Genomic DNA, 57671 nt, shown 5'->3' on the forward strand with positions numbered 1-57671 from the left:
TAGGTATGAAGACTGCCCAAAGAATCGTTCTTGAACTTAAAGACAAGATCAAAAAAGAAATTTTCCAAGACGGAACGCTGGCTCAACCCGGGTTTATCCAGAACAGCAATAAATTAAAACAGGAAGCGTTACAAGCCTTGGTAACCCTTGGATTTTCAAAAGCAATAGCTGAAAAAAATATCGCGGCTGTATTGAAAAAAAACGGACCTGATATTTCTTTGGAAGCATTAATTAAAGCATCTTTAAAGTCATCTTAACGTGCATTAGCATTGACCTTTACATTCTCAAATACTTTTTCGAGGATAAAGTCAACACATCATTTGCTAACCAGAAAAATTTGGTTGTGTCTTGTGCTGTGCATTATAGGTATGTCTCATTTACAAGCTTTTCAGGAACCTGCCGGCAGCACCGCGGACACGGTTCCCAGTAGGCTTGATTCTCTGCAAAAAAGGAAAAGCCTTCCTTCATTTTTGCTTTGGGACAACCTGAATACCAGTCCCCTTTACCCCTATCAAAACCCTTTTCTACGGGGGTCATCGCCCTTTCTGCTACCCCCTCCCACCGAACAAAGGATAGAGGTAGAAGTAGACACCGCTTTTAGATATAAAATACTGGAAGACCTGGATTCAGGAGAGGTGGAATCCGGCTATACCCTGGATTTCGACGATTTTTCAAAAATGCAGGAATTAAGGTTGAGGCAGGAATATTGGAGAAACCGATCCCGGGGGATGGATGGGGAAAGCGCCGTGGGAGGCAGGGGCCTGATCCCTCCCATTACCATGAGCCCGACTTTTGACAGGATTTTTGGAGGCAATGAAATCAATATCATACCCACGGGAAACGTAAACCTGGACTTCGGCGGTATTTTCAGAAGAATTGACAACCCCTCTATCCCCATCCGGCAGCAGCGAAACGGAGGCTTTAACTTTAACCAGCAAATCCAAATGAGCGTAAACGGTCTCCTCGGACAAAAAGTACGGATAGGGGCCAATTTCGATAGCAATAATTCCTTCGATTTTGAAAACCAGCTGAAAGTCGAGTATACGGGGTTTGAAGAGGATATTTTGAAAAGTGTGGAAATAGGGAATGTGAGTATGCCTGTTCAAAACAGTCTGATACAGGGAGCCCAAAACCTTTTCGGTGTAAAAACCCAGATGCAGTTCGGGAAGCTTTTTATGACCACAGTAGCTTCCACCCAAAGAGGCAGGAGAGATGAAATCATCATCGAAGGAGGAAATCAGGGAAGGCCATTTGAAATCAGGGCTTCGGAGTATGACGAAAACCGGCACTTCTTCCTCGGCCATTTTTTCCGCAACAACTATGAAAACTGGCTGCGTGGATTACCTCAGGTTTTGTCAGGGGTGCAGATCACCCGGCTTGAAGTATACATTATGAACCGGGCCAACAACACCCAAACCCTGCGTAATTTTGCTGCCTTTTTGGATCTCGGGGAGGGACAGGTCATATACCGGCCGGACAATCCCAATATCGGTTCGGGAAATCCGCAGTCACCAGCCGCCAACGGCGCCAACGACTTGTTTGCAAGTCTTCGTGCCAACCCCTCCTTCAGAAATTCCCAGCAGTCCGCCAGCGCCATAGGCAACCAACTGGGACTGGAAAGAGGAACTGACTTCGAACAGATCAACGGTGCCAGAAAACTTGCGGAGAACGAATACACTTTTCACCGTGAACTGGGTTATTTTAGTCTTTCCAGGAAGCTACAAAATGACGAAGTTATCGCTGTTTCATATGAATACACTTATAATGGACAGAGTTATAAAGTAGGGGAACTATCAGAGGATTACCAAAACAGGCCGGAAAATGAAGTCCTTTTTCTAAAAATGCTCCGTCCGGCAAGGATCAACACCCGGATCCCTACCTGGGACCTGATGATGAAAAACGTATACAACCTGAACGCTAACCAGATCCAGCGCGAGGGGTTTCAGCTCCAGATCATCTACAGGGACGATAGAACGGGATTGGACAACCCAAGCCTTTTGGAAGGGCAAAATGTAAAAGACATCCCGTTGATCCGTCTTTTGCAGTTGGATAACCTCAATCCTCAAAATGATCCTCAGCCCGACGGCAATTTCGACTTTGTGCAGGGCATTACCATCCGTCCCGAACAGGGGCTGGTCGTCTTTCCTGTTTTGGAACCTTTTGGAAAGACGCTTGAAAACCATTTTCTCCCTTCCGAAGCGAGTCTCAAAGATAAATTTGTTTACGACACGCTGTATAGAACGACACTGGCAGATGCAGAACTGGTCACACGACTGAACAAGTACTTTCTAAAAGGCAGCTTTACAGCAGGATCAGCCTCTGAAATCCAGCTCCCCGGACTCAATATTTCGGAAGGTTCTGTTTTGGTGACTGCCGGAAACATTCCTCTTACAGAAGGAGTGGACTATACCGTTGACTACAATACAGGACGGCTGGTGATCATCAATGAAGGTATTCTCCAGTCCGGTAAAAGGATAAGTATCAGCTTTGAAAAGGCGGATTTGGTTTCCTTTCAGACCAGAAGTCTGCTGGGTACCCGGTTTGATTATCTTTTTAGTGAAAATTTCAACATTGGAGGTACGTTTCTGTATCTCAACGAAAGACCCAACATATCCAGGATAAGTACCGGAAATGAAACGTTGAGAAACAGCTTGTGGGGGCTCGACATGAACTACAGCGATGAATCGCTGTTTCTGACAAAACTGGCAGATGCGCTTCCCTTTACGGAAACCAAGGAGACTTCCCTCATTCAGTTCTCCGGGGAGTTTGCACACCTCATCCCGGGCACTTCCAACAAAGTGGACGGAGAGGGGGCTTCTTACATCGATGATTTTGAGACGGCCATCATCCCATTTAACCTGGGCTCTTCCCCACAAACCTGGAAGCTAGGAGCCACACCTGCCACCGATGACAACCGTTTTGACCAAAGCCAGCTGAGTGAAGACCGTCTGGGCAACGCCTATAGGAGAGCCAGGCTGGCGTGGTATACTATAGACAACGTTTTCTATAGGGAATCCGGTCCCGGCGTCCCATCCAATATTGACCGGGAGGACAGAAGGAATCATTACGTAAGAAGGGTAATTCCGCAGGAAATCTACCAGGGGAGAATCCGGGATGTAATCATTACCCCCGAACCTCTCTTTGAAATGGCCTATTTCCCCCACGAGCGAGGCATGTACAACTACAATACTTCGCTCACTGGCAACGGATTATTGCCCAATCCAAGGCAAAACTATGGAGGGATCACCAGGGCCATCACCTCTGAGGTGGATTTTGACCGGACCAACATCGAATACATAGAATTCTGGCTGATGGATCCTTTTTTGCCCGGACCGAATGGAAGGGTTCTCGATGGGGTTTTCAACGAAAATAATACCACCGGGGGAAAACTTGTATTCAACCTGGGCGAAATATCCGAAGATGTCATGGTAGATGGCAGACATGCTTTTGAAAACGGCTTGTCTCCGGATGGATCCACTGAAAGGACTGCGGAAAATGAATGGGGAAGGGTGACCAATCAGCAGTTTTTGACCCCGGCATTTGACAATTCGGCTGAAGCAAGGCAAAACCAGGACGTAGGCTTGGACGGGCTGAGCAATGAAGATGAAGTCGCTTTTTACCAGAGTCGTTACCTTGACAGGCTAAACGTAGCACCAGAAGCCATGCAGGAGATCCTAAACGACCCTTCGGCCGACGATTTTCAATATTATCTTGACCCTGAATTTGACCAAGGCAACATCAAAATACTGGAACGGTATAAAAAATTCAACGGGATGGAGGGCAACACCCCCATTACCTCCAATACAAACCTTCCTTATACCCCCTCAGGCTCCAACGTCCCCGACAATGAAGACCTTAACAACGACAACACCATCAATGAGTTGGAAAGCTACTATGAATACGAAATCGACCTGAGACCCAATCAGCTCCGTGTAGGAGAAAACAATATTGTGGATAGGATAACCCACGTCGAAAATGGCGAGGAGGTAAACTGGTATCTTTTCCGTATTCCTGTAAGACAACCACACGGATCGTATGGTGGCATTTCCGGATTCAAGTCAATCCGTTTCATGAGGACTTATCTTACCGATTTTCAACAGCCGGTGGTATTGAGGATGGGGAACTTCAGGCTCGTGGGCAGCCAATGGCGGATTTTTCAGGAATCTTTGTTCGAGAGAGGGTTTTCGGAGATCCCTGAACCCGACAATTCCAACTTTACGGTTGGGGTGGTAAACATCGAAGAACACGGACAGGGCAGTGAAGACCAACCTCCCTACGTATTGCCGCCGGGGATTTTCAGAGACCGTGACAATACGTCAACCGTGGAAAGACAGCTTAATGAACAATCCCTGAGCCTTTGTGTTGAAAATTTACAAAGCAGAGATTCCAGAGCGGTTTTTAAAAATGTTGACCAAGACTTGGTTCAATATGGCAGGTTAAAAATGTTTTTCCATGCTCACAGTCGGGACGCCCAGAACGGGGAACTGACCGCTTATTTACGACTGGGAACAGATTACACCGACAACTATTATGAGATTGAGGTGCCTTTGATGATCACCCCTCACAATACACGTGATCCCAGGCAAATATGGCCTTTGGAAAACGAGATAGACATCGCCATCAATGAAATAGTAGGCGTCAAGGCGGAAAGGGACAACAACCAAAGACCCCAAAACCTGGCTTATTCTGCCCAAATACGTCAATATAAAGTCACTGTAGTCGGCCGGCCTGAATTGAGCTTTATTCAGGGGATGATGATAGGCATCAGGAACCCGGGCCATACAGGAGGAGCCAGCAAATCGGTTTGTGTATGGGCCAATGAGCTCCGCGCTACCGACTTCAACAAGTCCTCCGGATGGGCTGCCAACGCCCGGCTGAACGCACAAATTGCCGATGTGGCGGTGATCTCTTCCTCCATCCGTCACAACAGCTTTGGTTTTGGCAGCTTAGAAACCAGGCTTTCTGAAAGGGCCAGGGAATCCACCACCCAGTATGATATTTCAGCAAACGTAAATGTGGACAAAATCCTTCCCCAAGGACTTGGGCTGAGTATTCCCATGTATGTCAGCTTGGAAAACTCGACCACCAAACCTGAATTTGACCCGTTGAACCCGGACGTTCCCTTTGAGATTGCCCTTCAGAAATTCAGGACGGATGAAGAAAGGGATACTTATAGGAACCTTGTCCTGGACCAATCCAAACGAAGGAATTTCAGTTTGAACAACGTAAGGAAAGTCAGGGATCCTGAAAAGGAAACCAACAGAATCTATGATTTGGAAAACTTCTCCTTTTCTTATGCCTTTGGTTCGGTGCGACAAAGCAATATACAAATGGAAAGTTATGAGTTTGAAACTTACCGGGGCAGCATCGCCTATAATTTCCAGCCCAACCCGCTTATCGTAGAACCTTTCAAGAACTTCGGGTTTTTAGACAGCAACCATCTGCAACTTCTACAGGACATCAATTTTAATTTTTCCCCTTCTTTGGTATCCGCCAGATTGGATGTGGACAGAAGGTTCATGAGAACCCAAAACAGGAATGACCAGCTGTCGACTACCGGCGTGGATCCCTTGTTCCAAAAAAGCTTTTTCATTAACCGTTTTTACAGCCTGAATTGGGATTTTACCAAAAACCTTTCCTTTGATTACAATTCAAGTATCAATGCCGTTGTGGACGAGCCTGAAGGTGATCTGGACACGGAAGCGAAGCTGGATTCCCTTAGGGCCAATATCAGACGGCTGGGCCGTACGACCAATTACACCCACCAGGCAGTGGTCAATTATACCGTACCCTTGGATAAATCCCCCCTTACGGACTGGATCAGAACGGATCTCAGGTACGAGGCTACCTACAGTTGGGTAACCGGTGCGCTGGGACAAAGGGACAGCTTGGGGAACGTGATCCAAAATTCCAGGGACAGGTCGATCACCGGTAAACTTGATCTTGTACAACTCTACAACAAAAGCAAAAAGCTGAATGCCTTAAACGCACCGAAAAGACCCTCTATCCCGGGCCGGCAGACAGAAGAGGACCAACCTTCAACAGGTGGAAAGGGTGATGACCTGTTGAAATTTTTGATGATGATAAAGGAAGTCAATTTCAGGTATCAAATCACCGAAGGCACTTTCCTTCCCGGCTATCTGGAAAACACAGGCCTCCTCGGTATGGACAGGAGTTTTATGAACCCCGGTTTGGGATTCATATTCGGCAGTCAAAACAGCAATGTCCGGTTTGACCTTGCCAACAACGGCGTATTGGCACCGAGTACCGCCCTTACCCAAACTTTCCGGCAAAACGAAACAAAAAATCTCCAGATATCCTCTCTTGTAGAGCCCATCAGAGATTTCCGGATCACCTTGGACCTGCGCAAAAGGGAAACGGGAGACTATACCGAAATTTTCAGAAGGTCCAGTCCGGGAAGCGACAGCTATACCTCCGTGAATCCCAACAGAATGGGGGCGTATAGCATCAGCTACAATATCATCAAAACAGTTTTTGCACGGGATGATGCCCAAAATAACTCTCCTCTCTTTCAGGATTTTGAAAATTACAGGGCCATTATTCAAAGCCGCTTGGAAGCAGAAAATCCGGGAGGCACCTATAATATCAATGGGCAGAGTGTGCTTGTGCCTTCATTTTTGGCGGCTTATTCCGGCAAATCCCCGGAAGAAGTTTCTTTGAATCCGTTCCCTAAAATCCCTTTGCCCAATTGGAGGATAGAGTACCGGGGATTGGCCAGATTGCCGGCTTTTAGTGAATATTTTTCATCCATTAACTTAACCCACAGCTATGCTTCTGCCTATGAAGTAAGCAACTTTTCCAACTCATTGCTTTACCAAGAAGGCCTGGAGCTTTACAATGCCCTGCAAAATATTCCCCAAGCAACACTTACGGATGAGTTTGGGGCATTTATTCCCATCTTTGTACTTAACGATGTGGTGATTTGGGAAAGGTTTGCCCCTTTGATAGGGGTTGACCTGCTTACCAAAGACAGGATGAACATCAGTTTTGAATACAATTCGGAAAGAAATATCGGTTTGAATTTCTCCAATGCTCAAATAAGGGAACAAAAGAGTCAGGACTTCAGGTTTGACCTTGGGTATACCAAGGCTGGGGTGAAAGTCCCCTTCAAAATCCAAGGTCAGCAGGAAGTGCTCAGCAACGACCTCACCGTGAGAATATCCACCCGGGTGATGGATACCCGAACCGTTCAAAGAAAAATAGAGGAAGTAAGCACCCTTACCGACGGAAACCTGAATATCCAATTGAGGCCGAGCATCGGCTATGTGGTCAACCAAAAACTTAATGTACAATTTTACTTTGACCGGACCATCAACGACCCAAAAGTCTCCACCGCCTTTAGAAGAAGCTCTACCGCATTTGGGGGGCAGTTGACATTTAATTTGAGCCAATGATTTTGACATTGAATGAATCCTTGTATTTTTGGACAACTAATTGACAGCATATGAATTTTCCTAAAGAACTCAAGTACACCAAAGACCACGAATGGATAAAAGCCGAAGGTGAAACAGCCACAATCGGCATCACTGAATTTGCCCAAAAGGAACTGGGGGATATTGTATATGTGGATGTAGAAACTGTGGGTGAAACAGTTGATACCGGTGAGGTTTTTGGTACCGTAGAAGCAGTTAAAACTGTTTCGGATCTTTTTATGCCCGTTGCCGGAGAAATAATTGAATTCAATCAAGAACTTGAAGCGGCGCCTGAACTGGTGAATGAAGATCCTTATGGGAAAGGGTGGATGATAAAAGTAAAGATCAATGGTGAATTGCCCGCTGACCTCTTATCTTCGGAGGATTATAAGCAGTTGGTGGGACAATAAGGAAAAGATTGAAAAAAAGACTGATACCGGCGCTGATCTGGACCATAGGGGTGCTGTATGCCATATTTTCTCCTGGCAGTAACGTGCCAAAAATTCCAAAGTTCTTTGGATCGGATAAGCTTATCCATTTTATGCTCTTTTTTGGCCTGGTATTCCTATGGAACAGGGTAATCAATGAAAAGCCTCATCCGATAGAAAAGAAAAACAGATATTTTTTTACTAATTATTTAGTTTTTTGGATATTATTTGCTATCTTTACTGAGTACATGCAGAGATACGTTCCGGGACGGTCTTTTGATGGCTGGGATATAGTGGCCAATGCATTGGGGGGAACTATAGGTACAGTTGTTTTTGTTTATTTAAATAAGAGAAAAAGTGCTCTTGTATAAATAAAAATAAATTGTTACAATTGTTAATCGAAAGAAAAAACTGAAATCAAAAAAATAAAAGGAGTTTTAACATGGAAGCCAAAAAAACACCAAAAGCTGACTTGACCAAAAAGACAGGTATGTTCCTGAATTTAGGGTTAATGATCAGTGTAGGTCTGGTCCTGTTTGCCTTTGAATACAAATCATTCGATGATGGTTTGCTCAAAGATCTGGGATCGATCGACGATGACTTTGAAGAACTGTTGGATATACCCATCACCGAGCAGCCACCACCACCTCCACCACCCATCGAACAGCCTGAAATCAAGGAGATTCCCGATGAGGTAGAGATTGAGGAGAAAATCGAGGTTAACTTTGACGTGGATGTTAAGGAAGAAACCGTGATAAAGGAAGTCGTGATAGAAGAAGCCCCTGTAGAAGAGAAGGCGGATGAGATCTTCGACGTCGTAGAAAACATGCCTACTCCTCCGGGAGGAATGGAAGGATGGAACAAATACCTTCAGAAAAACCTAAAATACCCTACACAAGCCAGAAGGATGGGGATTGAAGGAACGGTTTATGTCGTGTTTGTGGTGAACACAGACGGGTCTATTCAAGATGTCGATATTTTGAGAGGTATCGGCGGAGGATGTGACGAAGAGGCCATGAGGGTAGTTAGAGAAGCCCCAGCCTGGGAGCCTGGAAGACAGAGAGGTAGACCGGTAAGGGTAAAAATGAGATTGCCTATCAGGTTTAAATTGAGCTAATAAGCTTAAGCCATAAAATAAAAATGCCATGGAGAAATCTATGGCATTTTTTTGTTACATAACTGAATCGGGTTTATTCTTATCATCATAATATCTGTTACACGCGAATGAAAACCAATGTATTTGGAGAACCTTTGCAGCCCTGCAGCATGGCTCCTAAAACGGGATTTTACCGGGATGGATGTTGTAATACAGCGGAAGAGGATACCGGAGTCCATACGGTATGTGCCATTATGACGGAAGAATTTCTGAGTTTCAGTAAAGAAATGGGGAATGACCTCAGTACTCCCCGGCCGCAATGGGGCTTTCCGGGTTTAAATTCCGGTGATCGCTGGTGCATTTGCCTTAGCAGATGGTTGGAAGCCTATCATGCAGGAAAGGCTCCAAAAGTGGTCTTGGAAGCCACCCATGAGAAAAGCCTGTCAGAAATTCCTTTGGAGGAATTGATAAAATTTGCTGAGAAATAAAATGCCGTTATAAAATGTTCAAAGCCTGTTCTTTAATTTTTTCCAGTTCATCTTTCATATTGATGACCAGCCTCTGAATTTCAGCATCGTTTGCTTTGGACCCGATGGTGTTGATCTCCCTGCCGATTTCCTGGCTGATGAACCCTAGTTTCTTACCTTGAGAGTTGTTTGCCTCTAACACATCGGAAAATAGATCCAAATGGGTGTGCAGTCTCGTTATTTCCTCAGAAACATCCAGTTTTTCAAAATAATAGATCAACTCCTGTTCAAACCGGTTCTCATCAAAAGACTGGTCTTCCATCCATTCCGAAAAATTTTGCCGGATCTTGCTTACCAGCTTTTCCTTTCTTCTGGGCAATTCCGTTTTTATTTTTTCCAGGCTGTCAGCAATCGCCGTGAGGTTTTCCCTGAATTTTCCCAATAATGCCTCTCCCTCCTGTTTCCTGAAACCGTCACATCGAACCGATGCCTTTGTCAACACTTCTTTTAAGGTTTCCCATTCGAGACTCCCCTCCGGTTTCTCCGTATTCGCTACACACACATTGGGCGATTGCAATGCCAGTTTGAATATATCAGACGGCCTTTCTCCTACGGTGGCCGCCATTTCCCTGTATTTGGAATAATAAGTTCTGAATAAAGCCTCGTTGATAACAATCGGAAGTTCATCCTCCTTTTTTGAAGCAAACTCAATGGTGATGCTGACTTTGCCTCTCTCCAATATGCCGGCGATAATGTTTCTTATTTCCAATTCACGATCAGAAAACTGCTTCGGCGATTTGATACTAAGGTCCAGAAACTTGGAATTCAGGGTTTTGATTTCAACCTGAACGACAAATTCCTCATTTTCTAAATTGGCCAGGCCATAGCCGGTCATTGATTTTATCATAGATATAAAATAAATTGAAAAAAACATGTTAAAAATTATACCCCAAAGTTACATAAAATCTGGTTTTCTCTGTGGTATAATTCCTTATCGGTCTGGCAGCGTCAAATTTCACATAATAATTCAACAAAACCGTTCTAATCCCTGCCCCGTAGCTTTGAAGCCATGGATTATTAAAATTGTTCAAGGTGATGACAAAAGGAGACCCCTCCGTATTGATTATTTCTGTATTTTGGTCATTTACCCTTTCCCAGGGAGCTGCATTTGACCAGGAAGACCCCGCATCGTAAAAGCCCACCAATTGGAAATTCCTGATGAAATTAGAAGTGATGTTTCCCCGGGACAAATAGGAAAACAAAGGGATGCGCAGCTCGGAGCTAAAGGTAATCACATTGTTACCCCTGATCTCATCATAATCATACCCCCTTAAGTCCACAAACTCGGCAAAAAGAATATTGGAATTTTCAACTCCTGAAACATTTCTGACCGGAGAAACCTCAGGGCGGTTAGTGGGTGGCTGATAAAATTGGTTAAACAGCCAATTGTCCATCCCACCTACAAGGTATTTCTGGGGGTTTTGGCCAAAGAAACTCCCCGCAAACAACCGTGTGGCCAGGGTAATGTTTTTATGGACCTTTTGATAATTCCTCAAATCCAAATACAGGTTACTGAAAGAACGTTCGGGCAAATTCAGTCCCTGATAATGTGTTAAGCCGACTTTTCCTTTAAAGCCCTGTTCCATATAGAGTCCCAACAGCTTTGTTTTGTCAATCACAAGTTCGGCCCTGCCACCGACGTAGTTGACGTCCAGCCTGTTTTGCTCTCCTTCTGAGCCCCGCAATACGGAATCCGGATTCAGGTTGAAATATTGGGTTTTCGCCACAAATGGCGTAACGCTAACCCGGGTACTCACCGACAAGGGATAGGCGATCCCGATTTCCGACTTGGTAAGCACGTATTTTTGAAAGGTGAGGTCACCTTCACTCCTCTGGATAGCCCTGCGGTCAAAGCGTCCCCTGATATCAAATCTGTATTTCAGGTACTCATATTCAAAAAACACGTCACTGCCTGACCTGAAATCAAGCGCCGCCATGATCCCCCCCCGGATGGAGTGGTTATCCAACAAGTCGGTCATCCTACCGGTAAGATTTATTCCAAACCCTCTTAAAGGGTCGACGACAAAGGATGTATTTAAGCTGGTTGTTATAAATTGCGGAATGTATCTTCTCGGACCCTGGACCCTTTTCACCATGGCCTGCTGCCTGAACGCATCAAGAATATTACTTCTTCTATCCGCCGTCATACCTCGTTGTGGCTGTTGCTGTTGCTGCTGAAGCATCTCCGGTTCAGTCAGGTCGGGGATGGTATCGAAGGTGTAATTGTCCGTATCCAGCCCGCCTTCTCTTTCAAATCTCAAACGGTCTAAGTTGATGGCCCCTGTTTGTGGGACAGTATCCGCCGCCGCATTCCTGTCTTCTTCAACCGATGGAACCTCTACCGGTTCTCCCATCATCAATGATTCGAGATCTACGCCGGTGATGGTGGTGTCTGCCTCCACGGGCGGCTTAGATTCGGTGGCGGCATCTTCCGCATCCCCATCCATCATCAGGTCTTCCAACCGGATGTCCAATTCACCATCCGAAAGCTGTTTTGCCTCCTCTTCAGGAATGGGGTCAGCTGACGGATCGTCTTCTTTTTCACCGTCCCGGTCTTCCTCCTCCTGTTCCCTGTTAATTCGCCTGCTGGAAATTCTCTCATTCAGCGCCCTTGCCTGCTCAAATTGAACCCTGGGTGTGCTTGGGGTGAACTGGTCCATATTGGGAAAATTTTCCAGAACCAGTTTACTTTGGCGGCCATCTCTCACCGAATAAGCCCATTTGTTGGAAGCCAGGTTGTAATCAAATGTCTCAAGGCTTTTGTCGAAAGCAGAAACCTGACTGGATATGTTGCTTCCCAACCCAACCCGCATGATGTTCATGATACCGCTTTGTTCACTCAAATGAAGGATGGTGGTATTGTTAAGTTTCCTGGGTTGCAGGTTAATGTGATTGACATTTGTCAGCCTGGTATCTACGATGGAATCACCTATTTCCATCATGTACAGGTTAAAATAATCCGGCAGGTTGTGTACATCTACATTCCCCGTTAAAAGGCTATCCGGGAGATCCGCTTTATTGGAAGCATAAATAATTGTAGAGTCATTGAGAAAAAGCGGGGTCTTATTGTCAAATATATCATTGGTAAGCCTCCTTCCCTGGCCTCTCATGTTCAAGGTATAGATATCTGTACGGCCGTTATTGATGGCAGAGAGCACCATGGTCCTCCCATTGGGTGCAAAATTAAGATCAAGTATCTGGGTGATGTTTCGGAGAAAAATTTTATCCTGACTGCTGCCGTCAATGGCCCGCATTCTCAACGTGGTCACCCCCCTTTTGAAAGTCCCTATTACCAGGTTTAAGGTATCTTTCCAGGCAATCGCCGGGGAAGAATAATTTGCCTCCTGATCAAAGGAAGCATAGCCTCCTTTAAAAATTACCCTTTCCCTGTTGTTGGAAAGATCCCGGACCTTCACCTTATGCCTGCCTTCCGTGTTGATCACATAGGCCAGGTGTTTTCCGTCCGGACTGAAGCGAATACTGGTGATAGCCCCAAATTTGTTTCTGGATGTTTCCGCAATGACGTTATTCCTATTAATATCTTTGAAGGTGTCCAATACCTGTTTGTTCAATCCGGTATAAAAAGTCTGCCATTCCGTTTTAAAATCCCTGAAGCGTCTGCCCAATGTATTGGCTATACTGTTTTCCTCATTCCTGTTGATGCGGCTCAGGTTCAGGATGCTTGATATGTATCTTCGCCCATATTTTTCCACTATATAGTTCCATATAGACTGTCCCACCAAAGCAGCTTCCTCATTTTGCAGTTTGAAAAGTTTGGGATTGTCGTTGTCTTTAAGGTAATGTCTTACAAAATCATCCATTTCCAAACTCCACCCGTGCGCCAGGTACATCGCAGCCCCATCAATGAACCAATCAGGGAAGTTATTGATCAAATTGGCTTGAAAGGCATCAGAAATACTGGAGCCATACAACATTTCCTCTATGATGATTTTGGAGGTATTATAAACCAGTTCCTTCTTAAAGGATTCCCAGGAACCGGTATAAGGCACTTCGGCCAAAAGTTTGCTGAAAAATGTCTGTCCGTCTACTGTAAAATTATTGTTGTTAAGGCTAAGGTTACTTTGTAACAACTCCTGCCTGGAATTGTAGATAAATATTTTCGGCTTGGTATAGGCTACGTAACCTATGGATTGCGTCAGTTTGTCGAACTCCCCTTCCAGAAAATCAATGGCCATCCTAGCATTCGCCCGGCCTCCATCATAGTAATAGACCTCAAAGTTATTGGAATTAAAAAAATGCCATTCTTTGTTTTTGTGCTGGATTCTGTTTTTGCCAAATCTTTCCTGATCAAACTGCGCCCATCCTGGCACAGCCCCATAAAGACAGCACATAAACCATATAAGTGATAGAAATCTAATTTTCATATGCTCACCTCACATGTGTTGATTCTAATGTTTTAAATATACTTAAAAAAACGATTTATGTTTACTTCTTTTTGAGGTTCCTTATTCAAAATTAATAAATTTATCATCTCTTCACTAAAATACGGAGCCAGAGAAACCCCCTTCGTGCCCAAGCCACTGAAAACATAAACGTTTTTGTATTCAGGATGTTTTCCCAAAAAGGGCCTTCGGTCAATTGTCGCAGGTCTTATTCCCGCTTTTTGCCCCAGAATGCGCTTCACAGGGATATTAAAAAGCTCGTTCAATTTCCCCAGAATCTCTTTCCTGGCCTTCTCCGTGGGAACAACGGTAAGTTCCCCTTTTTCATAGTTGGAACCCACTTTTGCCACACCCTTACCCAGATCTATCCTGAAGACACCCCTGTTGATGATTTCTCTTGCTTCAAAATCCTGGGCTATCGTCAGCACTTCCCCTTTCACCGGCGCAAAAGGCAGCCATTTGAAGTATCTGCTTTCACTTGCCCCCAACCCATTTGTATAAACAATCCCCTTAGCCTTAATCCCGTGATAAGCCATTGTCCGGCCGGTAATTTTCAGGTCGTCTTCCACAAACTCTCCTCTGGTGATAGCCCCCTGCTTTTCCAGCCAACCCGCATATTTCGACAAGAACACCGGTATGTCCAGATAACCTGATCTAGCCAGCGCTACCCCTCCATACGGGTCATTTAACCCGCGGTATCTCGAACGGGTGGCTATTTCCCTGACGAATGGCGCATATTGTGGATCGGCGCTTTTCGCCATCCATTCGTTCTGTTCTTCTACCGAGAGAAATGGCCTGTAAATGGCTACGGGATGGAGTATTTTTTCCCCAATAACCTTTTCTATTTTTTTGTAAAACGGTTCCAATTCGGAAAAAAGTGTATCTACCTGCCATGTTTTCACCATTTTCCTCCCGGTAACCGGGTTATAAAGACCCGCAGCAACTTTACTGCTCGTATTGTCTTCATCCCTGTCTATTAAATGCACCTTCAGGCCCGCTTCCAAAAGCCTGTAGGATAAAACACTGCCGGCCAATCCCTGGCCTATAAGTAAAAAATCCACTTCCATGCCCAAAAGTAAATCATTCTTTGTTATTTTGAAGAGTCAAACACCAAGCAATAAACAAAATGTTAAATATAAAGTCCTTTACTTTTAATCCTTTTATGGAAAACACCTATGTGCTGTATGACGAATCAAAAGAGGCCGTCATCATTGACCCTGGGTGTTATGAGAAGCGGGAAAAGGCCATGCTGTTCGATTTCATCAAAATGGAGGGTCTTACCCCTGTGAAACTGCTTAATACCCATTGTCATATAGATCATGTATTAGGCAATGCATTTGTCAAAAACACCTATGACATTCCGCTTTGGTTTCATGAGGATGAAAGCCAAATTTTAAAGGCCGTTCCCGCTTATGCCCCAAACTACGGATTCCCGCAGTACCAGGAAAGTAAAGCGGACCATTATATCAGGGAAGGGGAATGGATTAATTTCGGCCAAAGCAGGCTCTTGTCCATCCTGGTACCCGGACATTCACCCGGTCATTTGGTTTTTTACCACGAACCTACCCTGGAATGTATCGGCGGCGATACCCTCTTTCAGGGAAGCATCGGCCGTACCGACCTGCCGGGAGGAGATCATGACACCTTATTGGACGCCATAAAAACAAAACTTTTTTTCTTGCCAGACGAGGTAACCGTCTATCCCGGCCATGGTCCAGCCACTCAAATTGGGGAAGAGAAAACCAACAATCCATTTGTGGGCAAATACGCACGGTTTTGAACATAAAACAGCATATTCCAAACTTTCTGACCTGCCTGAACCTTGTGTCTGGGATGTTGGGCATTTATTTTGTTTTCGAAAGCGGTGTTTCCGTGGGAGCGTATTTTATATTCGCCGCGGCGTTATTTGACTTTCTTGACGGCCTTGCCGCACGGGTATTAAAAGTACACAGCGAGATAGGGAAACAACTTGACTCTCTGGCAGACCTGGTCACATTCGGTGTCCTGCCTTCTTTTATCGTGTTTTTTCTGGTTTTAGACGCAGATCCGGAAGTAATTCTTCTTCCTTTTCTGGCCTTTTTCATAGGGATCCAATCCGCGCTGAGATTAGCTAAATTCAATATTGACGAAAGACAGTCGGACCAGTTTATAGGGCTTCCTACCCCCGCCAATGCCCTGTTTTTCTCCACCTTGCCTTTTTTGGCGGACTCGCAGGAATGGGCGGCTGCGTTGATCGGAAACATTTATTTTCTACTGGGACTAACCGTCGTTTTTTCCCTACTATTGACTGCTGAATTACCCTTACTGGCGTTAAAATTTAAAAAATTCGGTCTATCGGACAATAAATGGCGGTACTTAACCATTTTGATGTCATGCTTGAGTATTTTGATATGGGGAATCGGGGGAATACCCTTTGCCATTCTTTCCTATATTTGCATATCGGTGATCAGCTACGCTACGGAAAAAAATGTGGGCCAGACATGAGATAAAAGGGTTTTTGGGCTTGCTGTCCATGATGCTCCCATTACAATGGGTTATGGGGCAGGAATATAAATTTCCCATCACGCAGGAAGGTGTCTATAAAATCACGGCACAGCAGGCCAGGCAGTGGGGCGCCGGCAGTGTGGATGAAATAAGTATTTATGGTTTTGGGGGGATGCTACCACAGAAACTTGACAGCAGCATCTTTACATCCGGAGAAATTCCTGTTCAGAAGATAGGCGAAGACCTTTACTTTTATTTGTCTGCTGCCCATCGCATTTTCCTGGAGGAATCCCATGTAAGCTTCGAACCCCATCTATACACGGACACCCTGCATTATATATTAAATGTCGGGAAACCCTCTACTTCCGAAATAAAAGACAAAGGCGGACATTCTTTGGCAACGGAGGACCATCTGTCAACCGGTGTGCTGTATCAAATCCAATCCTATAAAAAGGAAGAAGTGAACATCCTCAATTCCGGCAGAAAATGGTATGGAGACCGCATGTTTAACGGCAATAGAATCCGAATTCCTTTCAAAAGACCAGAGGGAACCGCTGATCAACCTGTGTGGCTATCTGTATCCGTGATGGCCCAGTCGCATGCAGCAAGCCATTTCGAGCTGAATGTGGACAATCAGAACGTGGGGGCACTGCAGGTAGCTTCCGTCCCCAACAGTACTTATGCAGTGAAGGGAAGAGAAGAAGCGTTTAATGGCTTAACGGCACACGGTTCGCAGGATGAGCTGGCGTTCTCCTGTAGCTTTCAAACAGGCAATCCCAATGGCCTGGGCTATTTGGATTACGTGTTGGTCGGATTTCCCTTTGCCTCTGACGCGCTTCCCGAGGGTGTCTATTACAACCTTGAGGGCAAAAATATAGACCTGGGTACTGCTGCTGCCCAAAAAATCTGGGACGTCACCCGTTTTCACCAAATAGAGGAACTGGGTGAAGAAAGGGAAATTTCTTCTGATATCAGCAAATTTGTAGTATTTGATCCATCCAATGTCCCTGCGATAAATCAGGTTAAAGCGATCAATGGAACATTAAAAACAGATGATGCTTTTCCGGAATTGCTCATCATTACTTCCGGAGAACTACAGGGACAAGCCAAGAGGTTGTCGGAACATAAAAACAATACCGGTGTTTCGGCTAAAACTGTCCTCTTGGAGGATATTTATGATCATTTCGGATATGGCAATCCGGACATCGTTGCCATCCGGAATTTTCTGGCTTACCAATTTCACATTGGAGGCGCATTGAAAAACACCCTTTTCTTCGGCAAGGGTACATTTGATTATAAAAACAAACTTGGTGGGAGGCCCAACCTTGTACCCACCTACAGCTCCAGAAGCAGCCTAAATCCCCTTACCACCTACTCTTCGGATGATTTTTTCGGTTTTTTACAGATGGGAGAAGGCGAATGGGAAGAATCCCAACAAGGTGACCACCAACTCGACATTGGTACAGGAAGGGTCCCGGCTATCAACGTCAGGGAGGCTGCCATCGCGGTAAACAAAATCATTCAATACTCAAGTCTTGAGACGGGAGCAGGGGACTGGAAGAGGAAGGTACTTTTCCTTGCAGATGACGGGGACAATAACATCCATCTCCACGATTCCGAAAGCCATGCTGCCTACCTCCATGAAAACAACCCGGAATTTTCCCTTCAAAAACTCTATTTGGACAGTTATGAACAGGTACAGGCAGGTTCTTCCCAGCGCTCCCCCCAAGCAAAAGAAACGCTCACGGATTACATTGACCGGGGAGTCCTGCTGATCAATTATATCGGTCACGGTAATGAGACCACCCTGGCCGCAGAAGAACTTTTCACAATCGGTGACATTCGGAATTGGCCCGAAAATGACAAGCTCCCTGTTTTTGTAACGGCCACTTGTGAATTTGGGCGGCACGACAGTCCATTTATCCGCTCAGGAGCAGAAGAGCTCCTGTTTGCTGAAAAAAAGGGTGCAATAGCCTTACTGACAACAGGCAGGCCTGTTTTCAGCAGCATTAATTTTTCTCTCAACAAAGCCTTTATCGAAACAGTATTCATAAGAGAGGGGGGAGAATATATCAGCTTGGGAGAAATTTTTAAATACACAAAAAACAACAGTCTCAACGGGGCCTTAAACAGAAACTTTTCACTACTGGGAGACCCTTCTTTAAAACTTAAGTTGCCTGATTATTGGGGGGAAACTGCGGAATTTTGGGACATTGATGTGGAAACCTCTGTGGATACCTTGGGAGCGCTGCAAAGGGTCCGGTATAAAGGCGCTATTCAGGACCCGCTTACAGGAGCCCAGGCCAATGGTTTTAACGGCAGTTTCGAAATCGCACTGTATGATAAGGCCCTAATGATGAAAACACTTGGGGACGAAAGTCCTGAAACCCATTACAAGGAATATAACAATGCGGTTTTCAGAGGAACAGGGACAGTGGAAGGCGGTGTCTTTGAGGGGGAAATGGTCATCGGTCAACCTATCAAAGATGAGTTCGACCTCGGTGTGGTGAGGGTTTTCGCCCGAAATCCACATGACAAGAGGGAGGCGATGGGGGCCAACAAGATCATGGTAGGAGGCATTTCGGATAACCTGCAAAACGACAGCGAGGGGCCTTCTATAAAAATAAACATCCTGGACAGTCTTCAATCTGCTAAAAAAATCAATACAAGCCAGGCTCCCATCTGGATTTTTTTAAAGGATAAATCCGGCATCAACATCTCAGAAAACAACATTGACCAACAGATCAGCCTCACATTAAATGATCAAATGCCTCGGTTCCTCAACAGAGATTACCGGAGCCTCCACAGCAGCTATCAAGAAGGATATATCAAAACGACATTAAAAGGTCTCCGTGAAGGCATCAACACCTTGACTGTCCGGGTTTTTGACAACTTGGGGAATATGTCGGAAAAAACCATGGAAATAGAAGTTTATGGCATCCACAAGCTCAAAATATACGAGGCGGTCAGTTATCCCAATCCGGCCCGTGAAGCCAGTTTTTTCAGGATTAATCACAATCGGCCCGGAGAAAACCTCAGTCTCCAACTGAGGATTTTTTCTTTGCTGGGTCATGAAATATTTTCCATGACAAAGCGTTTTCCAAGAGCTAATCCCGGGATCGATGGGATAGACTGGATTTTTTTGCATGACAAAACGAAATATCCGGTAAAAGGAACTTATCTTTACGAAATAGCACTTACGTCTGAAGAAGATGGTACTTCGGACAGAAAAGGCGGAAAAATTATTATTCAATGAAAGTAACAAAAACCATTCTTCTATCATCTCCAATTTTTCTTTTATTTTCCCTCTTGGGGCAGCAACTTCTGGCACAGAATTCTGTGGCGCTTTCCCGGCAGGACCCCAACCGAAGGGTTATTACTACTGCCGTGCCGTTTCTGAATTTTGCACCGGACAGCCGGCACTCTGCTATGGGGGATGCGGGAGTCGCCACCACACCGGATGCGAATTCGGCGCATTGGAATGCAGGTAAGCTGGCTTTCATTCAGGACGACATCGGTTTCTCTCTTTCTTACTCCCCCTGGTTGGGCAGACTGGTCCCTGACATGTCCCTTAACTATCTTACAGGGTATAAAAGAATAGACAATGTATCTGCCTTTGGTATAGACCTTCGTTATTTCAACATGGGTGACATTCAGCTCACGGATCAAAACGGCAATCCTTTGGGAGATTTTAACCCCCGGGACATCGCGATAGGGGGCACCTATTCCAGAAAGTTATCCGATAATCTTTCTTTGGGAATTTCAGCCCGTTTTATCCATTCCAACCTGTCAGGCAATATCAGTTCCGCCGGCGGCAACGAAAGCAGACCGGGTGTCAGTGTAGGAACAGATGTGGGGATGTATTATACCCAGGAAGTATTGATGTCCGGAAAGGAAGCCGAATGGTCCTTGGGAGCCAACATCTCCAACATCGGACCCAAAATCACCTATAACAGCGCGGATGATCTGGATTATTTGCCTACCAATTTTCGTATCGGTACCGCCCTGGCCATTCCCATGGATGATTTTAACAAAATCACTTTTGCGCTGGATTTCAATAAACTGATGGTTCCCACGCCTCCGCTTTATAGGGAAGACGAGAATGGCCAATTCATCCCCGGGCCCGATGGAAGACCTATGATTGACAGGGGACTGGACCCCTCCAGGCCCTTATTAAATGGCATGTTCACCTCCTTTTGGGATGCTCCCGGAGGGTTCAGGGAAGAGATGCAGGAAGTGATGATCTCTTTTGGGGCAGAGTATTCCTATGATGATAAATTTGCGATTAGAACCGGATACTTTTACGAAAACCAGCGAAAAGGAGGCAGGAGGTATTTTACCATGGGTGTTGGGTTCAAATACCAGCGAATAGGTTTTGATTTCTCTTATCTGGTACCTCAGGTACAAAACCACCCTTTGGCAGAAACCCTGAGGTTTACACTATTATACAATGTCCAGAAATGATTTTAGACCGTAGTCAGGCACCACCCTTCAAGGTTCCGGAAAAAATTGACCTTGTCCCCCCAAAAACATGGACTCTCAAAAACGGAGTCCCTTTGTATTTTATACCTACCCCGCAAATCGAAGCTGTGAAGCTGGAAATCATATTTCCCATAGATTACCGCAAATTGGATAACGGGCAGACCTTAGTCCCTTTTTTCAGTCTGCACATGGCTCTGGAAGGTACCGGGGATATGAATTCAGAGCAAATAGATGACTTTTTCGATTATCATGCCTCTGAAGTGGAAATTCACACGGGATACGAAAAACATGGCTTGGAGCTTCTGACCACCACCAGACACTTCAGCCAGGTACTGCCTGTATTCCGCTCCTTACTGACAGAAGCCGTTTTTCCTGACAAAGAACTGAATAAAAGAAAGTCTCAGAAAAAACTTACCATTTCCCTGCAAAAGGAACAAACCGGCACAAGGGCCAATCAGCTCATACGAAGAGCTTTATTTGGAAACGACCATCCTTTTGGGTACATCGCAGAGGAAGATGAGGTGGATCGAATTGACAGGGACATATTAAACCGGTATTATCATGAGAATTTCCGGGTTACACCCGAAATCTTCGTTACAGGCAATCTTTCCGATGCCGATCTCAAAGAAGTAGAAGGGGCATTTGGGGATCTTCCTTACTCGGGAGAACCTATTTACGGAAACCCTTATCAAAGCCTTCCAGACCGCAGACTGACTGAATACAAACCCCAAGCGGTCCAAAGCAGCATTCGCCTGGGAAAGACCCTCATATCCAAATCACATCCCGATTATCATGCCGTCACTGTTTTCAATACGTTTCTTGGCGGGTATTTTGGCAGCAGGCTGATCAAAAACATAAGGGAAGAAAAGGGTTATACCTATGGAATCCATAGTTTTTTAGGAAGCCTGAAGAGCGCGGATTACTTGCTGGTACTGGCCGATGTAAAAGAAGGGCATGCTGATCAGGTCATTGAAGAAGTCTACAAAGAGCTGTCCGTGCTTTCTCAGGAGCCCCTCCCGCCCGATGAACTGGAGATTGTTCGAAACTATATGATAGGCCATTTATTGGCTCAATTCAGCAGTCCGTTTGATTTAATGACCCATTTCAAAAAAGTCCATCATGCAGGAATGGATTTTGGCTTCTATCAGGAACAACTCCGGTATATCAAAAATTTCACTCTTGAAGAGATGATGGCCATTGGCCAACAATACTTTCGGCCGGGAACCTTCAAGGAGGTGGTCGTCGGCGCAAAATAGACATGGCCGGTGCAAGGAGAATGACGCGATAGTCTTTGAAACATTTACCGGTTAAGGCCCTTCCGAACATGCTGCCATTTTCTATAAAGGGCGGACAAATCCATTCCTGTCCTTTTCCACATTCGGTACAACCGATAAGTAAATCCGCTGATTTCCAAATCGGCGGCCAGCCCTAAAAACTTCTCCGCTGTTTCAAAGTTAGCAGAAGCCAAGGCATGCTTGGTTTCATGCATTACCCGGTGTTTTAAGGCTTCCTTTTCCTCCGGCGTCTTATTCATGGCCTGGATTTTCCTGCAAATCCTGTAAGTAGAAGGCAGCATCACTGAATTTCTGGCCAAATACTGTTGGGCGGAATAAGATTTTTTTAAAATCCGTTTGGTGATCCCGATATGCTCATGAAACACAAAATCATGTTTGCGGGACAGGCGAACGATAATATCAAAATCCTCGTAAGAAAGCCGTTCATCATATCCGCCTTCCTCTTTCAAACAGCCTGCATCAAAAACCAAAGTGGCAGTGCATAAGATATACTTGCGTACCAGCAAAGCATAAATATCCCCCTGCGGCACCTTCTGACGAAGGTTTCCCCTTTTATCCAAGCTATAGAAAGCCTGGGTCCTCCCCTTTTCATCCATAAGCAAAGCATTGGAAAAATAGGCAGCCGCATTTGATCCCTGCAACGTATCCACCGCCGTCCTGATATGGCCGGGATGTAAAAAATCATCTGCGGCCAGGTCCACTACATATTTTCCTCTGCTTTTAAAAAGTGCCTGGTTAAATGCCCAACAATAGTTCTGAGAATCCCGGTAATAAAACGTGCCGATTTCTAATTCTTCTTTGTGTTTTTGCACCCATTTTTCTATTGATTTTGAGGAGTCATCCTGACTGCCATTGTCTATGACAAACAATTCAAGGTTAGGATATTGCTGCAAAAGGATGCTGTTCAGTGCATCGGACACGTATTTCCCCTGGTTAAAACAGGTACATATGACAGAGACCAAAGGGGGATCACTCATCTTTCTTTGTTTTATTACTTCACCAAGTATATTATCTTAGCCTTGAAAAGTCCTTTTGCTGCTAATATAATTATAAAAATGAAAGACACCTTTCTGACCTTGGGAGAAGAGTCCACCGGCATATACAAAGAAAAAGGCAGCCGGTTCCTGTCCTTCGCGTCGCGTGTGGATGAAGAAGCCACGGTTCAGGAAAAACTAGGGGCTTTCAAAAGAACCTACCATGATGCCCGGCACCATTGTTATGCCTATGTACTTGGCAGAGACGACCTTCAACATTATCGGACAAGCGACGACGGAGAGCCCCATCATTCGGCTGGAGATCCCATCTTAGGACAGATAAGGTCTTTTGGGCTAACGAATGTCCTGGTGGTAGTGGTCCGTTATTTTGGGGGCACCAAACTGGGGGTGGGAGGTCTGGTGCAGGCATATAAAACCGCTGCAGCTGAGGCCATTCTGGCGAATAAAATCGTAGAAGAAACCATCATGCAGGAAATAACCCTTAATTTCCCCTATCCCGCCATGAACGAGGTCATGAAACTGATCAATGTTAACGGGATGAAAATTCTCTCACAGGCATATGACCACCAGTGCCGGATAAAACTGCAGTGCAGGGAAATGCTACTGGAAAAAGCAACGGAACAGTTTAGAGCCATCCCGTCTGTGGAATGCCTTACATAGAAAAAACCCCGTCCAAATATCCGTGTTTATAAAGTTTAAGGAAGATTTCCAGACAGGCCCATGCATCTGTCGCTGCATATAACAGCTGTTTTTCTGTTAATGCCTGTGCCTCCCAGTTTGAAACCTGTTCTGATTTGGATATCCGGATGCCCAGCACCATGGCACTGAGGTTGCGCACACCTACATTCAAAAAGCCAACCTTTCTCAATTCCTCATTCAGATCAAAAAAAGATTTGGGTTCGAATGCAGGATTTAGTTTTTTGAGGCCTTTCAGGTCATCCCTCACCGCCGCGCCGATTTTGATGATGTTCGGGTCTTCCAGAATTTTCTTTACTTCACTCCTAAAGCCTACTTCGTTTAGACGCACCAGATAAGCGGTCTCCTGGGTAGAAAACTGAAGCAATGAGACATCATGGCTCACCCCTCTTCTGAAAGCCGGTCTGGTTTCTGTATCAAAACCAATGAATTTATGAGACGAAAGATCTTCTAACATCTGCCGAAAATCTTCCTCTTCATTGACAAGGATTATCTCTCCCAGAAAGGCTCCCAAATCCAGCTGATTTACTTCTTCTTTGGTTATTTTTAAAGGTATCATACCAGTATTTCTTCTTCCATTTCTTCGATTTCTTTTTTAGTGTAATAATTGATCCCCCAATTAAAATATCCAAACAATACCGTCATAAAAGGGGTGATGATATTGAAAAAACAATAAGGTGCATAGGTCAGTGTGGCTACTCCCAGTACGGATGCCTGAGTGGCTCCACAGGTGTTCCATGGAATCAGCACTGAGGTCACAGTAGCGCTGTCTTCGAGGGTACGGCTGAGGTTTTCTCCCTTCAGCCCCCTCTTTTTATAAATATCAGCATACATCCGTCCCGGTACCAGGATGGCCAGGTATTGGTCAGAGGTAGTGATATTAAAGAAAACACACGTACCGGCGGTGGAGGCTATCAGCGAACCCACCGAATTGACTTTGCTGATCACTGTTTCTGCTATGACTTTCAACATGCCGCTTTCCTCCATGATCCCCCCAAATACCATGGCACATATGATCAGCCAAACAGTGTTCAGCATACCGGCCATGCCTCCGGTCACCAAAAGTTCATTGACCACTTCATTGGAAGTAACGACGCTTACTTCTCCATAAAGAGACCTCATCACCACCTCAAAAGCCTGCACGACATAACCACCGGTCACTGTGGCCAGTTCCCGGATCATCTCGGGCTGAAATACCACTGCAAACACCCCGCCTAGCAAAGCCCCGGTCAACAGACTCGGTATGGCGGGAACTTTCGTTATGATAAGGCCCAATACCACCAGGGGCACAATAAAAAGCCATCCGCTGATCTCAAACCGCTGGCTGATTACTTCAGATATTTCCTGTACCTGACCTACGGCCCCATGGGGCTCACCTACAAAACCTATGATGCCAAAAACAATCAATGTAAGCAGTATGGATGGCACGGTGGTCTTGGTCATGTGGCGGATATGGGTGAAAAGATCGGTCCCGGCCATCGCCGGCGCCAGATTGGTGGTGTCGGACAATGGCGACATCTTGTCTCCAAAATATGCCCCGGAAATGATCGCGCCGGCAATCATACCCTCGCCAAAACCCAATGCCTTCCCTATCCCCAACAAGGCCACCCCCACCGTGGCCACTGTGGTCCAGCTGCTTCCCGTGGCCACAGAAACAATAGCGCTTACGACACAGGCGGCCAATAGAAAAATGGTGGGATTCAATACCTGCAACCCATAATAGATCATGGCCGGAACAATCCCGCTAAGCATCCATGTCCCTGCCAAAGCACCGATAAGTAAAAGTATCAATATGGAGGACATGGCAGAAGATATGCTGTGGACCATGCCTTCCTGCAGATCGTTCCATTTCACACCTAGCCGGAAAACGGACATGAGACCGGCAACAGCGGATGATATTATCAGGACAAGCTGATTGGATCCCGAAAGTCCTTCCGTACCAAATATATTGATATTCACTATCAATAAGACTATAAGGAACAAAATAGGAAACAACGCTTCTGTGACGGAAGGCTTCTTTTTAACTGCTGGCATTGATCAATAACATAATCCCATGAGAAATTTAAAATTAAAAAAAATTATGAATTATTTACTTTTTATTCTTTAAGACTTTGCACTTTAAACGGTTTTCTTAAAAATAAAAAATATTATTTTAATCGGAATAAATTGCTCCTAATTTAGGATTAATTTTATTAATTTGATCCTGTTATAGAAACCCTTTCTTAAACCCCATAGCCATGAGAAAGATTGATCAATTATTAGCAGAGTATGGGTTAAGTCACCAAAATCCTACCAACAAAACCATTCATTGGATATGTGTGCCGGCCATCTTCTTCAGCATAGTGGGACTTATTTACAGCATTCCACCAGGTCCCATGGCTAATCTACAATTTCTGCTGGGAAATTTTGCCAATTGGGCTACACTCGTTTTGGTGATTGTGCTGTTTTATTATTTGGCCCTATCGCCGCCCCTGGCCTTGGGAATGTTTTTATTTTCAGCACTTTGTCTGGCGTTAGCCAACTTATTGACCATTATATCCCCTATCCCGCTCTGGCTCTTGAGCCTGATCATCTTTGCCGTCGCGTGGGTCTTTCAATTCTACGGGCATAAAATAGAGGGGAAAAAACCGTCTTTTTTTAAAGATGTGCAGTTCTTATTGATCGGACCGGCCTGGTTGATGCACTTTATTTACAAAAGGTTTGGATTTGCCTATTGAATGCCTCAGCATTTATTGGGAGTAAAACCCGGCTCAAAAGCCAAAATTGCCGAGGTTGAAAAACGAAATACAAGGAAAAACAAGAAAACATTAAATCCCTATTTATCCGAAGCCAGGAACCTCTCCTGCCTGCACATGTGATTCCTTATGTGGCTTTCATGCTCTTTTCCAAAAACTTGTTGTATTTTTAATCCCGTAAACATCCCCCTTTCGAATACACTTGTGTATGGACCAACTGATACTTGCTGCCGTAGAACTGCCCCTGCTCTCGGATATCGTCGTGATTTTTGGGCTGGCCACACTGGTCATCCTGTTGTTTATGCGTCTGAAACTGCCGACCATCATTGGATATCTGCTTACAGGTGCCATTGCAGGACCTTACGGACTTTCATTGGTGGACGCCTCCACCGCAGTGGAAGTCTTGTCAGAAATAGGTGTCATACTCCTGCTTTTTGTGATCGGGATGGAGTTTTCTTTAAAAAACCTGATGGCAATAAAAAAAGCCGTTTTTATCGGAGGCAGCCTGCAAGTAATCCTTACCATCGGTGTTACCACCCTGATCACCTATGCCTTTGGATTTGATTGGAATATCGCCGTGTTTTTCGGGTTTTTGTTTGCCCTCAGCAGTACCGCCATTGTGCTGAAGCTGTTACAGGAAACCGGGCAGATCAACACCCTCTCTGGCCGAACCACATTGGCCGTGCTGATTTTTCAGGACATCATCATCGTGCCCTTTGTGCTTTTCACTCCCATGCTGGCAGGGGAAACGGAAAACATACTCCTGTCCCTGGCTTTTATGGCCCTCAAAGGCGGGCTGGTGGTCTTGCTGACCATTTTAAGTGCCAAATACCTTATTCCTCAGTTGCTGTACAGAATTGCCAAGACGAGAAACGAGGAACTCTTTTTGTTGAGTATCATTGTAACCTGTTTTGCAGTAGCTTATGCTACCTCCCTGCTGGGGCTTTCGCTTGGACTGGGGGCCTTTTTGGCGGGATTGATCATCAGCGAATCGGAATACAGCCATCATGCTACCGGAAAAATCCTGCCCTTCCGCGAAATCTTTCTGAGTTTCTTTTTTGTATCTGTGGGAATGCTTTTTGATGTCAGCTTCCTGTTTGAGCACATTTTTATCATATTATTGCTGGTGACACTGACCATCGTTGTCAAATTCATCATCACAGCGTTGGCGGTGAAATCGATCAGAAGCACCTTTAAAGAAGCCTTCATTGTGGGTTTTTCTATCTTCCAGATCGGTGAGTTCTCCCTCCTGTTGGCCAAAGAAGGGCTTAAATACGAGCTTTTGGATGCCATTACCTATCAATATTTTCTGGCCATTTCCGTGATGACTATGGCGCTTACGCCTTTTATCCTGAAAAAAAGGGAAGATCTGGCTTGCCGGGTACTCAATATCCCCGTACCTGCCCCGATCAAGGCCCGGTTTGGCGATAGGGAAGACATTCCTACAGTTGAACTTACGGATGAAATGCTCACAGATCATTTGATCATCGTAGGTTATGGATTGAATGGAAGGAACCTGGCCCGCGCTGCCAAAAGAGCTTCAATTCCTTATGTGATCATAGAGATGAATCCTGAGACGGTAAGGAAGGAAGCAGCAAAGGGAGAGCCCATTATCTATGGGGATGCCGCAAACGCCGTGGTGCTGGAACATGTCCATGTGCACCGGGCAAGGGTGGTGGTGATCGCCATCTCCAACCATGACGCTACCCAAGGCATCATTGTAAATATACGCCATCATTCACAAAATGCTTTTGTTATCGTAAGAACACGGTACGTCAACGAAATAGAAGCCATGCTCGAATTGGGGGCAGACGAGGTAATACCCGAGGAATTCGAAACCTCTATAGAAATATTTACCCGGGTTTTGAACAAATACCTGGTGCCCAGAGGAGAAATAGAAGACTTTACCCATGATGTGCGGGTGCGCAACTATGAAATGTTCAGAGCCATTTCAAATGATCAACCGAGCGGCATTCGTCTTGATCTTCCTGAAATCAATTTTGCCGGCTTGAAAATAGAAAAGGATTCGGGGAGCTTTATCGGCCGGCCCATCAAGGACATCAATTTGAGGGAGAGGACCGGAATCAATGTGGTGGCGATAAAGAGAGACGGAAAAACCAAAACAGACATTACAGGTGACACCAAACTTAAATTGGGCGATGTGGTCTACGTCGTAGGGAAACCTGAAGCATTGGAGCGGTTTGAGGAAGAAGTGGGGATCAACTAAAAACCGGAAGATTCCCCGAATAGCTCCGACAACCTTTTCAAAGACTTCTGGTTTTGAAAACTTTGTATATTGTCCAGTATTGATCTTTTTTCTTTGGCTGTCAGCCTCCAGTTCAGGGACGCCCTTTCTATTTCCAGTTCCTCCTGCCGGGATTCACCCCTGCTCTCAAAAAGAAGACTCCTCTGCCGGACAAAATCCTTGGTAGCGTATTCAAATTCCACTCGTTCAAGGGGAAACGGCATGGTTTCCCGCATAAAATTAAACAGGGTTTCATTATTTAAGGTTTGTACATTGTCCCAATTGGTATAAATGTTCTTGAGCGGAATGACCAACTTCTCCAAAATACTGGGTGTACTTTTATGCTCGATTTCCATGAGTTTTTCAGAATCCCGGATGGTCAACAATAACACTCCCGAGGTATTTTCCCTGATCCAATGCCGGAACACGTGCATAAACCTGAAAGCATCCCGTATCCCGAAATTATCAGACAGCCCCGTATCCATGGTCTCCATCCGAGGAGAGGAAGGCAACTGGACATTTGGAGTGATAAAAGGAAACGTAGCGCCCATCCTAAGCGCACTGATAAACCTGAGATTTTCCGCATCCTGATCCCTGAAAAACCGGATGAAATCGATCCCTTGACTCTTTTCCCTTTCTTCCGCGATCCTATGCTGAGAGATGGCCATGTAACTCATAGAATGCGGAGCTATATATAATTTCCGCGCGTCATTGATCACCAGAGGGGTGATGGGCATCAGAGGGATGATTCCTTCAAATTCCGGTATTCTGTAGGCGGAAATAGGCTTATCCAGAACCCCGAGGGTATTTTTGTTCAATTGGTTTTCAAAAGCACCGCCTCTGTCTCTCAGGTATCTTCTCCCGTCATATTCGAAGTACTGGTTGCGGATAAACAGGTCATTGACCAACAAGGTAAAAATAATGGGGTTGAGATTGTCGGAAGCAAGTTGCTTCTGATACTCCTGGGACGTCAGATCCATAAGGGGATCCGAAAGAGAGCGCAGATACAACTCTCTAAAAAATGCAGCTCCCACCATCCCACCGGATGCACCCGAGATCAGCTTACAATGCCGGAACAGATGACCATCAGTGACTTTATGGACTTCCTGCAAGACGTTAAGGGTCCACAAGGCCGCCCGTTGCCCTCCCCCACTGGTAGTGATGATCACCATCCTGGGTTTTTCCTCACCCAGACCTTTTTTCCAATTCTCCAACATGCTGATGGTATGCTGCTTGTCTTTGGCGACCGTATCGTCATGAAGCAACTGGTTCAGCCTTTCCAAATTATAGGGGGCCGGATCTGTTTCATAATCCAGTCCATAGACTGTATGAGGACGGTTAAAAAATTCTGTTTTTGAAAACACGTTAAATACGACAACCAGGGCAATCAAAACAAAAGTCGTCCAGCTTCTCAACCAAAAACTGATCGCTCCGATCAACATCATCAGGATAGCCAAAAGCAGCGTGGCACTCAAAGCGGCGGGAAGCTGTAACCACTCCCGGTCCATAAAAATCCCCATCAATAGCACAAAACCCACCAACACCAGCTGTATAATCAACATGTTAAGATGGTTCTGATCAAAAACCCTCAGAAGCTTTTTCCGGTCAAATCTTGCCAGATCGGGCCTGGCCATTCTGATGCTGAAATCTGTCCCCAAATAGGTCTCCACCTGGCCTTCCAGTTTCAGTCCCTCCTTGTACCGCTGCATTACATTGGCCCTGGGTATCCGGGTCTTTTTCAGCCTCTTGTCCACACTGTCTGCAAACAGTACAAAAAAATCTTTGTTGGTAAATTTAAAATAGGTGAAAAGGAGCATGTAGGTGATCAGGGAGCCCGCCGAAAAACCTATGAAAAAGCGCAGGACTATCCATTCGTTTTCCAATTCATTGTTTAACTGAAAATTGACAAAAGCGACAATATAGATAATATAAAAAACCAGGGGAAACACCAGGTTGTTGAAACAGTAATGAAGGAAAGGCTTGTTCACCACTGCCAAAAATTTAAACCGGCTGCCGTCAATAATATAAGTGGTCATATGAAAAGCCATGGTAAAAACGGCTATCCCCACGCCCATCATAAAAAATCCCACCCATGAGACCTCGTTAAGGTATTCGGGATCCAGAAACAGATAGGGGATACCGAGAACTTTGCCAAAGTTTCCCAGTGCAATCCAGATCATAAGAAACCATAAGCCCACAAAAAGAAGGTTTTTTCGAAGGTGGAGGATGAAGAGCTGAATGGGAAAACTGTAAAAAAACCTGTGCCACATGGTCATTGAATTGTTGAATTTAATATACGGCATAAAAGCCCCAATAAACAAGCCTGAAAGTAAAATATTGGGGACACCGGATATAAAAACCCGCAGCCGGGACTTCCTTTCTGCAAAAGGTCAAAAAATATTTAAATAAAATATATTCGGATATTTTTATCCTTTAATATTTTTTGATATATTTGTCCCATACAACTCAAGGAAATGTTTTCAAAAGCCTGCAAATACGCCATCAACGCCATGATCTATCTAGCCAGCTTGCCCAATGAGCAGCAAAGGGCCGGCCTAAAGGATATTTCGAAAGCCATCAATTCACCGGAGGCTTTTACAGCAAAAATTCTACAAAACCTTGTAAAGGATGAGCTGCTCCTTTCTGTAAAAGGCCCTCACGGAGGTTTTATGGTCAACGGCAACGCCCAGAAAATCTATTTGGCCCAAATCGTGGAATCGATAGACGGCAACATGATCTTTACGGGCTGTGCTTTGGGACTAAAAAAATGTTCCGAAGAGCATCCATGCCCTGTCCATCATAAGTTCAAGGCCATTAAGGATCACCTTACCGGCATGCTGGTCACCACCAATTTAAAGGACGTTGCAGACGGCGTGAATAATGGCATCAGCTTTCTTCGGTACTAATTTAAGATAAAAAGACCCTTTTATAAATTTAAAGCTTGTAAAAATGAACATCACGCAAAAAAAAGTCGGCGGCATCGTAGCAGAGAACTTCAGAACCGCCAAAGTATTTACAGAATACGGTATTGATTTCTGCTGCAAAGGCGGCATCAGCCTGGAAGCCGCCTGTGAAAAAAACGGCGTGTCCATGGAGGATATCCTGAAAGATCTGGAACAGGCGGTACAAACCCCCGAAGACGTAACTTATACCGATTTCGGGTTCAGTCAACTTATAGACCATATCGTCAATACGCACCATAAATACGTAGAGGATACCGTGCCGGCTTTGAAAGCCTATCTTCAGAAGCTTTCAATGGTACATGGAAGCCGACATCCTGAACTACACGAGATTAAGGATCTGTTTATGGAATCCGCTGACGCATTGACCATACATATGAAAAAAGAGGAGTTTGTACTCTTCCCTTACATTAAAGCCATGGAAGAGGCCAGAAACAATCATTTCTCCCTTTCAGAACCTCATTTTGGACACATTGACAATCCCATTCACATGATGGAGGACGAACACGATGCCGAAGGGGAAAGATTCCGCAGGATCTCCGAACTCAGCGACGGCTATACACCTCCATCTGACGGGTGTCAGACTTACCGGGTAGCCTTCGCCATGCTCAGGGAATTTGAGGAAGATCTCCATACCCATATCCATTTGGAAAACAACATCCTCTTTCCTAAAGCTACCAAGCTGTTTAACCAAATGAACGCCTGATATCATGAAACCCGCCCGTCTGCCGAACGATCTATTCCAAGCCGGCTCCCCCATAGGCAGCCAATTGTCCAGACCATGGATGCGTTGGGCGGTTTTCTTTTTCCTTGTGGCCTCCTTGTTTGGCTTGCTGATGCGCTACTATTTTGTAGGCGGGGCAAGTATATTGGAATACAAACATGTGCTCCATGCCCATTCCCACTCCGCTTTACTGGGGTGGGGTTTTTTATTGGTCTCGGGGGTCTTGGTGTTTACTTTTGTGAAAGATCCTTTCAGAAAAAAAACCTACCGCATCCTGCTGCTCCTCTTGGCGTTGGCCAATATAGGGATGATGTCCAGCTTCCCGTTTCAAGGGTATGGCTTGTACAGCATAATGTTTTCCACACTTCATTTAGTGGCAGGATATGTTTTTGCTTATCATTTTCTAAAGGATTTGTCCAAAAACAAAAGCAGTACGGCGACAAGGCTGGTTAGATGCAGCATCTGTTGGATGCTCCTCTCCAGTATGGGTCTTTGGGCGATTGCCCCCATCGGGACCATGTTGGGTAAGTTACACCCTTTATATTACTTAAGTGTACAGTGGTTTCTCCACTTTCAGATAAACGGATGGTTTGTATATTCCATGTTGGGCATTCTTGCTTATTATCTGGAAATACAAGGTAAAGCCATTCCCCTCTCTCCGCGCAAAGAAATGACATTGCACGTATCCCTGTTTCTGACTTACGCATTGGTGGTCTTTTGGAGTACAGGAAAGCAGGAGATGCTTTACTTCAATTCTATGGGGGTTCTATTACAGGCAGTGGCTTATTACTGGTTTTTAAGACCGGTTCAAATTCATCTGTTTCCCCGTAAAAAAACCGAGTGGACAGATAAAATCCTGCTGTTGGGTGTACTCAGCCTGGTCGCCAAGGGCATTATCCAAATCGCCCTGGTCATACCGGAAGTGGCCACTGTTTCCCTTTCCATCAGGATGTATGTCATCGGTTTTATCCATCTGGTGATGATGGGCGCCGTCACCTTTGGCATGGGGGCATATGCGCTGAAGCAGCGGTGGCTGGAAACGGGAAAGTTTTCGGTAATGGGCTGGAACATTTTGGCTGTGGCATTCATTCTCACCGAAGTATTGCTTTTGGGCCAGGGTACTTTGCTGTGGGGGAAGATGGGTTTCATCCCCTATTACCACCTCTTCCTTTTCCTTTCATCTATCCTGTTTCCCATCGCCTTGTTGCTGATATTGGTGGAGTTAGCCCACAGAAAGCACCATGTCAAAAATCTTCTAAACATACGAGTACCTAAAACACAAATTCAAACAAACACACTATGAAAAGTTCAATGCTATTGTCTTTGGGGGTTGCCATCCTGTTAATGACCGGCTGTGGTGGCGAAAGCAGCCGTGAAAACCAAGGAAGCTACACCCCTCCCAGTGCCGAAAAAGCCAAATCTTCCGCCGACCCAAAAGGGATAGGTGAGGTCAGAAGTGTAGAGCTGGGGGAAAATGTAGATGAAGTCATGGCTACAGAAGGCAAGGCTGTCGTGGACATGAAATGTACTGCCTGTCATCAGTTAAATGACAAACGGGTAGTGGGTCCAGGTTTTGAAGGCGTCACCAATAGAAGACGTCCGGAGTGGATCATGAACATGATCACCAATGTGGATGTCATGTTGGATGAGGATCCGGTCGCACAGCAATTATTGGAGGAATGCCTCACGCGTATGCCTAACCAAAACATATCCGTGGCGGAAGCGCGGAATATCCTGGAATTTTTCCGAAAAAATGACGAAGAAAGGACCGGTACCAAAGATGATGCCTTAAACTAATTATACCGTTAACCCCAATTAAGATGAAAACAAAAATCTGGTTATCAACCTTTGCGGTCGTGATGGCGGCAATGGTAATCGGCTGCAAGCCAAAGGGTGCGCAAAGTACCCTGGCGGGAGATGCCGCGAATAAAGTTTATGTTCCTCCTGGGCAGCATGACGAGTTTTACAACCTCGTATCCGGCGGTTTCAACGGCCAAATGAGCGTAGTCGGACTTCCTTCCGGGAGAACTTTGAAAATCCTTCCTGTATTTTCAGTACATCCCGAAAATGGGTGGGGGTATTCGGAAGAAAGCAAACCCATGCTCAATACGGCCAACGGCTTTGTGCCATGGGATGATTTGCACCATATCTCTGTCTCCACCACGAACGCTGAACATGATGGACGGTGGGCCTTTGCCAATGGCAACAACACCCCCAGAATTGCGAGGGTGGATCTGACCACTTTCAAAACAGTTGAAATCATCGAAATCCCAAACTCCGCAGGAAACCACTCCTCTCCCTACATCACAGAAAATACGGAATATGTGGTAGCGGGAACGAGGTTCAGTGTACCCACAGGAGAAGACAGGGATGTTTCCATTGATTCTTACAAAGACAATTTCAAAGGGACCATCAGTTTTTTGAGTGTGGACAAAAACTCCGGCCATATGGATATCGCTTTTCAGATCGAAGCTCCTCCGTTTAATTTTGACCTCGCCAGGGCGGGGAAGAAGAAGTCACATGGCTGGTTCTTCTTTTCCACGTACAACACCGAAATGGCCCATACGCTGCTGGAAGTAAACGCCTCGCAAAGGGACAAGGATTATATCATGGCAGTCAACTGGAAAAGAGCGGAGGAATACATTAAAGAGGGGAAAGGCAAAAAGATAAAAGCGCCATATGCTCATAACGTATGGGATGAGGAAACCCATATGGCCACTTCCACCATCAAGGAGAATATTCTCTCCCTTGATCCCACTGAATTAAAGGACATTCTGTATTTTATACCTTGTCCCAAATCCCCTCACGGTACTGACACCGATCCTACCGGGGAGTATATCATTGGGAGTGGCAAATTGGCGGCGATAATCCCTGTCTTTTCATTTACCAAGATGTTGGAAGCCATTGAAAATGAAGATTTTGAAGGGACTATCGGCGGCATGCCCGTGCTGAATTATGAATCGGTCCTTCATGGTGAAGTGGAAAAGCCAGGTCTCGGCCCATTGCACACGGAATTCGACGGCAGAGGCAATGCCTACACTTCCATGTTCGTGTCTTCTGAAGTAGTCAAGTGGAACATCGAAACCCTGGAAGTGCTGGACCGTGTTCCCACTTACTATTCTGTGGGCCACTTGATGATCCCTGGTGGGCCCACCGGAAACCCTCATGGCAAATATATGGTAGCATACAACAAAATCACCAAAGACCGCTACCTGCCCACTGGGCCGGAATTGGCACACTCAGCTCAGCTCTATGATATTTCCGGCGATAAGATGCAGCTGCTGCTGGATTTCCCCACTATCGGTGAACCCCATTATGCAGAGGCCTTCCCTGCTTCCTTGATCAAAGACAAGCAGGTTAAGTTTTATCCGATGGAACATAATAACCATCCCCGGGCACTTAAAGGCATCAATGATGCCAGGGTGGAAAGAGACGGCAACAATGTCCATGTTTACATGACTTCCATCCGATCCAACTTCAGACCGGACAATATCGAAGGGGTAAGGCTAGGAGATGAAGTATATTTCCATGTCACCAACCTGGAGCAGGATTGGGATGTCCCCCATGGGTTTGCCATTAAGGGAGCCAATACGGCTGAAATCCTGATCATGCCGGGAGAAACCGCTACTTTAAAATGGGTGCCCGACAGGGTCGGGGTATTCCCCTTCTATTGTACGGATTTCTGTTCTGCTCTACACCAGGAAATGCAGGGCTATATAAGGGTTTCATCTGCTGACAGCAACGTCCCCATCAAATACCTCACAGGCGAGGCAGAATAATCACTTGAAATTTCACCGCCAGCGTGGCTGGCGGTGAATTATCCTATAAAACAATGAAAAACATCAGCTTGGTCAGTAGAATAATAATTTTCCTGGCAGCAACTTTAATGATCAGCGCCTATTTTACACCGCTTTGGCAGATCAGTCTTTGGGCGCCACAATACCCTGAAGGCTTAAATATGAAAATCTGGATCGACCATCTGAGCGGGGATATCGATATCATCAACGGCGTTAATCATTACATCGGCATGAAACACATCGGCGAAGAAATGTTCCCTGAATTTTCCTATCTCAAATACATCATAGGGGCCATCATCGCTTTTGGTTTTTTTGCCGCTTACAATGCAAAAAAATGGTCAGCGGTTGCATTTTTTTGCATGATCGCCTCACTGGGTCTGGGAGTGCTGGTAGACATGTACCTCTGGGGTTATGACTATGGTCACAACCTAAGTCCAACTGCCGCCATCAAAGTACCGGGAATGTCCTATCAGCCTCCACTGATCGGATACAAAGAACTACTTAATTTCCTTGCCTATTCCGGTCCGGATACGGGAGGATGGCTAATGGGATCCTCAGCGCTATTGGCTGGCCTGGCCATGGCCAAGGAGCTGATAGGATATAAAAAACCTAGAAATCAAGAAGAAAAACCATTTATCCGCCATGCAACTTAACAGGAAAAGGAAAACATGTTGGTTTATACTTTTGCTTATAGGCGTAATAGCCTGCGAAGTTAAACCCAGGGCCATCAACTATGGGGAAGACGCCTGCCATCACTGTAAAATGAAGTTGATGGATCCCTATTTTGGGGCGGAAGCCCTGACCAAAAAAGGAAAGGTTTATATTTTCGATGATGTAAACTGCCTCATGAACTGGAAAGAAGAGGAAAAGATAAGCGAAGAGGACCTGGCAGAAGTATTGGTGACGGATTACAATCAGCCAGAAACCCTTATTGATGCTACCACCGCATTTTATTTAAAATCGCCTGACTTCAAAACCCCCATGGCAAGTGAGGTGGCGGCATTTGCCGATTATGAGGCTCTGAAGGCATATAAAAACAAAAACGGGGGCATCTATCTGGCTTGGGGAGAACTGGTAACCCAATTCAAATAAACAATCTGGCCATGTTCAATAGGGAATAATTAGGCCGGAATTAAACCATAAAACACATTCAACGATGAGGCTTACAGGAATTTGCTTGGTTATGGCCTTGCTTTTTACACCTAACGCTCTCAAGGGAAAAACCATTCCCATACGGGAGGGACAGTCCATTCAGGAAGCAGTGGACAATGCTGCGGAAAAAGACACCTTGCTTCTTGCCGCCGGCTTATACCAAGAACATGACATTATCATCACCAAAGCCCTTACCATTCTGGGTCACAATTATCCCATTATCGACGGCAGGGGGCAAGGCACTCTCTTTACTGTGGCGGCAGATCATGTCCATATACATGGTTTGAAAATGACAAATACCGGCAAATCGAATATAGATGATTCAGCAGCAATAAAATTTTATGATTCGAAATACTGCTCTGTCGATGATAACATCCTGATGGATACTTTTTTCGGACTGCATTTTTCCAATTCTTCACGGCTTACCATTACCAATAACCGGCTACATGCTGCTGCCGAGAAAGAATACCACAGCGGAAACGGCATTCACCTGTGGAAATGTAAGGATTCCCTGATTGAAGGCAACCACATTGAAGGCCATAGAGACGGTGTGTACCTGGAGTTTGTTACAAACACCACCGTCCAAAACAACTTGGTGGCAGGCAACAAGCGGTATGGGCTGCATTTCATGTTCTCCCATGACAACAGTTACCTCAAAAACACCTTCCGTAAAAACGGCGCCGGAGTAGCGGTAATGTATACCAAGAATGTCAGGATGATCGAAAATATCTTCGAGGAAAACTGGGGCGCCAGCGCGTATGGCATCCTTTTGAAAGACATTTCAGACAGTGAGGTGATCGGGAATACCTTCCGGAAAAATACCGTGGGCATCTACATGGAAGGAAGCAGCCGCAACAATTTCCGCCATAATACCTTCCGCGAAAACGGCTGGGCTTTAAAACTCATGGCCAGCTGTGACCAAAACTCATTTGCAGCCAATAATTTTACGGGAAACACCTTCGATATCAGCACAAATGGAAGCTTGGTGCTCAATACCTTAAAAGAAAACTATTGGGATAAATACGAGGGTTATGATCTGGACAAGGACCGGTTCGGGGATATTCCCTACCGTCCGATAAACCTTTACAGCGTCATTGTAGAAAAAATTCCCGCCGCAGTAATACTATGGAGAAGCTTCTTGGTGGGCCTGCTGGACCGAATGGAAAAAGTGATCCCCTCCATCACGCCGGAAAACATGATTGATGAATCCCCTAAAATGCAACCCTATGATTTCAGTAAAGCATCTCTATAAAAAATTCGGAAAACTGGAGGTCCTCAGGGACTTCAATCTGGAATTTGAAGCCGGGAGCAGCTATGCCCTGATGGGACCTAATGGTTCAGGAAAAACGACCTTGATCAAAACCATTTTGGGAATGGTAATTCCTGATACAGGCGAAATCATGGTGCAGGGGGAATCCATTAAGGGAAATTTCAAATACAGGTCCGATATCGGCTATATGCCCCAAATCGGCCGTTACCCCGGAAACATCAAAATCGGACAGCTTTTTACCATGATGCAGGACATTAGGCCAGAGATAAGCGAGTATGACATGGAATTGGTCGAAGCCTTTGGATTGGACACCATGATGGACAAAGCCATGCATACCCTCAGCGGCGGCACCCGTCAAAAAGTAAGTGCTGCACTCGCTTTTATGTTCGACCCTGATATCCTGATCCTGGATGAACCCACGGCGGGACTTGATCCGATGGCAGTAGAAGTACTCAAAAGAAAGATCAAAAAAGAAAGACAAAAAGGGAAACTCATTTTGATCACTTCCCATATACTGAGCGAACTCGATGAACTGACCAACCATGCCATATACATCTTTGAGGGAAAAGTCTTCTTTAATGATAGTGTGGAAAGCCTGAAGGAAATTACAGGTGAAAAAAGGTTTTCTACCGCCATCGCCCGGCTGATGGAATGGAGCATAAAAAAAAATCCACCCCAAATTAAAATAAGCCATGTTTAAACTGCTTAAATATTCTCTGTACGACATCGTTAAATCCCGGTTTGCGATACTTTATACCCTGTTTATGGTCTTGGTAGCCATATCCATCTATCAAGTCAGTGAGGACATGGCAAAAGTGTCCTTAAGCCTGTTGAACATTATGCTCATGATTGTGCCGTTGATTGCGGCGGTATTTGCTACCACCCATTTTTTCAATAACCTGGAGTTTACTGAACTCATGTTGGCCCAGCCGGTTAAAAGAAGGGATGTGTTTTTAAGCCAGGTTCTGGCAGTTGTAGCCGTCCTTAGTGCGGCCCTTTTGGTTGGTTTTGGCGTCCCCATGTTACTGTGGGGGGCGGACAGCAGTGTCCTGATATTGCTGGCTGTCGGTATAAGTTTAAGTGCGGTCTTTGCCGGGTTGGCCTTTTTGGCCTCGGTCCTCACCCGTGATAAAGCCAAGGCCATAGGTATAAGTCTTTCTTTTTGGATTTATTTTTCACTGGTATACGATGGGTTTGTGCTGTACCTGATCTATAGCCTTGCAGATTATCCCTTGGAAAAGACCACACTGGGACTGGTGCTTTTCAACCCTGTTGATCTGGGAAGAATCATCATGTTGATGCAGCTGGATATCTCAGCGCTTATGGGATATACCGGTGCTTTTTTCCAGCAATTTTTTGGAAGCGCCCAGGGATTGGTTTTATCCGGTTCTGTATTGCTCGTCTGGATACTCTGGCCTATTCTGGTTTCCCAACGTATCTTTCAGAAAAAAGACTTTTAAAGGAGTCTTCTTTCCGGCACTTGCTCAAACCAAATAAAATACCACTACTGCCCTTGATAAAGGTCAAGTCCGTATTTTTACTTGTTCCTTCATCAATATCATGAAATAAACAAAAAAGCATTACAATAAAAACCCGTATAAAATTTCGATTTACATAAAATTTTAAGATTTTTGATATACGATTTACGTGGCAAAGCAGATGACCATGGCTTGAAGCCTTGGGCTTTTGGGATGTGGCTTACATGAAAGCCGTAAAAAGGAGTTGCTGCCTGCCAAATCAATCCTCTAGATAAATGCAGGGACGACCAACTACGTCACGCTGTAATCATATCATCCCAACATCGTATCATCAAATCATCCTTACTTCCCTGCATCCCAGCCTGCATCTAATCATTAGATCATCGCATCATCAGACCATCAATCCTGCCATCCCCCCCCGAGGCTGCGATACAGTTCCACCTTGGCCAAGGCGAGCAGCATTTGCAACTGCACCCGATCCAGGTTGGTCTGGAGGAAATCCTCTTGGGCGTTGATGACTTCCAGGTAGTTGGCAAAACCGCTTTGGAAAAGCAAGCCGGCGTTGCCCAAACCCTGGGTAGTGATGCCAAGTCGTTCTTCTACAATCTCATATTCTTCCTGTAGCTTTTCGATATTGACCAGGGCATTGGATACTTCCGTTACTGCGGTGGTGATAGTTTCTTTGAAGTCCAGCTCCGCTATTTCCTTTTCCTTGATGGCGATGCGGTGATTGGTTTTCAACCTTCGATTTTGGAAAATGGGTTGGAATAGTGCGCCGTTGAGAATGGCAAAGCTCGAGGATACCGGGTCGATAAGATTATCCAGTCTCATGGAATTGAAGCCGGTACTGGCTCCGATGGTCAGGGCAGGGTACTTCATCGCCTGGGTGATGCCTACCCGGGCATTGCTAGCGATGAGGTTATACTCGGCCGCCGCTACGTCAGGGCGGTTTTGGACGAGTTCGATGGGTACTCCTGCGCTGTATTGCTGACTGAAGTCGATCTGCTCAAGAAAGTGTATGGACTCTATGGCTTGTGGTGCCCTTCCAAGAAGGTTGTTGAGCCGATTTTCCTGGGAAATATAGGCCTTTTCGAGTTGGGGGATAAGTGCCTTGGCCCTTAGCATTTGGGACTCGGTCTGCTGTATCGCCAGGGCAGTTGTCTCTCCCGCTTCATATTGGAGGCGGACGATACGGAGGGTGTTTTGACTTAGTTCATAGTTTCTCTCGGCTACTGTCATCTGGGACTTGAGCATCAGCATGCTGAAGTAAGTAGAGGCTATATCGGAGATCAAAGCAGTCTGAAGGGCTTTTTGGAATTCTTGAGTTTCCATAAACTCGGCAAGTTGTGCCTCTTTTTGCCAGCGGAATTTCCCCCAGATATCCAGTTCCCAGCTCGTTTGCAGGGAAATGGCGTGGACGAGGTTTTCTGTATAAAAGGAAGTAGGTATATTGTCCGGCCCGTGATTTCGACGGGATCGGTTTGAGCCGTGGTTGTTGAAGTTTCCTCCATAGTATTCCCGAATATATCGAAAGGGATCAGCTCCCAGCCTGGGGTAGAGATTGGCCTTGGATTGCTTGACCATCTCCATTCCGATCTCTACTTCCTTTGCTATTTTTTGCACGTCAAAGTTGTTTTCCAGTGCCGTGTCAATCAGGGCGATCAAGATGGTGTCATTGAAAAACTCCCGCCAGTTGATCGTGGCGATGCGATCCCCACCTACGAAGAGGCTGTCCTGGAGCTTGTCACTTCCATAGAATTTGTCAGGAAGGGGATACTCGGGACCTTGGTATGTCTCACCTACCTTGCAGCTGGCAATGGTCAGCACGATCAAAGCAAGTGGCAAAAATCTTTTTAAGTGGTTCATTGCTTCGTGTTTTCTTCGACGGTTTTTAAAGAGTATTTGTCGTTGAGTTGAAGTAATATATAGGTTAATACCGGGATGATGACAATCCCGAGACCTACGTTAAACAACATTCCCCCTGCGGTACCAATACTCACCGATTTGTTGCCTATCGCCGAGGAGCCACTGGCAAACATTAAAGGGGTAAGTCCTGCGGTAAAAGCCAAGGAGGTCATGACAATGGCTCGTATACGCAAGCCGCAGGCTTCCACTACCGCATCCAGTACCTCAAGGCCCGCCCGGCGTTTTTGAGCTGCAAATTCCACGATAAGGATGGCATTCTTGGCCAAGAGTCCTAGGAGCATTAATATCCCCACTTGTACGTATATGTTATTGTCTATTCCGGCAAGGTTGATGAATACAAAGACCCCAAGGATCCCGGTAGGCAAGGAAAGCATCACCGCTAAGGGCAACCAAAAACTCTCATACTGAGCGGACAAGATAAAATAGACCAATACGATACTAATGATAAATACGATCATGGCGTCGTTACCGGATTTTTTTTCTTCCAAACTCATACTGGTCCATTCATATCCAAGGCTGGCCGGCAACTTGGTTTCGCCCAGTTCTTCGATTTTAGCCATTACATCTCCGGTACTATACCCTCTGGCAGGGGTGATATTCACCTTGGCTGCATTGTATAGGTTGTATCGGGTTACAGTTTCAGGGCCAAAATCAGGTTCCAGACTTACAAAGGTATTGATGGGGACATTTTCACCGTCTTTGCCTCTTACGAAAATGGAATTGAAGGTCTCGGGACTTTCCGTAAACTGGGTGTCTCCTTGAAGATAGGTTTTGTACTGACGGGTGAAAAGGCTGAAATCGCCCACTCTTTGGCGTCCAAAGGTAGATTGCAGGGTAAACATCATCTCCTTTACGCTTACCCCCAAGGCGTTGGCTTTTTCAAAATCGATATTGAGCTTAAATTGGGGGAAATTGGGATTGAAGGAGGTAAAGGCGCTTTCTATTTCCTTTTGGCCGCTCAGTTCAATGATAAACTCATTCACCGATTGGCTAAACTCTCCCATGCCTTCATCAGCCCGGTCTTGCAGCACGATCTGTACCCCGTCAAAATCACCAAACCCTTGCACAGTAGGCCGCGGATAGATGTTTAGACTGCTCAATTCTGTGACTACACTGCTTAGTTTTCCGGTGAAGTGGTTGACCACATCCTCTATGTTTTTTATCTTTCCCCTTTTGCCTTTTTCTTTTAGCATGATGTAAAGCAGCCCGGAAGAAGGGGTTTCGGAACCATCGACAATGTTGTATCCGGAGACCGTGTTTACGGATTCTACCGCCTCTTCTTGCTCTAAGATCGCTGCCATATCGTCCAAGACTTGATTGGTACGGTTTAGCGCAGCTCCTTCGGGAAGGGCGATGGAACCAATAAGAAAATTGTCGTCCTCAGTAGGGATAAAGCCACTGGGGGTAATCCTAGCCAATACTACCAACGAGAGTATGATAATACCTAGTCCAGCTAAGCTTACCCATTTATACTGAATGGCCTTTTTTACCAGGCCAAGGTACCTGTTCGTAAACTTATCAAAAAGCACATCAAACCTCCTAAACCCTTTTTCTTTCAGTATATTGACCTTACGGAAGTTCTTAGACCGCTTATAAAAAGCTGACAAGCGTTTTTTCCCTTGTTTTTTATCCTTCTTTTTATAGAACAAGATAAAGAGGGTGGGCCCCATGGTAAGGGCTACTACTGCAGAAAGCAATACCGAAATGGTAATGGTGTAGGCAAATTCCTGGTAAAATACCCCTACCGGACCTTGAAGAAAGCCCACAGGAAGGAATACGGCAGCAATCACGATGGTAATGGAGATAACTGCCCCGGTGATTTCGTCAAGGGCTGAATTTACCGCCTGCACCGCCGTCATTTTATAGTGTTCCATTTTTTCGTAGATGGCCTCGACGACTACAATGGCATCATCTACCACTATACCGATCGCAAGCACCATAGAGAACATACTGAGCACGTTCATACTCACCCCGATAATACTGAGGAAAAAGAAGGTGCCCACTAGTGAAATAGGGATGGTGATCGCGGTGATCAACGTAATTTTAACATCCTGTAAAAATAGGAAGACCACCAGGAACACCAGGATAAAAGCCTCTATAAGCGTCTGTTGCACGTGGTGCATGGATTCATCGACTGCATCACGCACGCTAAAAGGGATTTCATAGTCCATTCCCTCGGGGAACAGTTTGGCCTGAGCCTCCATTACTTCCCGTACTGCTTTGTCTATTTCCATGGCATTGGCGCCATTTTGCTGTACGATATCCATGGTGATAGCCGGTTTATTGTCAAAGCGGTTTTTGCTCGCATAATTACTGGCTCCCAATTCTATACGGGCAATGTCCTTCAGCTTAAGTTGCAAGCCATCCTGCTCCGTTTTTATCACGATGTTTTCGTACTGCTCTTCTTCATAAAAACGCCCCTCATGCTTAATAACAATCTCAAAAGCTTCTTCGGAGTTTTGCCCAAATTTGCCCGGGCCTGCCTCAAAACTTTGATCCCTCATCTGGTTATAGACATCCCTGGGGGTTAGGTTATACATAGCCAGTTTTTCAGGATTGAGCCAGATCCGCATGGCATAGTCCCGTCTAAGCAAAATAGTCGCTTCCGCCAGCCCTTCAATCCGTTTAAGTTCCCGGTTGATGTTTCTTCGGGTATAAGAGCTTATGAACGTTTCGTCGTAAGTGCCGTCGCTGAATACGTTTACGGTCATCAAGGTTCCCTTCATCCGCTTCATTACCTGTATCCCTTCTTGTATTACTTCGGGGGGCAGGTCAGCGGTGACTCCGGAGATCCGGTTTTGGATTTCCACCGCTCCCTGGTCAGGATTGGAACCCGGCTTAAAGTACACCGTCACCCTCCCCACACCGGCGTTGGTAGCGGTAGAGTTGATGTATTCCATGTTCTCAGTGCCATTAATGGCTTCCTCGATGGGTAGTAATACCGCCTGGGCCAAGGTTTCGGAGTTGGCTCCGGGATAGCTTACCCCTACCGATACACTGGGGGGGGCAATCTCAGGAAAACGCTCTACGGGAAGTAGGGATATGCTGAAGGCACCGGCCAGTACTAATACGATGGATATGACAAACGTGAGTACCGGTCGCTGTATGATTTTTTTTATCATGGTTTAGTTTTTACGCAATGGAGTGTAAAAAGAGATCGACTTAAAAAAGCAAAGAATGAATGGGATTTCTTTTATTACTCCTTTTCGCTTACCTGGGAAAACAATTCGCCTTGTTGCATTGGTTTTACTTTGGTGCCGTTGGTTATTTGGTTGATTCCGGAGACCACGATCCTGTCACCGGCTTTCAAACCATTTTCCCTGACAATGTAATTTTGTCCGGATCGGCCTTCGACTTCTATTTCGTGACGCTTGGCAGTATTGTCAGCATCCAAGGTGAAAACAAATCTTTTGTCTTGAACGGATATGGTGGCACTCTGAGGGATGAGGATAGCATTGGGGTATATCTGCTCCATGAGGATTTTGCCGGTATTACCGGTTCTCAGTAGTGTGTCAGGGTTGGAAAAACGAGCTCTCATGTTGATGGATCCTGTAGAGCGGTTGATTTGGCCGGAAGTAGCATCTACAAATCCTGACCGCTCATAGATGCTCCCGTCTGCAAGTACCAGTTTGACGTCAGGATTTAGTCGCTTGGAAGCAGAGTCTCTTTTCATCCTTTCGTAGTACAGGTAGTCAGATTCACTCATGGAGAAATAGACGTAGATGTCATGGACATTGGAAAGGATGGTGAGGGGTTCGGGGTCAGTTCCTTTGACTACGTTACCAATGGATTTAGGAATCCTTCCCATTAGCCCATCTACAGGGGCTTTGATGGTGGTAAATTCCAGGTTGATACGCATATTGGCGGCCACGGCCTCTGCCCTGGCCAGGGAGGACTTGGCGACTTCGTAATCTGCTTCGGTGGTCCTCATTCGGACTTCAGAGATGACTTCGTTGTCAATCAGGGGACGAAGTCGGTCGATTTCCGTTTGGGCCTTTCTCAGTTTGGCCTTTTCCAGTTCCACGTTGGCCTGGGCATTTTTCCAGTCCTCCATATAGGGCTGGCTGTTGATCTCAAACAGGGGTTGACCTTTTTTGACATATTGTCCTTCATCCACGTAGATCCGTTCCAGGATTCCCTCGACCTGGGGACGGATTTGGACGTTTTCCACTCCTTCTATCGATCCAAGGTATTGGAAAGAGAGCGCGGCGGATTCTCGCTTGAGGGTCAGCACAGGCAGGGGCAGTCCTTCGTCTTCGACCTCAGCTTCCTTGCACCCATACGAGAAAAGGCAGAAGGCAAGTAGTATCGTCAGTATTGATATTCGACGTTGATTCAGTTCTATCTGATATTGGGTTTCCATAGCTATTTGGGGTTGTATACCCGGATTCTAATAACATGAGTCAACCCTAGTGTAAGAATCGTACCACAATTGCCTCTCTCATTTGATATACGGCGAAATAAGTGCTTGATAGGCCTTTTTTTTTTAATTTAACGGCTTTTAACACGGGTGTTTTTGTGGAAAGTTGAGGATTTTTTACTCAAAAACTAGGGGTTACACATTAAGATTCGATTAGAATTTGGGGAAACGGGAGTGGAACAATGCCACACTTTTTTAGGCCTTTTCTGGTTTTCCACACGCTTGATACCGACCATTGTAACGGAAGTAGGAAAATCAGCATTTGGAACCCTGAATTTTTCTACTTTTGCGGCGCGTATGGACATGCAAAAAATTCGAAACTTCTGTATCATCGCCCATATTGATCATGGGAAAAGTACCCTGGCGGATCGCCTCCTGCAGTTTACCGACACGGTTTCTGACCGGGAGATGCAGAATCAATTGCTGGACGACATGGATTTGGAACGTGAACGTGGGATCTCGATCAAGTCCCATGCGATACAGATGAAGTATAGCTATAAAGGAGAGGACTATGTCTTTAACCTCATTGACACCCCGGGGCACGTGGATTTCTCCTACGAGGTTTCCCGTTCGATTGCCGCTTGCGAGGGGGCACTGCTGATCGTGGATGCCTCCCAAGGCATAGAGGCACTGACGATTTCCAACCTCGATCTGGCCATGGGGCATGACCTTGAGATCATCCCCGACTGGGTGTAGATCTGTGACTACACCCCAATATCTCATGGAATTTGTAATTCCAACGTAACAGTTTAGAAAAAGACCCGGCATTGCAAATGCCTCTGTGTTGTTTTTAAAATGGATACCGAGGATGTAGATTTAATCTACACCCAGGGGGGTGGTCAGAGAATCCTACTTGCTCTTTAGCAGCGGATATGCCAATTCCCTGGAAGTGATCAATGCACAGAGCAACGCGTTGGAAAGCGAACTTTACATGGTAGATGTAAGGATGCAACTGCTGGTCGCCAACATCGAATTATACAGAGGCTTGGGCGGCGGGTGGCAATAAGTCCAGCGCCCAGCCGTTTTTCCCCTCCTCATCTTATATAATGCCCACCGGTTTTGTCATCTAGGTTTCATGGCCGGCTCCCTTAAACCGGTCTTCCGCAGGGTAAGGTCTGATCCGTAATCAACCGTTCTTAATATTATTTCGAAATTATTATTGATTGTTCTACCGATACTTTGCAAAAATTCTTTTCTTTATAGCTGCTTAGAAAGGAATTAACATACGGTAATATTTCAAATTGACCAATCAAAATAATACATGATAAAACCTCCCAGTATCCTGGTAGCGGGCAGTTCCAACACCGACATGGTGATTATGGCAGATCATTTCCCATCACCGGGGGAGACCATTTTAGGAGGCAGGTTTTTGATGAACCCGGGTGGAAAGGGGGCCAATCAGGCCGTTGCAGCCGCCCGGCTCGGCGGCAACGTGGCCTTTCTTTCCAAAATTGGAAAAGATGTCTTCGGTGAGGAAACCATGGCTCATTTGAAGACAGAAGGTATCGATGTCAGTGGGGTAGCTGTGGACGACCAGCAACCATCGGGAGTGGCTCAGATCATTGTGGACAAAAACGCAGAAAACTGTATTGTCGTGGCACCGGGTGCCAATATGACCCTAAGCCCAAAGGACGCAGACACTCACATACAGCTGCTGGAGAATGCAGAAGTCTTGTTGATGCAGCTAGAAATCCCCATCGAGACCATTGTTTATTTGGCAGAAAAAGCACATGAATGGAGAAAAAAAACCATTCTTAATCCCGCTCCCGCCCAAAAGCTCCCGGATGAGCTATATGCCTGCCTATATGCCATTACACCCAATGAAACGGAAACGGCTTTTCTTACCGGCATCAAGGTAACCGATGAAATCACTGCCGGTCAGGCGGCAGATTTTTTTCACAAAAAAGGAGTAAAAACGGTGATCATCACTTTAGGTGCTGCGGGCGCTTATGTATCCAGTGTGGATTTTAAAGGCATCCTTTCCGCACCGGCCGTCAGCGCGCTGGACACCACCGCAGCCGGAGACACTTTCAACGGTGCATTGGCAGCGGCCTTGTCCAATGGAAAAGACCTTGAATCCGCGGTAGCATTTGCCAACAAGGCCGCTGCCCGGGCCGTGACCAAAATGGGCGCACAATCATCCATACCTACTTTAGAAGAATTATCAAAACCTGTTTAATCCCCAATACAATGAATAAACCCAATTATTTGATGAGGACTTCAACGGTATATTTTCTGTCCACGCTCCTGTTTTTAGGAATAACGGTCTCCGGTAAAGGCCAGCAAAAACCAAACAAGATCAGCGTCCTGTTTGATACCGATGCCAATAATGAACTGGATGATCAGCATGCCATGGCTTATTTGTTTTTCAACGGGGACATTTTTGACGTGGTGGGGGTAACCGTAAATGCCACTTCCAGCGGCGGTGACATCAACGGTCATTATGAGGAAGCCAAAAGGGTCATGCAACTGTGCAACGTGGATGAAAAAATCCCCCTCTTCAAAGGAGCCAACGGTTCATTTGAGGAAATCCGCCCTCATGTAAAAGAAAGCAACTTTGATGGGTCAGAGGCGGTTGATTTTATCATTGAACAGGCACATGCTAACACGAGCGGCAGGTTGGTACTGCTTCCTGTGGGCAAGCTTACCAATATTGCCCTGGCCCTGGAAAAAGACCCTTCCATTGCCCCCAAAGTAAGGATAGTTTGGCTGGGATCCAACTATCCCGAACCCGGCGAATATAATCAGGACAACGACAGGGCATCCATGAACTATATTTTGGACACGGAGGCGCCTTTTGAGATGGTAACCGTAAGGTATGGGAAGCCTTCTGGCACTGCGGCCGTAACCGCCAACCGGGCTGAAATACAAGCCAATATGCCCGGAAAAGGAGTCAAAGCCAAGCAACCGGTAACCGGCAGACATGGCGGTACGTTCGAATATTTTGGAGATTATTCCATCAACCTATATGAACACATCGACACCCATGACGCGGCAGGAACACGGGCCCTCTTTGATATGGCGGCAGTGGCGATTGTGAAAAACCCTAATTGGGCGGAAAGAAAAGAAATCCCCGCCCCTACCCTCGTGGACAATAAATGGGTAGACAGACCTGAAAATCGCCGGAAAATGGTTCTCTGGGAAAATTTTGACAAAGAGGCGATCATGAAGGATTTCTTTGACCGGATGGAGAATTACGTACTGGTGGCGCCCTGATCCTTCGCCTCCCCCGGCCCGTTTGTTTTTCCAATAACCCAATCTAATCATTGTATGTATATCATCGATTCTTACCCCTTAGCCGTTGTATTCTGTTTGGTGACCATGCTCTGCTGGGGCTCCTGGGCCAATACCCAAAAACTCGCGGCAGGAACCTGGCGCTTTGAGCTCTTCTACTGGGACTATGTAATAGGTATTGTGTTGCTCTCCCTGATTTTCGGGCTTACGCTGGGAAATATGGGCGATTCAGGCAGGCCATTTATTGAAGACCTGCAGCAAGCCCAAATGGCCAGTTACCTGAAGGCTCTCCTGGGCGGGGTCATCTTTAACCTGGCCAACATACTCATCGTAGCGGCCATTGCCATCGCCGGAATGTCGGTCGCTTTTCCCGTGGGAATAGGCCTGGCCCTGGTTCTCGGCGTGATCATCAATTACATCTCCGAGCAAAAAGGTGATCCCGTACTTTTGTTTGTGGGAGTGGGCCTGGTCACGGCTGCCATTGTTTTGGATGCCCTGGCTTACCGTAGGTTGAGCAGTTCGGCCGCCAAAAACCCTGGGAAAGGCCTAAAGCTGGCCCTTTTCGGAGGCTTGTTGATGTCACTGTTTTATTTCTTTGTACAACAATCCATGTCTTTGGATTTTCACAGCCCTGAAGCAGGCAAATTCACCCCTTATTCGGCGGTATTTGTGTTTTCATTGGGGATACTCCTCAGCAACTTTCTGTTCAACACCATTTTGATGAGAAAACCGGTGGAAGGCAATCCGGTGACATATGACATGTATTTCTCGGGAAAACCCAATATCCATTTGGTGGGTATACTCGGGGGAATCATTTGGTGCATAGGCATGTCCTTCAGCATCATTGCAGCAGAGCAGGCAGGACCGGCCATTTCTTATGGTCTGGGCCAGGGAGCCACCATGGTAGCGGCCCTCTGGGGAGTATTCATTTGGAAGGAGTTTAGACATGCACCTGAGGGGACTTCCAAATTGCTCTGGGCCATGTTCGCCTGCTTTATCATTGGCTTGGTGCTGGTGATCTATGCCGGCATTTAAAGGTTAAATCACATCAGTTTCCCCGAGTGCCCCGGATCCCTTCAAAGGTATCCCGGGAATTACTCAGCCGGCCCCCGCTAGGACCGGGGAATTAGCACGAAAGATAGCATGATTTGCTTGAAATTATTATTGGAGAAAACGATTCAACGATCTGGATCATTTCATGGATTCCGTGTCAACCGTGCCCGCCTCCCGAAGTCGTACGGAGGGCAGGCAGGCGGATCAGTGGAATTCCCCGAATCCCTTTGTTCGGGTCCGGGGCAGGCGTGGATAATAAATCCTTTGAACAACCCGAAAATTGATCCGGCCTTACCACCAAAAGCAGCCACCGGCATCTCCGGTCATTGATAGGGAATTTTCTAAAATTTTTTCAATGCCTACAAAACCTCCTGACATACCCTTGTCACTCCACGTGCCTAGCTTTGGTCCCACATCAATATCAACTTAAAACCAAAGAAAAATGAGCTCAACCACGGAGAAAACCAAGCAGGTGATTACGTCTTCTGAATTATTGGAGCATTGGCAAGGCCACAGGGCCTTGACGAGGAAGGTAATCGAAGCATTTCCTGATGAAGCACTCTTCAACCATTCCATCGGGGGCATGCGGCCCTTTGCTGCGATGGTGATGGAATTCCTGGCCATCGCCGGTCCCGGCATCAAGCAGATCGTTACCGGGGAAACAGAAAAACTGGAGGAAAACATTGACCATGCCAACGACAAAAAGAAGGTTCTGGAATTATGGGATAAGACCACGGAAGTGATCAATGAATATTGGGCAAAGATACCGGAGGAAAAATTCCATGACACCATTCTGACTTTTGGAGAATATGAAGGGACAGTCTGGTCATCGATCTTCTATTTTATCGACAATGAAATCCATCACCGTGGACAGGGATATGTTTACCTCAGGTCCCTGGGAATTGAACCCCCTTATTTTTGGGAAAGGTAAATCCCACTGTCCGCTTGTCGTAAATACCCGTCTATAAAGTCGCCTTTACACAGTATAGTCCTGCGAATGCAGGGCTATTTTTGTACTGGTTCTTATCATACTAATGGGTTTCACGGGCGTTTTACAGCACAAAACCATATCTTAAAAGTATACCGGCATATGAAAAACTCATTCAAGAATATAGATGGGTATATCGCGGCTTTCCCACCGGAGATGCAGGCGCTCTTGGAACAGCTTCGCACCACCATCCGCAGTGCCGCGCCTGAAGCAGAAGAAACCATAAACTATGAAATACCCACGTTCAAACTCCACGGTAACCTGGTTCATTTTGCCGCTTTTAAAACACATATCGGTTTTTATCCGACACCTTCGGGAATTGAGGCCTTTAAAACAGCATTATCCGAATATAAGGGAGCCAAAGGTTCTGTTCAGTTTCCATTGGATAAACCCCTGCCCCTGGATTTGATTGCTGAGATCGTGAAGTTCAGGGTGAAGGAAAATTTGAAAAAATCTGAGTTGAAGAATAAAAAAAACAAAAGCCAATGAAGAGCATTCAGCAAATAAATTATATCAAAACCCCTCCTTCCACCATATACCGGGCACTTACCACGCAGGAAGGTTTAAGTGAAGTGTGGACGCGAAATCTCTCTGTAAAACCGGACCTGGGAGCCATCAACAGATTTGATTTTGATGATGGATATCTTACGGAAATGAAAGTGGTGGAACTCCAAAAAGATACCCGGGTGGTATGGGAATGTATCCAATCTGACAAAGAATGGGTTGGCACCGAAATTTCCTTTGATATATCAGCAGAAAATGGTGTGTCCAAAGTATCCCTGTCCCATGACAAATGGAGCGAAATCACTGATTTTTATCGGTGGTGCAATTATAATTGGGCCATGTTTTTACTGAGTTTAAAGTCTTATTGCGAGAAAGGAAAAGGCATCCCGTTTCAGGAGAGGGAATTTTGAAATATAAAAATACTTCCATATGTCGCACATTGAAATAATCACGGAAACTGAAACAGCATTCGGGCATTTGCACAGCTTGTTGTCTGGCATAGATAGGGAACATTTTAATACCAAACCTTTCCCCGGTTCATGGTCTCCCGCTCAGGTTGGCGACCATCTGTACAGATCATATGCTGTTCTGGAAACGCTGAAGGGAAAAACTGCTCCTTTGAATGGCAGGAATATTGATGAAAAGGCCCGGGAATTTAGACCCGTATTCCTTGACTTTAATACCAAGCTGGAATCACCGGATTTTATACTTCCTTCGGAGAAGCCTATTGAACAGGAACATCTACTGTCCAATCTGCAGACCAGAACTGATGCCATTATGGAATTTGTCAGGGAAAACGACCTTTCCGCCATCTGCCTGGACTTTGAACTCCCCGGTGCCGGCCCATTAACGAGGCTGGAGTGGCTGCACTTTATCTCTGTCCATACCCAGAGGCACAACCATCAACTGAAAAACATCATTAAACATTTTCCGCGTTAAGATCATGAAAAAGGTATTGGTATTCAAAACATCCGTACAGGAAGAAAGAGAAATCCAGGAACTCCAACCTGCTTTGGACAGGCTTATTTACCAACAGGGAAGATGGAATTTTGATCTGGAAGATTGCGACAAAATACTCCGCGTGGAAGCCGGAGGAATAAGCACTGACATGCTGATAAATATTTTAAAATCAGCTGGTTATTATTGTGAGGAATTGAAAGATTAAAAAACCAAAAGGAAAATTATAACGCGGCTTTCCCGCCAAAAGCATCAAAATAGATGAGCCTGCCAGCTACGTGCAGGATATAAAAATGATTTTATTCTTTTCTTCTGATCACATAATTTTTGATCGGGCTTTGCATGACCGCCTTCTGCATTTTGCCATCTTTGTAGTGGTACCTGTTTTTGTTGCCTTCCACCAGCGTGTCATACATGCCTTCTCCCAAAGGAGTGACCATGCAAAATTGCCCATAATTCTCAGCCATCATCTTTGAAATGTCTTTGGGTTCTTCAAAAAACAGCCTGACCGCACTGTAGTCAATCTCCTCATGCACCTGTGTATCCAGCTCATATCTATAAGAATTGGCGCGGACTTCGTAAACTTCATCCTGCAACCAGATTCTGGAAAGAAAGTTGCCCCGGTTGGTGCTGGAGCGTACCGTCGAGCGGACGAACTGGCCGTTATGGTATTTCACTTCCGTCAAATAATCTACATTTATCCTACCAAAAAGCCAAAAGCTCACCTCGCTTTTCAATAAATAAACAGCCGTATCCTGTTTATACAGTTTTGTGGCCTCCATTTCTCCAATGGTAAAGCCGGCAAGAGTAATCTCGTAAGCATGCCGTTCCTGAGCTTGGGTTTTGGGGGATACCATGCACAAAAGTAGGGTGATGCTGATGAAAGCCGATTTTATAACCATTGATCTTTTATTAGGATGGCGTAAAGGTAAACAGACAAAAAGTCACCCGCAACCCTTTCCCATATCCGGGGGTTTATAAGACGGACTTCTGACCGAACCACGCGAGTTTGGGGACGTTTTTGTAAAAAAGCCGTCTATCGTCCCTGCGAGGCTTGACATTTAGAAAATGCACCAATCGGGATGACGGTTTCCTCCATGCACAGCTAGTATGGCTATTCAAAACCGCCAAAATCAGTGTTTTTCAACCAATTGAATAACAGGGTATTGTACAACACGTCACCGGTAGCCCTTTTAGGGGATTGGCGGGCTGGAAAAGGGCGCGGCAGTCTCCTTTCGTAAGGGGATTCCCGCGGCTCCAACCCACAAACCCACCCCTCGTGCCTACCGATGACGGCTTTTTTAAATGTTCATATTCTGTCTCACGTGAAATAACTCCGCAAATTTCGGGTTTATCGTTGTCCGTCAAAGTATTAATATTGCATTAAACATCAACAACATGACTGAGACACAACATATCCAATACGAGCGGATCGCAGCCGCCATCGCCTACATCAGCCAGAACTTCAGAAATCAGCCCCGGCTGGAAGAAATCGCTGAAAAGGTCCATCTGAGCCCTTACCACTTCCAGCGTCTCTTTACGGAATGGGCGGGAACCAGTCCCAAGAAATTCCTGCAATACATCAGTATCAGCCACGCAAAAAAGGTGCTGAAAGAAAAACAGGCCACTTTATCCGATGCTGCCCACGAAACGGGCTTGTCGGGAACAGGAAGGCTGCATGATCTCTTTGTGAACATTGAGGGCATGACGCCTGCAGAATACAAAAACGGCGGAAAAAGCCTTGAGATCCACTACAGCTTTGCCCAAAGTCCCTTTGGCCCCCTCCTCATTGCCACCACATCCAAAGGCATTTGTCACATGGCTTTCGCTGAAAACAGGGATGAAGCTTTGGCTGTGCTGGTGAAACATTTCCCGAATGCGAAATTCATGGAGGGCCGCCATCCTGTCCAACAGGACGTGCTTGGGGTATTCAACGGGAACTGGAGCAGCCTTCACCGGATCAAACTCCACCTGAAAGGCACACCATTCCAGTTGAAAGTGTGGGAGGCCCTGTTGAGGGTCCCTATGGGACAACTGTCCACTTACGGCGACATAGCGATTGACATCAAACACCCCAAAGCTTCCAGGGCGGTAGGAACAGCCATTGGCAGTAACCCTGTGGCTTTTTTGATACCCTGTCACCGGGTAATCCAATCCACCGGCGCACTGGGGGGATATATGTGGGGGACCATCCGAAAAACAGCCCTCATCGGCTGGGAAGCAGCCAAAACTGAAAAACAGAAGTCATGAAGATCGCAGATCATATCATACCGGATATTGCCGGTAACCTTCATAAAAACGGCCATGCCATCATCCCCCAATTTGTCAGTGAGGCGGATTGCGACGAGCTGAAAGCCGGTTATCACCGGCAGGATAGGTACAGAAAAACCGTTTACATGGAACGCCATCGTTTTGGCTATGGGGAATACAAGTATTTCAATTATCCTCTTCCCGCCCTGATCCACTCCATCAGAGAAACGCTTTATCCTTTTCTGGTACCTGTGGCAAATCTATGGATGAAAGTACTTCATACTGGCAGGCGTTTCCCCGACACCCACAAAGAATTATTGGAGCAATGCATTGCCCATGGCCAACATAAACCCACACCGCTGATTCTCAAATATGGCCCGGGTGGATACAACACCCTTCATCAGGATTTATATGGCGAAATCTACTTTCCCATGCAGGCAGTATTGTTTCTAAGTGATCCCGTAAACGACCATGCTGGTGGAGAATTCGTGCTGACAGAACAGGTACCCCGGGCACAAACAAAAGCCACTGTTCTGAAACCCCGAAAAGGAGATATATTGGTTTTCACTACCCATTTCAGACCGGCCAAAGGGAAAAATGCCTATTACAGAATCAACGTAAAGCACGGTGTAAGTGAGGTAGTGCAAGGAGAAAGGTATACCTTGGGAATTATCTTTCACGATGCACTTAATTGATCGTATGATAAAGCATGCCCATCTAAGTGAAACAGAAACAAGAAAACTCATCAAAAACGCAGCGATATGTTGGGGAGGGAACGTCAGACTTAAAATTTACGGGACTTTGCGATGCCGTTCGGGAAAACGAATGAAGAAAGAAAACCGTATATTTTTTGTTTCCGAAAACGAAGCCCTGAAAAACGGCTACCGTCCCTGCGCGCATTGTCTGCCGGACCGATACTATACCTGGAAAACAATGGATCTATTCAGTAATGATACCGATAAAAACCGCAACCTACTGCCTAAAGATGGTGTTGTGAATTATTATGGCCGCTTGCTTTTACCGGCAGAAGCGGACCATTACCTGGAAAAACTCCTGCATCATATCAATTGGCGCCATGATGAAGCCATCATTTTCGGCAAGCGCATCATCACAGACCGAAAGGTGGCGTGGTACGGAGACCGCGAGTTTGAATACACTTATTCAAAAACCACCAAAACAGCCCATAGCTGGACGCCTGAGCTCCTGGAACTCAAAAAACTGGTGGAAACCGCCAGTAATGAGACGTTCAATTCCTGTCTCCTCAACCTGTATCACAACGGTAATGAAGGCATGGCCTGGCACAGTGATGGGGAAAAAGACCTCAAAAAGAACGGCGCTATTGCATCTTTGAGTTTTGGTGCCGAGCGCAAATTTGCCTTTAAACATAAAAAAAGTAAGGAAACCGTATCCCTGGTACTGCAACACGGAAGCCTTTTGATCATGAAAGATGAAACACAGACCCATTGGCTACACCGGTTACCTAAAACCAAGTTTGTCAAGAAACCACGGGTCAATCTAACGTTTAGAACAATTACATCATAGGCCAAATGAGGAATACCCAGATTTTTGTCAAAAAAAATACTTATTTTTGTAATTTAAATACATTATTTTTAACTTTGTAACAAAGCATTTTATAACTATTTTTCATGCTATTAATTAAGGGTAAATTATTAATCATCTATGGTCATCGAAAACAAAAAACTTCCCATCGGGTATTGGATAAAGCATGCCGACCAATTGCTCACGTCAGGAATCAATCAAGTACAGCACTCCTTTAGCCTGACCAGAACTTCCTGGCAGGTTTTAAATTCCATTGCTTCCAAACCTGATATCGATAGGGAATCATTACTGGAGGTAATGCAACCCTTTGCCGGGGAAAAATCTGTCAGCACCATTTTATGTGAGTTTTTTGACGAAAACATCATCTCCATTCAGGGCGGGCTGAGATTGTCTGAAAAAGGGAAACAGTTGTACAAAGACTGTCTGAAGGCGCAGCAGGCCTTCAGAAAAAAAGCCATGGCCGGCATTTCGGAAGTGGAATATGAAATCAGCGTCAAAACCTTGAGTCAGCTTGTCAGCAACTTATCGCGACCGGAAGCCAGCCGGAGAAGCCCGATAAACGGTAAGCACCGAACCTAT

48 protein-coding genes and 1 pseudogene (2 of these 49 cut by a window edge) are annotated in these 57671 nt (G+C 45.7%); 38 read left to right on the forward strand and 11 right to left on the reverse strand.

From position 1 onward, the window contains the following. From ruvA to ACFPFU_RS16940, 6 genes are all read left to right on the forward strand, one after another. Positions 1–257: the end of a Holliday junction branch migration protein RuvA gene (ruvA, locus tag ACFPFU_RS16915; protein WP_377066193.1), read on the forward strand. It extends 343 nt beyond the left edge of the window; 257 of the gene's 600 nt are visible here — the last part of the coding sequence; its start codon lies beyond the left edge, outside the window; it ends in the stop codon at positions 255–257. Positions 258–368: 111 nt separating this feature from the next. Beyond that, on the forward strand, positions 369–7415 hold the full coding sequence (sov, locus tag ACFPFU_RS16920) for a T9SS outer membrane translocon Sov/SprA (protein ID WP_377066195.1): 7047 nt from the start codon (positions 369–371) through the stop codon (positions 7413–7415). Between the two features lie 50 nt (positions 7416–7465). Further along, on the forward strand, positions 7466–7843 hold the full coding sequence (gene gcvH / locus ACFPFU_RS16925) for a glycine cleavage system protein GcvH (RefSeq protein ID WP_377066197.1): 378 nt from the start codon (positions 7466–7468) through the stop codon (positions 7841–7843). Between the two features lie 8 nt (positions 7844–7851). Beyond that, positions 7852–8232 (forward strand): VanZ family protein, encoded by a 381-nt coding sequence (locus tag ACFPFU_RS16930; RefSeq protein ID WP_377066199.1) that lies wholly within the window; start codon positions 7852–7854, stop codon positions 8230–8232. A gap of 71 nt (positions 8233–8303) precedes the next feature. After that, positions 8304–8978 carry an energy transducer TonB gene (locus tag ACFPFU_RS16935; RefSeq protein WP_377066201.1) on the forward strand — a complete coding sequence of 225 codons (675 nt, stop codon included), beginning with the start codon at positions 8304–8306 and terminating at the stop codon, positions 8976–8978. 107 nt (positions 8979–9085) lie between these two features. Further along, the gene (locus ACFPFU_RS16940; protein ID WP_377066203.1) at positions 9086–9445 is read left to right on the forward strand and encodes a DUF2237 family protein; all 360 of its coding nucleotides are present in this window, start codon (positions 9086–9088) and stop codon (positions 9443–9445) included. A gap of 7 nt (positions 9446–9452) precedes the next feature. Here ACFPFU_RS16940 and ACFPFU_RS16945 read toward each other — a convergent pair whose 3' ends face one another. The 3 genes from ACFPFU_RS16945 to ACFPFU_RS16955 are packed head-to-tail and all read right to left on the reverse strand — an operon-like array spanning position 9453 to position 14954. After that, the gene (locus tag ACFPFU_RS16945) at positions 9453–10331 is read right to left on the reverse strand and encodes a YicC/YloC family endoribonuclease (RefSeq protein ID WP_377066205.1); all 879 of its coding nucleotides are present in this window, start codon (positions 10329–10331) and stop codon (positions 9453–9455) included. Positions 10332–10359: 28 nt separating this feature from the next. Next, entirely contained in the window at positions 10360–13869 is a 3510-nt protein-coding gene (locus ACFPFU_RS16950; RefSeq protein WP_377066207.1) for a biopolymer transporter Tol, read from the reverse strand. A gap of 32 nt (positions 13870–13901) precedes the next feature. Beyond that, a complete protein-coding gene (locus ACFPFU_RS16955) occupies positions 13902–14954 on the reverse strand; it encodes an NAD(P)/FAD-dependent oxidoreductase (protein WP_377066209.1) in 1053 nt (350 codons plus the stop codon). Between the two features lie 59 nt (positions 14955–15013). Here ACFPFU_RS16955 and ACFPFU_RS16960 point away from each other — a divergent pair, with 59 nt between their 5' ends. The 5 genes from ACFPFU_RS16960 to ACFPFU_RS16980 all read left to right on the forward strand — a co-directional run bounded on the left by ACFPFU_RS16960 (position 15014) and on the right by ACFPFU_RS16980 (position 22109). Further along, complete coding sequence (locus ACFPFU_RS16960; protein WP_377066211.1) at positions 15014–15667, forward strand: MBL fold metallo-hydrolase; 654 nt, start codon at positions 15014–15016, stop codon at positions 15665–15667. Next, on the forward strand, positions 15664–16371 hold the full coding sequence (gene pssA / locus ACFPFU_RS16965; RefSeq protein ID WP_377066213.1) for a CDP-diacylglycerol--serine O-phosphatidyltransferase: 708 nt from the start codon (positions 15664–15666) through the stop codon (positions 16369–16371). The genes ACFPFU_RS16960 and pssA overlap by 4 nt, the downstream gene beginning before the upstream one ends. Beyond that, positions 16355–19627: a type IX secretion system sortase PorU gene (porU, locus tag ACFPFU_RS16970; RefSeq protein ID WP_377066215.1), complete on the forward strand. Its 3273-nt coding sequence runs from the start codon at positions 16355–16357 to the stop codon at positions 19625–19627. The genes pssA and porU overlap by 17 nt, the downstream gene beginning before the upstream one ends. After that, a complete protein-coding gene (gene porV, locus ACFPFU_RS16975; RefSeq protein ID WP_377066218.1) occupies positions 19624–20835 on the forward strand; it encodes a type IX secretion system outer membrane channel protein PorV in 1212 nt (403 codons plus the stop codon). The genes porU and porV overlap by 4 nt, the downstream gene beginning before the upstream one ends. A gap of 92 nt (positions 20836–20927) precedes the next feature. Next, positions 20928–22109, forward strand: coding sequence for a M16 family metallopeptidase (locus ACFPFU_RS16980; RefSeq protein ID WP_377066220.1), 1182 nt, complete (start codon positions 20928–20930; stop codon positions 22107–22109). Between the two features lie 44 nt (positions 22110–22153). Here the strand turns inward: ACFPFU_RS16980 and ACFPFU_RS16985 are convergent, their stop codons facing one another. Continuing rightward, positions 22154–23125, reverse strand: a complete 972-nt coding sequence (locus ACFPFU_RS16985) for a glycosyltransferase (RefSeq protein WP_377066222.1) — start codon at positions 23123–23125, stop codon at positions 22154–22156. A gap of 78 nt (positions 23126–23203) precedes the next feature. On the opposite strand from ACFPFU_RS16985, the gene ACFPFU_RS16990 reads away from it, so the two are divergent. Further along, entirely contained in the window at positions 23204–23803 is a 600-nt protein-coding gene (locus tag ACFPFU_RS16990; RefSeq protein WP_377066224.1) for an IMPACT family protein, read from the forward strand. Here ACFPFU_RS16990 and ACFPFU_RS16995 read toward each other — a convergent pair. Beyond that, entirely contained in the window at positions 23796–24398 is a 603-nt protein-coding gene (locus tag ACFPFU_RS16995; protein ID WP_377066226.1) for a 3'-5' exonuclease, read from the reverse strand. The two genes, ACFPFU_RS16990 and ACFPFU_RS16995, sit on opposite strands and share 8 nt — an antisense overlap. After that, complete coding sequence (nhaC, locus tag ACFPFU_RS17000; protein WP_377066228.1) at positions 24395–25873, reverse strand: Na+/H+ antiporter NhaC; 1479 nt, start codon at positions 25871–25873, stop codon at positions 24395–24397. Before nhaC ends, ACFPFU_RS16995 begins: the two co-directional genes overlap by 4 nt. A gap of 203 nt (positions 25874–26076) precedes the next feature. Between nhaC and ACFPFU_RS17005 the strand changes: the two genes are divergently transcribed. Both ACFPFU_RS17005 and ACFPFU_RS17010 read left to right on the forward strand, forming a co-directional pair. After that, positions 26077–26556: an Mpo1 family 2-hydroxy fatty acid dioxygenase gene (locus tag ACFPFU_RS17005; protein ID WP_377066230.1), complete on the forward strand. Its 480-nt coding sequence runs from the start codon at positions 26077–26079 to the stop codon at positions 26554–26556. A gap of 226 nt (positions 26557–26782) precedes the next feature. After that, the gene (locus ACFPFU_RS17010; protein WP_377066232.1) at positions 26783–28801 is read left to right on the forward strand and encodes a monovalent cation:proton antiporter family protein; all 2019 of its coding nucleotides are present in this window, start codon (positions 26783–26785) and stop codon (positions 28799–28801) included. Here ACFPFU_RS17010 and ACFPFU_RS17015 read toward each other — a convergent pair. Next, a complete protein-coding gene (locus ACFPFU_RS17015; RefSeq protein ID WP_377066234.1) occupies positions 28798–31122 on the reverse strand; it encodes a patatin-like phospholipase family protein in 2325 nt (774 codons plus the stop codon). The genes ACFPFU_RS17010 and ACFPFU_RS17015 overlap by 4 nt on opposite strands. A gap of 171 nt (positions 31123–31293) precedes the next feature. Between ACFPFU_RS17015 and ACFPFU_RS17020 the strand changes: the two genes are divergently transcribed. The 10 genes from ACFPFU_RS17020 (at position 31294) to ACFPFU_RS17065 (ending at position 40182) form a co-directional block, all read left to right on the forward strand. Beyond that, positions 31294–31725 carry an RrF2 family transcriptional regulator gene (locus tag ACFPFU_RS17020; RefSeq protein ID WP_377066236.1) on the forward strand — a complete coding sequence of 144 codons (432 nt, stop codon included), beginning with the start codon at positions 31294–31296 and terminating at the stop codon, positions 31723–31725. 43 nt (positions 31726–31768) lie between these two features. Then, a complete protein-coding gene (gene ric / locus ACFPFU_RS17025; RefSeq protein ID WP_377066238.1) occupies positions 31769–32485 on the forward strand; it encodes an iron-sulfur cluster repair di-iron protein in 717 nt (238 codons plus the stop codon). Positions 32486–32489: 4 nt separating this feature from the next. Then, positions 32490–33806 (forward strand): hypothetical protein, encoded by a 1317-nt coding sequence (locus ACFPFU_RS17030; RefSeq protein WP_377066240.1) that lies wholly within the window; start codon positions 32490–32492, stop codon positions 33804–33806. Further along, positions 33803–34300 carry a c-type cytochrome gene (locus ACFPFU_RS17035; protein ID WP_377066242.1) on the forward strand — a complete coding sequence of 166 codons (498 nt, stop codon included), beginning with the start codon at positions 33803–33805 and terminating at the stop codon, positions 34298–34300. Before ACFPFU_RS17030 ends, ACFPFU_RS17035 begins: the two co-directional genes overlap by 4 nt. A 23-nt stretch (positions 34301–34323) precedes the next feature. After that, a complete protein-coding gene (gene nosZ, locus ACFPFU_RS17040; protein ID WP_377066244.1) occupies positions 34324–36282 on the forward strand; it encodes a Sec-dependent nitrous-oxide reductase in 1959 nt (652 codons plus the stop codon). 53 nt (positions 36283–36335) lie between these two features. Beyond that, a complete protein-coding gene (locus ACFPFU_RS17045) occupies positions 36336–36953 on the forward strand; it encodes a hypothetical protein (RefSeq protein WP_377066246.1) in 618 nt (205 codons plus the stop codon). After that, positions 36943–37392 (forward strand): nitrous oxide reductase accessory protein NosL, encoded by a 450-nt coding sequence (locus ACFPFU_RS17050; RefSeq protein WP_377066248.1) that lies wholly within the window; start codon positions 36943–36945, stop codon positions 37390–37392. Before ACFPFU_RS17045 ends, ACFPFU_RS17050 begins: the two co-directional genes overlap by 11 nt. A 64-nt stretch (positions 37393–37456) precedes the next feature. After that, a complete protein-coding gene (locus tag ACFPFU_RS17055) occupies positions 37457–38704 on the forward strand; it encodes a nitrous oxide reductase family maturation protein NosD (protein ID WP_377066250.1) in 1248 nt (415 codons plus the stop codon). Then, positions 38679–39422: an ABC transporter ATP-binding protein gene (locus ACFPFU_RS17060; protein WP_377066252.1), complete on the forward strand. Its 744-nt coding sequence runs from the start codon at positions 38679–38681 to the stop codon at positions 39420–39422. The genes ACFPFU_RS17055 and ACFPFU_RS17060 overlap by 26 nt, the downstream gene beginning before the upstream one ends. Further along, complete coding sequence (locus tag ACFPFU_RS17065) at positions 39415–40182, forward strand: ABC transporter permease subunit (protein WP_377066254.1); 768 nt, start codon at positions 39415–39417, stop codon at positions 40180–40182. The genes ACFPFU_RS17060 and ACFPFU_RS17065 overlap by 8 nt, the downstream gene beginning before the upstream one ends. Before the next feature lie 417 nt (positions 40183–40599). Here the strand turns inward: ACFPFU_RS17065 and ACFPFU_RS17070 are convergent, their stop codons facing one another. From ACFPFU_RS17070 to ACFPFU_RS17080, 3 genes are all read right to left on the reverse strand, one after another. Further along, on the reverse strand, positions 40600–42066 hold the full coding sequence (locus tag ACFPFU_RS17070) for an efflux transporter outer membrane subunit (RefSeq protein WP_377066256.1): 1467 nt from the start codon (positions 42064–42066) through the stop codon (positions 40600–40602). Then, a complete protein-coding gene (locus ACFPFU_RS17075; protein WP_377066258.1) occupies positions 42063–45248 on the reverse strand; it encodes an efflux RND transporter permease subunit in 3186 nt (1061 codons plus the stop codon). Before ACFPFU_RS17075 ends, ACFPFU_RS17070 begins: the two co-directional genes overlap by 4 nt. A 74-nt stretch (positions 45249–45322) precedes the next feature. Continuing rightward, positions 45323–46489, reverse strand: coding sequence for an efflux RND transporter periplasmic adaptor subunit (locus tag ACFPFU_RS17080; protein WP_377066260.1), 1167 nt, complete (start codon positions 46487–46489; stop codon positions 45323–45325). A 360-nt stretch (positions 46490–46849) separates the two neighbouring features. On the opposite strand from ACFPFU_RS17080, the pseudogene ACFPFU_RS17085 reads away from it, so the two are divergent. The 10 genes and pseudogenes from ACFPFU_RS17085 to ACFPFU_RS17130 all read left to right on the forward strand — a co-directional run. After that, positions 46850–47230: pseudogene (locus tag ACFPFU_RS17085) on the forward strand (GTP-binding protein); the annotation flags it as partial. A gap of 151 nt (positions 47231–47381) precedes the next feature. Then, positions 47382–47552: a hypothetical protein gene (locus ACFPFU_RS17090; protein ID WP_377066262.1), complete on the forward strand. Its 171-nt coding sequence runs from the start codon at positions 47382–47384 to the stop codon at positions 47550–47552. A gap of 255 nt (positions 47553–47807) precedes the next feature. After that, the gene (rbsK, locus tag ACFPFU_RS17095) at positions 47808–48725 is read left to right on the forward strand and encodes a ribokinase (protein ID WP_377066264.1); all 918 of its coding nucleotides are present in this window, start codon (positions 47808–47810) and stop codon (positions 48723–48725) included. Between the two features lie 32 nt (positions 48726–48757). Continuing rightward, positions 48758–49762 (forward strand): nucleoside hydrolase, encoded by a 1005-nt coding sequence (locus ACFPFU_RS17100; RefSeq protein ID WP_377066266.1) that lies wholly within the window; start codon positions 48758–48760, stop codon positions 49760–49762. Between the two features lie 54 nt (positions 49763–49816). Then, positions 49817–50815: a GRP family sugar transporter gene (locus ACFPFU_RS17105; RefSeq protein ID WP_377066268.1), complete on the forward strand. Its 999-nt coding sequence runs from the start codon at positions 49817–49819 to the stop codon at positions 50813–50815. Between the two features lie 460 nt (positions 50816–51275). After that, positions 51276–51764, forward strand: coding sequence for a DinB family protein (locus ACFPFU_RS17110; protein ID WP_377066270.1), 489 nt, complete (start codon positions 51276–51278; stop codon positions 51762–51764). Positions 51765–51923: 159 nt separating this feature from the next. Beyond that, positions 51924–52310, forward strand: a complete 387-nt coding sequence (locus tag ACFPFU_RS17115; RefSeq protein WP_377066272.1) for an iron chaperone — start codon at positions 51924–51926, stop codon at positions 52308–52310. Continuing rightward, entirely contained in the window at positions 52307–52735 is a 429-nt protein-coding gene (locus ACFPFU_RS17120; protein WP_377066274.1) for an SRPBCC family protein, read from the forward strand. The genes ACFPFU_RS17115 and ACFPFU_RS17120 overlap by 4 nt, the downstream gene beginning before the upstream one ends. A gap of 19 nt (positions 52736–52754) precedes the next feature. Beyond that, complete coding sequence (locus ACFPFU_RS17125) at positions 52755–53264, forward strand: DinB family protein (RefSeq protein WP_377066276.1); 510 nt, start codon at positions 52755–52757, stop codon at positions 53262–53264. A gap of 4 nt (positions 53265–53268) precedes the next feature. Next, positions 53269–53490: a hypothetical protein gene (locus ACFPFU_RS17130; protein ID WP_377066278.1), complete on the forward strand. Its 222-nt coding sequence runs from the start codon at positions 53269–53271 to the stop codon at positions 53488–53490. 91 nt (positions 53491–53581) lie between these two features. Here the strand turns inward: ACFPFU_RS17130 and ACFPFU_RS17135 are convergent, their stop codons facing one another. Further along, a complete protein-coding gene (locus tag ACFPFU_RS17135) occupies positions 53582–54184 on the reverse strand; it encodes a DUF6134 family protein (protein ID WP_377066280.1) in 603 nt (200 codons plus the stop codon). A 496-nt stretch (positions 54185–54680) separates the two neighbouring features. On the opposite strand from ACFPFU_RS17135, the gene ACFPFU_RS17140 reads away from it, so the two are divergent. The 4 genes from ACFPFU_RS17140 to ACFPFU_RS17155 form a co-directional block, all read left to right on the forward strand. Next, the gene (locus ACFPFU_RS17140; RefSeq protein WP_377066282.1) at positions 54681–55532 is read left to right on the forward strand and encodes a methylated-DNA--[protein]-cysteine S-methyltransferase; all 852 of its coding nucleotides are present in this window, start codon (positions 54681–54683) and stop codon (positions 55530–55532) included. Continuing rightward, on the forward strand, positions 55529–56227 hold the full coding sequence (locus tag ACFPFU_RS17145) for a 2OG-Fe(II) oxygenase (protein ID WP_377066284.1): 699 nt from the start codon (positions 55529–55531) through the stop codon (positions 56225–56227). Before ACFPFU_RS17140 ends, ACFPFU_RS17145 begins: the two co-directional genes overlap by 4 nt. Before the next feature lie 4 nt (positions 56228–56231). Further along, positions 56232–57074, forward strand: a complete 843-nt coding sequence (locus ACFPFU_RS17150; protein WP_377066286.1) for an alpha-ketoglutarate-dependent dioxygenase AlkB — start codon at positions 56232–56234, stop codon at positions 57072–57074. Between the two features lie 138 nt (positions 57075–57212). Further along, positions 57213–57671: the 5' portion of a hypothetical protein gene (locus ACFPFU_RS17155; protein WP_377066291.1), read on the forward strand. The gene runs 21 nt beyond the window's last position; the window shows 459 of its 480 coding nt (coding positions 1–459); its start codon is at positions 57213–57215; its stop codon lies beyond the right edge, outside the window.

The organism is Negadavirga shengliensis (assembly GCF_042652345.1).
Taxonomy (GTDB): domain Bacteria; phylum Bacteroidota; class Bacteroidia; order Cytophagales; family Cyclobacteriaceae; genus Negadavirga; species Negadavirga shengliensis.

Excerpts from the sequence above, each read along its gene's own strand:
- sov (WP_377066195.1), top strand. The coding sequence starts at position 369 with ATGTCTCATTTACAAGCTTTTCAGGAACCTGCCGGCAGCACCGCGGAC.
- gcvH (WP_377066197.1), top strand. The coding sequence starts at position 7,466 with ATGAATTTTCCTAAAGAACTCAAGTACACCAAAGACCACGAATGGATA.
- ACFPFU_RS16935 (WP_377066201.1), top strand. The coding sequence starts at position 8,304 with ATGGAAGCCAAAAAAACACCAAAAGCTGACTTGACCAAAAAGACAGGT.
- ACFPFU_RS16940 (WP_377066203.1), top strand. The coding sequence starts at position 9,086 with ATGAAAACCAATGTATTTGGAGAACCTTTGCAGCCCTGCAGCATGGCT.
- ACFPFU_RS16945 (WP_377066205.1), bottom strand. The coding sequence starts at position 10,331 with ATGATAAAATCAATGACCGGCTATGGCCTGGCCAATTTAGAAAATGAG.
- ACFPFU_RS16950 (WP_377066207.1), bottom strand. The coding sequence starts at position 13,869 with ATGAAAATTAGATTTCTATCACTTATATGGTTTATGTGCTGTCTTTAT.
- ACFPFU_RS16955 (WP_377066209.1), bottom strand. The coding sequence starts at position 14,954 with ATGGAAGTGGATTTTTTACTTATAGGCCAGGGATTGGCCGGCAGTGTT.
- ACFPFU_RS16960 (WP_377066211.1), top strand. The coding sequence starts at position 15,014 with ATGTTAAATATAAAGTCCTTTACTTTTAATCCTTTTATGGAAAACACC.
- porU (WP_377066215.1), top strand. The coding sequence starts at position 16,355 with ATGTGGGCCAGACATGAGATAAAAGGGTTTTTGGGCTTGCTGTCCATG.
- porV (WP_377066218.1), top strand. The coding sequence starts at position 19,624 with ATGAAAGTAACAAAAACCATTCTTCTATCATCTCCAATTTTTCTTTTA.
- ACFPFU_RS16985 (WP_377066222.1), bottom strand. The coding sequence starts at position 23,125 with ATGAGTGATCCCCCTTTGGTCTCTGTCATATGTACCTGTTTTAACCAG.
- ACFPFU_RS16990 (WP_377066224.1), top strand. The coding sequence starts at position 23,204 with ATGAAAGACACCTTTCTGACCTTGGGAGAAGAGTCCACCGGCATATAC.
- ACFPFU_RS16995 (WP_377066226.1), bottom strand. The coding sequence starts at position 24,398 with ATGATACCTTTAAAAATAACCAAAGAAGAAGTAAATCAGCTGGATTTG.
- nhaC (WP_377066228.1), bottom strand. The coding sequence starts at position 25,873 with ATGCCAGCAGTTAAAAAGAAGCCTTCCGTCACAGAAGCGTTGTTTCCT.
- ACFPFU_RS17005 (WP_377066230.1), top strand. The coding sequence starts at position 26,077 with ATGAGAAAGATTGATCAATTATTAGCAGAGTATGGGTTAAGTCACCAA.
- ACFPFU_RS17010 (WP_377066232.1), top strand. The coding sequence starts at position 26,783 with ATGGACCAACTGATACTTGCTGCCGTAGAACTGCCCCTGCTCTCGGAT.
- ACFPFU_RS17015 (WP_377066234.1), bottom strand. The coding sequence starts at position 31,122 with ATGCCGTATATTAAATTCAACAATTCAATGACCATGTGGCACAGGTTT.
- ACFPFU_RS17020 (WP_377066236.1), top strand. The coding sequence starts at position 31,294 with ATGTTTTCAAAAGCCTGCAAATACGCCATCAACGCCATGATCTATCTA.
- ric (WP_377066238.1), top strand. The coding sequence starts at position 31,769 with ATGAACATCACGCAAAAAAAAGTCGGCGGCATCGTAGCAGAGAACTTC.
- ACFPFU_RS17030 (WP_377066240.1), top strand. The coding sequence starts at position 32,490 with ATGAAACCCGCCCGTCTGCCGAACGATCTATTCCAAGCCGGCTCCCCC.
- ACFPFU_RS17035 (WP_377066242.1), top strand. The coding sequence starts at position 33,803 with ATGAAAAGTTCAATGCTATTGTCTTTGGGGGTTGCCATCCTGTTAATG.
- nosZ (WP_377066244.1), top strand. The coding sequence starts at position 34,324 with ATGAAAACAAAAATCTGGTTATCAACCTTTGCGGTCGTGATGGCGGCA.
- ACFPFU_RS17045 (WP_377066246.1), top strand. The coding sequence starts at position 36,336 with ATGAAAAACATCAGCTTGGTCAGTAGAATAATAATTTTCCTGGCAGCA.
- ACFPFU_RS17050 (WP_377066248.1), top strand. The coding sequence starts at position 36,943 with ATGCAACTTAACAGGAAAAGGAAAACATGTTGGTTTATACTTTTGCTT.
- ACFPFU_RS17055 (WP_377066250.1), top strand. The coding sequence starts at position 37,457 with ATGAGGCTTACAGGAATTTGCTTGGTTATGGCCTTGCTTTTTACACCT.
- ACFPFU_RS17060 (WP_377066252.1), top strand. The coding sequence starts at position 38,679 with ATGATTTCAGTAAAGCATCTCTATAAAAAATTCGGAAAACTGGAGGTC.
- ACFPFU_RS17065 (WP_377066254.1), top strand. The coding sequence starts at position 39,415 with ATGTTTAAACTGCTTAAATATTCTCTGTACGACATCGTTAAATCCCGG.
- ACFPFU_RS17070 (WP_377066256.1), bottom strand. The coding sequence starts at position 42,066 with ATGAACCACTTAAAAAGATTTTTGCCACTTGCTTTGATCGTGCTGACC.
- ACFPFU_RS17075 (WP_377066258.1), bottom strand. The coding sequence starts at position 45,248 with ATGATAAAAAAAATCATACAGCGACCGGTACTCACGTTTGTCATATCC.
- ACFPFU_RS17080 (WP_377066260.1), bottom strand. The coding sequence starts at position 46,489 with ATGGAAACCCAATATCAGATAGAACTGAATCAACGTCGAATATCAATA.
- rbsK (WP_377066264.1), top strand. The coding sequence starts at position 47,808 with ATGATAAAACCTCCCAGTATCCTGGTAGCGGGCAGTTCCAACACCGAC.
- ACFPFU_RS17100 (WP_377066266.1), top strand. The coding sequence starts at position 48,758 with ATGAGGACTTCAACGGTATATTTTCTGTCCACGCTCCTGTTTTTAGGA.
- ACFPFU_RS17105 (WP_377066268.1), top strand. The coding sequence starts at position 49,817 with ATGTATATCATCGATTCTTACCCCTTAGCCGTTGTATTCTGTTTGGTG.
- ACFPFU_RS17110 (WP_377066270.1), top strand. The coding sequence starts at position 51,276 with ATGAGCTCAACCACGGAGAAAACCAAGCAGGTGATTACGTCTTCTGAA.
- ACFPFU_RS17115 (WP_377066272.1), top strand. The coding sequence starts at position 51,924 with ATGAAAAACTCATTCAAGAATATAGATGGGTATATCGCGGCTTTCCCA.
- ACFPFU_RS17120 (WP_377066274.1), top strand. The coding sequence starts at position 52,307 with ATGAAGAGCATTCAGCAAATAAATTATATCAAAACCCCTCCTTCCACC.
- ACFPFU_RS17125 (WP_377066276.1), top strand. The coding sequence starts at position 52,755 with ATGTCGCACATTGAAATAATCACGGAAACTGAAACAGCATTCGGGCAT.
- ACFPFU_RS17130 (WP_377066278.1), top strand. The coding sequence starts at position 53,269 with ATGAAAAAGGTATTGGTATTCAAAACATCCGTACAGGAAGAAAGAGAA.
- ACFPFU_RS17135 (WP_377066280.1), bottom strand. The coding sequence starts at position 54,184 with ATGGTTATAAAATCGGCTTTCATCAGCATCACCCTACTTTTGTGCATG.
- ACFPFU_RS17140 (WP_377066282.1), top strand. The coding sequence starts at position 54,681 with ATGACTGAGACACAACATATCCAATACGAGCGGATCGCAGCCGCCATC.
- ACFPFU_RS17145 (WP_377066284.1), top strand. The coding sequence starts at position 55,529 with ATGAAGATCGCAGATCATATCATACCGGATATTGCCGGTAACCTTCAT.
- ACFPFU_RS17150 (WP_377066286.1), top strand. The coding sequence starts at position 56,232 with ATGATAAAGCATGCCCATCTAAGTGAAACAGAAACAAGAAAACTCATC.